Origin of the sequence: Chitinophaga sp. RAB17 (genome assembly GCF_052114225.1) — a bacterium.
Taxonomy (GTDB): Bacteria; Bacteroidota; Bacteroidia; order Chitinophagales; family Chitinophagaceae; genus Chitinophaga.
Genome location: NZ_JBFREI010000004.1, coordinates 115,344 through 173,014, shown reverse-complemented (window position 1 = coordinate 173,014; position 57,671 = coordinate 115,344). Strand labels below are relative to the sequence as shown.

The window sequence follows — 57,671 nt, the reverse complement described above, 5'->3', positions numbered from 1 at the left end:
CCGTTGCCGGCAAAACAGGTATCAATAGTTTCTTTCATGAATCGGGTTGTTAGAAATAATGAATCTGATTTTCCTTCCAGTTATTCATCAGCGTTACCAGCGCATCATTGGCTTCAGCAAGACCCGGCTGTTGTTTAGTACAGAGCCGTTTTATCCATTCGTTATAGGTGGCCTCGAATGCCAGCATATCGGTTCTGCTTAACAGGACATACCGTACGGAAAGATGTGCGGGCATTTCGCGGCGAAGCGTTTGCATAAACACTTCCAGCCGGTCACTATCCTTAAACCGGTCTGCCCAGTCCGGCAATGCGATGGTGATCCAGAAGGAGTAGGGATCTAGCATTGTCACATCTTCCGGACAACAGATCATGGGGGTCAACAACTGCGTAAAAGTGGTATTACGCGGCCGTAAAAGAATATGTTCCAGCAGGTGGAAACTGTCGTCGTTGCAGTTACCGGAGGCCAGTCCCCTGAGGTATTCCAAGCGTTTTGCAGCCCCTTCACGACCTGGGGTAGGTTCCAGCATCAGCGCATTTTTAATAGTGCGTGAAGCAGGCGGTATATTCAGCCAGAAGCCAACTACGTTTTCATCCACGATATCGTAGGCACTGCCATCACCAGCCCTGTTGAGGAAATCGAGTCTTGCTTTTTTAGCCTGTTCAAAACTTCTGAATCGTTCAACGCTCACCAGTAAACGTGCGCCCCCAGCTCCTTGTGGCCTGATATAAAAAACATATTCCGTTTCAGCACTGGTATTTCCGAGGTTGTCCGTTTCGCCTACGCCGACTTCAAATACAGGCTCGCAGGTGATGGTATGCCTGGTAGCATCAGACATGCCCAGGATAGCGCATACTCTTTTGCGAACACCTTCTACGTTATCTGTTTTCCAGTAACGCAATTCATCTTTTTCAAACTGGTATATAAAGCCGCTACCGCGTTTGGCACCTAATGCAGGCACCTGTTGCAGGAAGCGTTGTTTATCTGCAATACTTTCCGGCAGCCCTTCATCGATCGCCCACGCATCTCCATCAGAGAGCGGCATTTCGATGCGGTACAACTGAAGTGCATAATCGGTGAACTGTTCCCCGAAACGCGCCAGCATATGATCCAGCAGGCGGTTATGGTAAATTTGCTGATCGGTATCACTACCTTCTGTGAGTTGCTTCAATGCGGTGATGTATGCGTTTTGATCATCAGCTTTAAATGCCTCCCATTCCGGGTTGGGGTCTACTTTATTGAGGGTGGATTCCACTACCTGCGCCCCTTTATAATCCAGCAATAATTCTTTTATGCCGGGGATGTTGTACAATGCCTGGTACATGGTGGCATCATCACCTTTAACAGACAGAAAAGTTTTTACACTGGAAAGCTGGGTCAGATAGTTGGCCAGCAGCTGATCATAGAAAAAGAGATATCCCTTCAACTGTTTGGCCTGTGCCTGGCGCAGCTCTGGCTGCTTTTTAGAAATTCCCGTATTACCGATTTTATAGGTGCGCGGGAAATCTTCCTGCACGCTGGTAAAGTCCGTCAGATCAGTCAGCACCCGACCATCCGGCACCGGCAGATCCAGTTGCTGTTCCCGGTTTATTTTGGTGGTACTGTCCGGGTGTACATCCATGTATTCTTTCAGCCGGAGCATGTCTACCGGCACTTCTTTGTAATGGGAGATAACCGCAAAAGACGAGCAGTCAATGCTGAGAGCCGGGAGACATTTGCAGTCTAACTCAATACACCATTTTTCGACACTCACATTATCATCACGATCTTTACAGAGGTACATATCCAGTCTTTCGATCTGCACCACGCCTGTTACCGCGGCAATAATCTGGTAAAGGTCGGAACGATATACCGTTTGCCGGGGTTGCGCCTGCAGCAGTTCTGCTTCATCAATAAAGCCATGCTGCAGCAACGGTCCTTTATACACCGGGTCTGCGTTATAGTATTTTTTTGCCTGTATGAACACATCGCTGTAATAATCATCCATGGCAACGGGATCCCATACCCCTGTTACGGCGGCTTTGAAGGCGGTATCTCCGGTGATACGTTTATTCAATAAGCTTTGCAGGGCAGTCGTCAATTCATCCGGGAGCTGTGCCGCCTGCAAAGCGTCTATTACCGCCCGGTCTATTTCAAACTGTGCATAGCGATACATCATTTCTTCCAGGCTGTAGAAACGGATAACAGGAGATAAATAATGTGCTACGGCGCGATATACGTTGGTCAGCACCTCCCATTTATCAGCGGCAGGATCGAGTTCCAACGCCAGGTCCAACCCCAACCCTACTGTTTCCGAAATATGTACGTCCGGATGAAAATCTTCACTGAGGTTGCGTACGCGATGCAGTCTTCTTTTAGCTTCTGCAATGATGTCCGCTTCATCTCCTTCAAACCCTTCTTCCAGTCGCAGCGTAACGCTGTAGATACCTTGTGGCAGGAAGAGGTTATAGTCTGCCGGCTGATCTTTTTCAGGCAATTCACCGATACGCAGACTACCTGCGAAATAAAGACATAGCAAAGGATCAAAGTAGAAGAACGCCTGCAGGTCCTTGATGTTATCTATCAATGCAATCAGATCGCTCAAGCCGTTAAATCCGCCCATATCGCTGCGCAGTGCAGCCAGCCAATTGATTAAGGAATTGAAGTCGTCTGCAGGATCTAATGGAACATCCAGGCTAAGCAGGTAGCTTTCTACAAAGAATAATGATTCATCGTAGTAATTTGCTGCCATGTAGAGCAACATCACTTTTTTGAATCCTTCATCGGGATTAGCTTTCAGCAGCCTGTCCACTAATCCTTCCCGGAACTTTTGCCTGGCGGCTTCTTTTTCTTTATCACTGATACAGCTATTGAAAGCTTTCAGGAGTTCCGTATCTATGCTGTCTATCTTCGGTAATGTGATCGTTCCTCCAACCATATCGAAATAGGGCTGCAATTGTGCCGTGGCGTATGCATCCAGGAAACCATCCGGCCAGAAGAAGCGCACTTCAGCATCTTCCAGTTGCTGTACCCAGGCATTTTGTACGCCGGGCATGTCGATCAGGATCTTTCTCAGATCCAGGGCGGTTACCGGCGCGCAGGGCAGTATCTGGGCAGCAGTGTAAAATGAATCGTTGTTGGGCACTGCAAACAGGTCGGCCGGCGACATATTGCTTCTATACCCCAGATCCGTGATCGCATAGCAAAGTATCTCCAGGATGGTAATACCCGGATCGTGTAAATTATAATCTGTCCAGATATCTGAGGCAAGATTTTCGATATGCCGGATCCCTTCCCGGCGCAGCAATTGCCAGTCCATGGAAGGTGGATACAACGGATCTTTAGGTATGATGAGAGAAGTACTCATACGTTAATTTATTTTTGGGGCTTATCTATTTTGATAGTAGTGAATTTGCCGGGAGTGAATGTAAGATCCACTGTCATGGCAGTCACCAGGTTGTTTTGCAACACGGGCGTAATACGGTATGCATGTTCTCCGGCGACTCCTTTTCGTGGGTCTGTTGGAATTTTACCTGTCAGTACTTTCTCTTCTACTTCTTTCTTCAGCACTTTTACCATGGCCTTGATAATTGCGTCTGCATGTATGAGGCGAGGCTGCCAGGCCTTCAGCAGCAAATCGTGCAATTGCTTTGTATGCTCCTTTGCTGCCGGTGTCTTAACGGTATCTGTCTTAATCGCTACCGGTGTGGTATCCGGTACTTTGACCGTATCGGCATTTGCCGGCGCCGGGGTTTTATCCGGCACGGTGTAAGTATCCTTTTTTTCCGGTGCCGGTGTCACATACTCATCAACCGCTAACGTTGGTGGCCGGTCCTCTTCACAACCGCCACAGGCACAGCGGTCATTGTCTTTGATCACGTTGATGTCGTGATCTATTACATTGGGATTGTCTTCATTAAGGCGATCCAGGTAAGTGGTAAGTACAGAGGCAGCGGTATACGGTGTAATCACATCTACCTCGCTCCATTCCAGGATATCCTCAAATTCTTCCGCCATCTGTCGGGAAGAGAAATGTTTTATTTTAAGATTCGTTACCACATCTACGTAGTCGAGGTTTTCCAGGAACTGCAGTAAACGGGTTCTGTTAACCGGTGTACCGAACAATAGTGGTTTCTTACCGGTAGCCCATGGCGCCAGGAATAATTTCAATGCCTCATTCAGCGCCTTGGTATAGTACGGAATATCTTTTCCCGGATAAAAGCGTACACATACCCGTATCCTGATAGGTTCAAACCGGGCATTGATAACATCGAGGCGATCATGTCCATCATCGCATCCGCAGTCGTCGTTGCAGCAGCAGAAACCAGGCTCTCCGTATCCGCCCACGAAATAGCTGTTTCGTGCAGCCAGGAATTGTTTCATCGAGGTTAGCTCTCCTGCTTCGAAAATGGGATAGAACATACGGTTGCCGGTCATCTTATTGGGAAACGGTATCGCCGCTACCGTTACATGTCCCGGCCGTGCGGTATAAATGCGGCGGGAATGTGGCAAACATTTCAGCACATCTATTTCAGGGAAAGCTTCGAGCAGCAATCTTTCATAATCCCAGGTAGTGACGGCCCTGTCTTTATGACGGAGTCTTTCGTGTATCCGTGTGAGATAGCCATCCCGATCCGATTGTTCGGAGGTGCGGCCATGGAAAGAAGCATATGGCTGGGTGACAGATTTCACGCTCACATCCCGGAACTTCAGCGCAGTAATCGTAGCCGGCGGGATGCCGTCTGTCAGGTGATCTTCTGTGTTATTATTATCGCGGAATTCAGCCTCTGCTGCATTCACATGAATATCGATGAGCATAGGCAGGGCATCTACCATCACATCATCTTCCGGTATTTCTACGGCAGAAGCGCGCAGCCAGTAAAGGTCCGTACGACCATCCTTTCCGGTAATAGCGGTATTACCATTTTTGATATCGTCCGGAATCTGGAAAAGGATAATACCGGTTTGCTGCATGCCCAGCGTAGTATCTTTGAGTATATATTGCGGCGGCAATTCGATCCAGGTATCTGCAAGGTAAGACCAGGCAATATCCGGTGCATAGTGATCCGGATTACCGGTGCCAGGAGCCGTTTTGAATAGCAGTGACAATGTTTGATCGGGCGTCAGTTGTTCAAAGCCCAGGAAGAGATTACCGTTTGCAGGAGCTGGTCTGGGACGACGATTATCAAACAATTCCGGGCCAATAGGTTGTTGTGGTTCCGGCATCGTCATCACCGGCGCAGGGCTGATACCTTCACCAGATAAATCTTCCCAGTTACCCAAAGAGTTGAAGGCGCTGAAAAAGTGTCTGCTGGACAGTCTTCCATCGGTTCTCGGATACAGTATCTGATCCGCCAGGATAGTTACCGGGTTAGTACGATAGGCAAATACAAAATTATTGGCATCGAGTACATAAAAATTATCTCCCTCCCAGATAGCGTCCATCCTGATCCAGCCGGACACATTACCGGATAAATCTACCGGGAATTTCCCGGACGCCTGCAGCGGACCTTCTTTTTCGGTGTATCCTGCAATGTCTGGTCCACCATTATCCTGTATTACCTTCCAATCCCCATTATACAAAAATGCTTTGTTGTTCAAAGACAGGGAATCATTACCGGCATGCCACATATAAAAATAGGCGGGGTCTTTGAAAAACAACTCCTGGAACCGGATATAAACCACCGATGTTGTTTTACCTATCACCAGCTGATTCCTGGATTCCACTTGTCCTTCCGGTGTTTGCCGGTAGAAGACACCTGGCTGACCAGGTTGGATCAACTCACCCAGAAATTCCGTTGGGGTTTCTGCATACCTGTACAATTCACCACTATAGGTAAACACTTTCGCCTGCCATACGGTGATATCGTCTTCCTTTAAATCCTTCGTTTTAAAACGGATAAAAGGAGGTGTATGATCATCTATAGGTAGTACAGCGGGGAATGTTGGATGTAACCAGATGATGATCCGTTGTGTCCAGGCTGTCATGCCATCTTTCTTCACCATTTCTGCCTTGTTCAGATCACCTCCGCTATATGGTGTTACGCTCACTACCCTGTTGTACAGGCTGAATTGGGCATCCGGTGCAATTCCTGATTGCTGCGCATAGCCTACTGCCTGGTAAAACTCATTCCGGATTTTAGTCAGCATTTCATCGGGCATGCCGGTATTATTGTAGGTGCCATAATAATCTGAAACGCTACCATCATACAGGTTCAACTTCATCAAACCTTTTTCTGTGGAAATTTCCACCTGGAAGTTATCCAGTATGTCCACGATATCGATACCATTGCACAGGAACTCCATGGAGATCATCCGATCCAAACCATTGGCCATCCAGAGTTCTGTGCTGCTTACACTAAATCCTGCATAAGCCTGCAGCTGTTCCAGTTTTTTAGCCAGTTTGAGCTGTTCTTTGATCACAGCTACGGGACGTGTTTCATACAGATCCAGCAGGCCCTGAATTTTCCGGTTCTGGTACATCAGTCTGTCGTATACCGTTTCTCCTGAAAGTGCCCGCCATGCTTTTGTACCTGCCGGCCACTCTTCTTCCAGGCCATCTCTTTTATCAGCGGCCGGTAACGCATAGGCACGTTTAATGGGTACGCCGTTTTGTATTTCGTCTCTCATATACAGGTTCTGACGTTCCACCAGTTTTACAGGTGAAATCACCAGTTCATCTGTCAATGCGTAACTCATGGGGAGTCCGTTGCTGTCCGCACCTGCTTTGAGTTCCGTACCGGCAGTGATGAGATGTGGTGGCAGTTTGAGTGCCAGCTCAAATACCACATGCACTTTATCAGGCAATAGTTGCCTTTTCTCCAGGCGCAATACATCGTGGTAATAAAACAGCAAATGTTTTTCTACCTGACTGTTGAGTTCATCCTGCAGGTGTTTAAAAAGATGCAGGAAAGTAATGAACAGTGCAATATGTGGTTCATGATTGTGGCGGGAACGGAGAGAGCTCTGAAAAGCTTTCCGTACTTTTTCCAGTATGATGGACAATGCTTTGTAGAACTTCAGAAAGAGGCTCCACAATTCATCGATATATTCATACGGTAAAACGAAATCTATGCATTCGAAGGCAGCTTTGTCTTTTAGCCCCCATGGCGCAGCGCAGCCGTAGGTACCAATAAATCCTTCATACAATTTAATCGCGTTGGGATCTATGGCTTTATGAAATTGTATCAGGCGATATAGCGGATCTGGCAGCATGCTGCTGATCACATTGAGGATATCCTGTTTCAGTGGATGATCCACCGGAATTTTCTGGCAGATATGAAGGATTGTGATGGCCAGTCCGTAGATACCGCATTCGGTGCTTTTGATCATCTCCTCCATAATAGCAGCAGATGACTGTTCACCGGGTTTGGCGGTGCCCATGTCTTCCTGTTTTCTGCGGCGGCGATACAGTATTTCCTTTGAGCGGAAAGCAGTACGCGGACTGTCCAGGTCAGTCGCAGCGAGGATGGCTAACAAACTGGTGGTATCAGATTCCCAGAAAGGCAGCCAGTCGCCGGCTTCCTTGTTGTCTGGTCCCCAGTGGCGTACATGCGCAGACAATCCACCTGCAAAGGCAATCAATTCTTCTATAGCGCGATCATCCAGCTTTAGCTGATCGGGAATAAGACTGATCAGGAGTCTGTCCCGCTGTTGTGTGCCTCCATGTATCAACGGATGGCGTAATGTGTTGCAGTGTAGTATCATAACTCCACGTTTGTGCCCTCTTGTTTATAAAATGGGTATACGATGCTAAACCTGTTATTAGTCGTTCTGACTACATAGTCCATCTGTATTTCCAGTGTACCTTCCAGTTCTGTGGGTGCAATTACGAGCGACAGTATTTTTATACGTGCTTCGTATTTGGCTACATTTTTCCGGATCAGGTCTTCCAGGTAAGTAAGAAAAGTGACGTTGAGCGCGGAAAAAACATAGTCTTCGGGATTACAGCCGAAGTCTGGTTGCAGCACCCGTTCACGCACGCTGGTACTGAATAATATCCGCAGGCTCTGGTCAATATCTTCTTCATATTGTGCCATCCCTACTTTGCCGGTAGTACGGTCAAAGGCCGGCGGAAATGCCCAGCCTTTACCGAGAAAGGCTTTTTGTTCGTTTTGCGGATTTAAGAATAAATATTCCATGATGATGTTTTTATCCTCCTATAAATACATTGGGTGAACCTGTTTGAATCATGCCTCCGGGCATATGTGTGGTTTCGTCCATTTGTCGTGCTGCGGCCTGACTACCGAAGAATACAGAAGAAGAACCCTTTTTGATCATATTGCCTGGCTCCACGCACATACACATATCATTTTGCACAGCGGCGGCCAGCTGGTTAATAAATACCCTTGCCGCGCCTGTGGCCATTACCTGTCCGGGGCCGTGGGGCGTATTCGGCGGCGATGATAGTGGTTTGGGACATATATGCACATCCGTGTTACGTGCTGCTGGTTTACCTGGCATAATGGATCAGTTTAAATCGATTCGTGTACCATTTATTTTGATGCCCTGCGCCGATAACTCAATGGAAGTACTTGCGTCCAGTGTAATACTGATCTTCTGTCCACTCCCATCCAGCTCTATTTTCGGGCTGTTGTCATCTCCTGCGCTGAGTAGAATTTTCTTGTTATCATCGTCAAAAATGAATTGCATACCTGCTTTGGATATCAATCCTTTTTTGGCATTCTGGTCGCTGGCCGGCAGCTGTTGTGGCGCCACATTTTTATCGCTGTGTACTGCACCGAGTACTACCGCATCATTGGGGTCGTTGTTGATAAAGCCAACAATCACTTCATCTCCTACTTCCGGTCTGAAAATAAATCCACGCTGATCGCCGGCATAAATGTTCACCATTCTTGCCCAGATGCCATCTGCGCTGGTGCTATTGGGGTTTTGTGCTACAAAAGGTAAGCGCACCTGTATGCGATAGTCGCCACTGCGACTGTCGCCTTCTAACTTAGACACGATGCCTGCATGCAGGCCACGAATACCGCTGACAAGGCCCGCAGCATCCGGGGCGGCAGGTTCTGTTGTGTCTGCCGCAAAATTTTTATTCCAGCCAAATTGTATATCTGTTTTCCAGTTGCCATTGATCACCTGGTGTAATACTGCTGTAATGAGATGGGTACCGTTAAAGCGATCTCCAACTCCGTTTACCTCCAGGGTGTCGCCGGGTAGTACTTTCACTCCATTTACAGCGGCACGGCCTTTTACGTGAGACAATGTTCCCCGTTGCTGTTTGGCTGCCGCCCATGCGCTGAGTTCCTGTGTATCCATATCGCCGCCATGATAGAGCTGTACAGGATTATCTTTATACAGCACATCCGGAAAATCGCGTTGTGCACCACCGCCGCCGGTAAGTGCGCCTGCTACGCCTGACAACAAACCGCCTGCGCCGCTGCTGTCTGCTCCTGCCGATTCCTCTGCTACCTCCTGCCGGGTGTAATCCCAGGTACTTCCTTTCACCGAAGGGTAATGATCCCGCGCATCCAGTTCTGATTCAAATTCCAGTATAGGAATGCCTTTATTGCCTATGCCAAACTGCACCTGCAGATCCGGCGTTGCTTTTACTGCGGGCTTTTTCATATGCAGGGTACCCGCGTCCAAATGCAGACAAAGACCATTCGCATCTGCGCGCAGCAGCATGAAGTCCCAGTCAGTAACATTGTATTGTACCAGCTCCTTATGGGTGTAGCCGGGGCTTTCCATGGTGCCGGCGCTTACATCGGGATAACTGTTGAGGATATCCTGCACCAGGTCTTTATCAGAAACATCGTAAAAGTAGCGGCTCCTGCGGGCTACCGTTGCTTTCACAGCAGCATCCCTGCATTCTATCTCCAGCCGGAAATAGCGGTCCTGCTGCACTTTCACCGCATGGCGAATGATGATACCTTTGAAAATAGTTTCTTCCTTCTGGTCATATCCCAGCAGAATTTCCACTGTTTTACCGGGAGAGAAAAAGTCCTGATTACTTTTGGCAAACTCCTGTTTTTCCACGGAGCCATCGGCAAATACCAGCCTGGCCCAGGGAATCCGGTTGAATTCCAGTCCTACCGAAAGAGATATCAGGCCACCTGGAGACATGGTCACTTCTTTGCCGTCGGCCCTAACGGTCACGGCTACGTTGTGTGTCTCCCTGTTCTGCGTTTCCGCTGTTTGTGGCAGGATCATTTTTTCGTGGTTTTATCGATGGGTGGAAGAATAAGCTGTGTACCGGGTTGCAGGTTTCTGAAGTTGGTGAGCTTATTAGCCTTTGCTATTTCCAGGTAATATTTCTCGTCTTCATAAACATCATCACAGATGCGCAGGATATTTTCTCCTGCCAGCACCATGTGGTGGCGGCTAAGATCGGGCGACAACAGCGACAGCAATGCCATACTATCTTTAAAGGGCGTATGTGCTTTGAGCTTGAGCGTTATTTCCGCGCGGAGCGGAATACCATCCGGACTAAAAAGATTGTAACTGATGTCCATGCTCATGAGAAGTCCCATGAAGACCAGCTTACCATATTGCACCAGCAGGAAAGGTGTACGATGGCTTTCATCTTTGAAGTCATATACGGCGGCCTGCAATTGCGCCACTCTCACCGGTACATAGGCGCCCTGTGCCTCCGCAGGCAATGCATTCATTACGCTGCCTATCAGGTCGGCAGAGGGCATAGTGCTTTGCGCTACTACGCCTGTACCATCCATGATAAAGCGGAGTTCCAGTTCTTCCGGATTTACTTTATCAAACTGCAGTTCCGTTCCGGGTGTTCCTTTGGTATCAGGTTCATTATACTTGATACTAAAGCTCCTGCTGATGGATTCCGGGTTGATCTGCACTTCAAATATTTTCGTGGTAAGGGTGGATGCAATGGTGCTGGCATCCATACTGCCGAGGCCACCCAGTCCACCTTTGCCGGAGGTATCCGGACCCGGCAACGAAACGATGCGTAATTTGGTAATTGATCCGTCCATGTCAGCGATCTTTTTGTCGTTCTAAAATTTCCATCACCTGTTGCACTGCCTCTTCGATGATGCTTAATTTCACCGCCTCGGAAACCCCTGCCTGCGGGGCTGCTACCGGGTTTCCGGCAGCATTGGGATTAGTGGCCGTAACATTGGCCTTCACCAGCAGTTCCTTTATAATAATGGGCATGATGAAAATGATTTAGGAAGATTTAGTGAAATAATTGTAGTTGATCTGTATCGTTTCTACAGCGATGTCGCTGTTTTGCGCATTGAATCCACTGATTTCCCATTTGGTAGGATAAGCATTTACCAGGTGCCAGGCCATGAGTGGCTTAGGGCTTCCCTGGCTGCCGCCTTCCACATCCAGCAGGAATATGTGCAGACTTTTCGGCGAAAAACTAAAGTCTTCAATCGCTTTACGACACCACTCTACCAGCGGTGAACTGACTTTCAGTCCACGTTTCAGCACCAATGGCTCCGCGCGTGCAGGCAGCGGGAGCTGATGCGTAAAACGGTTTTCGCCTGCTTCCTTGACGGATTGTGTTTCCATGCTCATGGAAAGCCCTGACAGCTCCTGGAATTCCGAATCGCTGTCGGGCATACCATCAATCACGACTTTGAAGTAAAAACCCGCTGGCGGATAATTATTTCCTATTACCGGCATACTATTTATTTATATTCTACTGTCAAATCCTCAATCGCCAGTTCCAGTGTTTCTACCGCAACTTCATTGGCATCCGCTTTCATGTCTGTGAAAGCTACTTTCACCGGGAAAGCGTTGGTCAATGTCCAGGCGACTACCGGATTGCCTTCTTCATCGTTGAGGGTAATCACAATGTTTTTACGATAGTCAACTCTTTTGCGTACAGAACCTGGTTTTCCGCCATCACCTATCCAGCTGAAGAATTCTGCATTCGCATCTTTGAATCCCTGGATGAGTCCTTTTTTGAGGGTTACATTCGCGAACTTGCGGAGCCCTGGCATTTTGATCTTGGAGAAATTGGGATCATTACCATGTCGGTATTCTATCAGGTCTACCTGGTAGTCCAATCCGCTCACTTCTGTGAAGCCGATCTGGTCTACACTGTTAAATTCCTGCTCCGGGCGGGAAACCTTGAAATAGAATTTCGGGAAAGGATAACTCTTTGCCATTTGCTATAAAAGTTTAAATGCTTTTAAAAATTTACCGTTAAGATTCGACCAGTTCGAACTTGTGTTCGTACTGCAATACGATGAATTCTGCTGGTCTTGCTACTGCCACCTTGATGAAGATGCGCATGATACCATTGAGTACATCGTCATCGCTCATGGATTCTGGTGCGCTGCAAATCACTTCGTATGCATCGGCGGGAGTATTGCCATAAAGGCCGCCGGCTTTCCAGAGCCTGTTGAGGAAACTCTTGATCATGGCGCGGACCTTGATCCAGGTTTGTTCATTATTGGGCTCAAATACGAAGTCCTGCATGGCGATAGCCACAGAATCTTCTATGAAGCAGAAAGTGCGGCGCACATTTACATATCTCCATTCGAGATCGTTGCCGGCCAATGTTCTGGCACCATATACCAACAGACCACGGCCCGGATAGGTGCGGATGGCGTTGATGGCTTTACCATTGGAAGGCGCATTCAGATTGGCATGCAGGTCATCATCGATGTCCAGCGCTGGTCTGATACCACCGAAAACACTCACGTTGGCAGGTGCTTTCCATACACCGGCGTTGGCATCTGTGCGTACATAGATACCAGCGATAGCGCCGCATGGAGGCAGTGTTACAGCTAAATTTGAAATAGCATCCTTGATCTTACCGTAGATGAGGTTGTTCGCATCCTTGATAACCTCGAGGCTGAAGTTTGTCAGCGGAATGCTCACGCCATTTCCGATGGCTTTCACCGCTGCTTTTAATGCTGCGAGCGTAGTTGTCAGCGTTCCCTGTGCAGTAGTTACTGCGGTATTAGCAGTATCCAGCGCTGTTTGCAAAGTAGTCAGTGCAGTGTTCAGGATAGTCTGAGGAGCTGCACCTGGCTTATCCACGTCTTTTCCAACGTCCGTTGGCAGCGGATTTCCTGAATCCTTTGAGATTTTCTTGAGTTGTACTACCAGGTCAGCATCAGTAGCCGCAGGAGTTGCGGTCTTATATGCGTCCAGGGCAGTTTTCAGATAGGTGAGCACTTTTTTATCAGCGGTCAATCCATCCACTTTAGCTACCGCAGCAGGCAATGCGGTTGTGGCAGCGAGATAGGCAGCAGCTTTTGCCTTGAGGTCAGATACCGTACCCGTGTCGCCAGGTATTGCCTGTATATGGGATTTCACCACTACATCTGCTTCTGCGTAGTTATAGCTGAAGATCGTTTTGATGTAAGGATAGTAAGCCATCCCGTATTTCTTATATTCAATATCGCTCGGCATATTGGTCTGGAAGCCGTTCTCAATAGCGGTAAGGTCATCACCGTTTACATCATGCAGATCGATTACCGTTACACGGTCTTTCATTTTGCTGCAATGTTGTAAAGCCACTTCGATCACTCCTTTGTATTCAGTTTCATCAAGGGAGGTACCATCGGGGAAAACGAGGATCGTTACTTCCTGGACTTTTGTCAGTGCGGCGATCGCATTTTTGATATCATCCGGAGCCGGATCTGTATCATATCCGCCAACAGACAGGATGTAGCATGGGCCACCGCCGTTAGCATAATAGAATAACAGGGAATGATACATTTTGAATTTAAAGTCCGTAGGCTCTGTCACCTTCACCTCCGGCTGACCGGTGCTTTCATCAATGGTGACATCAATGTGCTGTAGCGGTGCACTTCCGAACAAGTCTTCATATTCTTTCATCGACTTGATCCTGGTGGGTTTTCCGCGCAGGTTGTCTCCCTTCTTCTCCGCTTTCTGGGTATAACCAACGAAAACCGGTACGGCGCTGGGGATGACGCCCACCGTTGGGGGGAGTGTAGAAATTTCCTGGGTGTAGACGCCAGGCATTCTTAAATCTAGCAAGGCTGCCATGTTATTTGCATTTAGAGTTTATAAATGATAGTTGTATTTTTCATGCTTCTATCCGGAATTGCGATATGTCCTACTTCTCCGCCTAAATCTTTATTCAGTTTTACAATGGGCTGTTCACCATCGGCTAACACAATGGGGATCAGTGATTCAAAGAGATGTACTTCTTTTATTTTCCCATCGGCTTTGAGTCCATCGATATATGTTTTTTCTGTGGGAGTAGGTGCTCTTTTGACGATGCCCACACCAGGCGGATAACGGGAAGAACCCGATACGCTGTAGGCAATCGTGAGTTTGGCAGGATCTACGGTGGCACCACCGCGATCAAATGGTTCTATCAGGTAGTATTGCCACTTGGAAGAACGTGCACCGAGTGTGAGTGTAAATACCAGGTTGTCGTCACCAGGTTTTAATTGCAGATGAAGGACCGCCCAGTTGTTGCTTTGCTTCAACAATTCATCACTCAACACCATTTTCATATTGGCGGTACCACCACCTGTCAGCTGTTTTTCCAACAGGTACAAACCAGGTTGCTGCACAGTTATTTTTACCGCGCCACTCAACTTATCCACAGCTTCCGTACCTACATCTATCCATCCTCCGGCGGTGGCAGCAGGGCGTTTCAACGTTACTGCATCCACCGTACCAATGGGAAAATTGAGCATGGTTTGCTGACCGGCGATATCAGGTAATTCATTGACGGCAGTTAAAATCAACTGCTGCTGATACGTACCATCTTCTTTGAGATTAGAAAACCAATACCGTCCTTTTCCGAAGCTGTTGGTGATATTCAACAGGTCTGTTTTTATTTGCACACCGAAATACAGATCGATAACAGTATCCAGTTTTATAAAAGGATCTCCTGCTTCATCGCGTTTCAGATAGATGCGCAGATTACCATCTGTCTGGCGGAATTTCATGCCGTATGCATCCATGACAGCCAATGCAGAAGGCAGCGGTGTAAAAACAGCATCTGTAGCATGTGCATTACTATAGTATGCATGTTTTACCTCAAGCGAAACCAGTGGGGTGTATTTGAAGTGTAACATTATTTAAACAGTTTCATCTCCATGTATGTCAGTAATCAGCGAACCACTGATTGGTGGTGCCTGTTGGAACATTAATACGCGTGCTTTATAGATGACAGAGGGCAGGTATCTGCCTCCCATTACCGTCCAGAGATTATTGAGATTTTCGAAGCCAAGGTTGTGCAGATTCAGTACTGCTTCCTGGGCGTCTCCATTCACCGAAATGACGAGGCGCCGGGCCGACTGAAAGCAGCTGATTACCTGGCTGATGGCCTGCATGCTGGTAACGTATGAATCGTACTTCGCAGAAAAAAGCAGGAATGCATTAATGTATACGGCACTCTTTTCCCTGACGAAACTGGTACCGATTTCGCGGAGCGGATAATTGTTTCTCATGGCATTCTCTTCTTCCACAGATACCAGTGTCAAAATCACTTTATCGTGAAACAATTCTTCTCCGCCACCTTCTGCACTTTTATCGTGGATAGATACGTCTCCAATCACGCATTCGAAGAGATCAGCAGGGCCACCTTTCGATCGCAGACTAAAATAGAGATTTAGCTTTGCTACCATCTCTGCAAGCAATAGATCAATCATAAAATATGTTGTATTTAGGGGCAACAAATTTTCATACGCAGGTAGTCGCCAATAGGAAGACACACTACGCGAATGCATAATGAAGACTTGTAGAACTGCACAGACCGAATTACACAGAATATAACCAGTAATGACAGTGAATCTCAGCTGCAACGCGGCAAAGCGGCAAATAATTCAACTGCAAAAAGTAACTTCTTGTAGAAGTTCGTTAGTGTGACGAGACCATTTTCCTTGTGATTTTTTTTGGAGTTACTATTTAAAAAATCTAAATCGCCGATACATTGGGGCTTTGGGGTGCTAAATATTTCCAGACATGAAACTATACAAAATAAATTAAAATACAAAATCTGTTAAAATTAATTTTATTATGGTAACCGTTGGAAGTCAGGATTCCTTTTGATACAGACCGGAGATAAATGCAGTATAGGAGCGGTTATCATCTTACTTAACAAAAACACAAAGGGAGCATCCGGGACAAATACGTAATGCGCAAAATACGGGAAAACACTTAGGAAAAAATGGTGGCGCAGAGGAGCAAAGTAACTACCTCCTAATATGAAATTTAAATCATATCATTCCATCCCCCACATTATCCTACCTTCGCTTTTTATTCATTTTTCATATGCCTGTTCAAGCACTCATAGAATATTTCACCACCATCACCCCATTATCTCTTACTGCACAAACTGCCTTAAAGAGTTGTTTATACCTGGAACATTTTCCTAAAAAAACAATTATACAGCAACAAAACAGGCCGGCACAGCATATTTTCATTGTCCACAAAGGACTGGTACGAGCCTATTATACGCACAACGACAAAGAAGTCACCTCTTCTTTTGGCACCCCGCGCTGCGTGGTTTGTGCCATGGGCAGCCTGTTATCGAATGAACCTGCATTTTATGGTATAGAAACACTGGAAGACAGTGAGCTGTTTTATATAGAATTTGCCGCACTGGAAGCCTTGTACGATGCCCATCATGAACTGGAAAGATTAGGCCGTATCATGATTACCCACTACTACCTGGATCAGGAAAAAGAGTTGAAAGCCATCCGGCTGCAATCTTCCGAACAACGTTATCAAACACTGCTGGCCACACAACCTGAGTTACTGCAACGTGCACCATTGGGCTATGTGGCCTCTTACCTGGGCATTACTCAGGAAACCCTCAGCCGCCTGCGCAGCAGGTATTAAGCGATGTATACTATTACTGATCCCACTATTTGATTTATATCAAATAATGCCTTTGATATATACGGCAATTTCGTGCCGTAACAGACATATAGTATGAAAAGGATATTGATTATACAGGGAAACCCGCATCCGGGCAGTTATTGCAGCGCTTTAGCCACCGCCTATCAGCAGGCAGCACTTTCCGCAGGACATCACACACAGCTGATACATTTACATGATTTAAAGTTTGACCTCAACCTCCGTCATGGATACCGGGAAAGAACCACCTGGGAGCCTGACCTGGAAACTGCCTGGGAACAGATACAGGCAGCAGATCACCTGGTATGGGTCTATCCTACCTGGTGGGGCACCATGCCGGCATTGCTCAAAGGCTTTATTGACAGGGTATTTCTGCCAGGAAAAACATTTAAGTACCGGGAAAAATCCACAATGTGGGATAAACTGCTCAAACATAAATCAGGACGTATTATCACTACCATGGATGCGCCGGTATGGTACAACCGCCTCGTATATAGCAAAGCAGGCATTCGTGCCATGAAAACCGCCACCTTAAAATTCTGCGGCGTATCGCCGGTAAAAGTGACGGTGCTGGACAATGTGAAACATCGCTCCCCGCAGGCAATTGAAAAAGGGATACGGATAGTGGAACGGATTGGAAGAAACGGGAGGTAAATTTCTGATGGCAAAGCTGGCACAGTTGGGCTTATAAAGAGAATAATATGATTTATCAGCTCCATAATAATTTTGATAGCCACGCACCTTCTTAAAAACAAAGCCGCTATCATCGGATGATGATAGCGGCTTTGTACTATTATTTTTGCGTGATCTACTCCAACACTTTCAGGTAGCGTGCCATCCAATATGGCAGCAGGAATTCATCGCCGGCTAGTTCCGACTCCCCTTCATGACCACCATCCAGTGTAAAGGCATTGGCGTTGTGCCGGTGCACCGGCAGTTCATCCAAGGGCAGCAGTACTTCCGTAGCCTGATGGCGGAAGTTGGGTGGCAGCAGGGTAATATCTTTCCGGTTGGAATTTTTGATGGTCCAGGTAACCAGGTCCATCGGGAAAGTTTGTAGCCACCATGTGGTAGCTGCAGCGTCCTGTTCACCGGCTGTAGCCAGCGTGATAAGGTTCCACAGCGCATTTTTCTCCGGGCGTTCTACTTCCCAGTGATTGCGGATAGCGCCCTTGTATTGCTGTTTCAATTCATCAGTAAATGCATAATTGTACAACACCCAGTAGGTCAAAAAAGCCATTTCATCATCGGAGTGATTCCAGTCACCCATGCCCATATCTATGCCCAGGTGCAGATAGCCGGGTGTAGGTTTAATAGTGCGGTAGTCGATGAGGATATTTTTCAGATAGCCGTACTTGTTAATGAGCTTATAGGCTTCGGTCTTATATCGTTCCTTTCCCGTGAGTGCGTAGGCTAACTGCAGTCCGGCCATGATGGTGGTACTGCCCAGTCTGCGGTCGCCAATGGTAACCGGATACCAGTTGATATATTCCGGTCCCCAGCGGGCCCACAGCGTAGGCTTATTATCGATATCCACCAGGGTGTATTTATGGTCGAGGATATGAGTCATGATTTTATCAATGAAAGCAGTGACCCGTTGTTTTTCTTCCGGCGTTTCTGCTACCATTTCATGCAGGATGGCAGCTACCCAGATATAGGCCACATACTCATCGCTGCTGGTATGTCCTTTCCACTCCCATTCCGGATCGGGAGAATCACGCCACCTTTCAGGATCAGAGTTTTTGTAGCCTTTTCTTTCAAATGTGCGGGAAGGAAATCCTTTCAGCTGGTTGATAGACAGTATTCTTTCAAACGCTTCAAAAGCCTCCCAGGCATAGCGTTTAGCAACCGCTTCATGCGTTACTGCATAACGGAAAGCCTGGCTGCCGAGATAAAAGCTGCTCCACAAACCATCGTTATCTGTATCCGCCATTTCAGCGGAGGCGATGTCTCCGGGCGGGTTCAGCTGCAGATTAGCGATGAAGCCATAGCGGATATGGCGTTCCCGGATTTTGCGTTCGAAATAAGCAGCTTTCTGTGCAAGCGTTTGTTGGGTAAATGCAATTTTATTGAGACCGGTGGCAGTGAGGATATATACGTCACCGTTACTATCCGCAGCCATGTCTTTTACCACGTCCTGATCCAGCCAGCGGCGGGAGGCGAAGTAGCGGTAGCTGCCGGCATCGGTTTTCATGAAAGCCCCTTCCGGGGTGCCTGCCCAGAGATGTCCATTCACTACCAGCAACGCGCGTATATCGGGAACGGGTACACGTACCTGCAGAGACAAACTCGTATCACCTGTGCGGCGGTTAATGCCGTAATAACCATTAGCAGTACCCAGTATAATATCATTTCCGTTGAAAGCCATGGCAGTAGCACCATTGACGGCATGAACCCGAACAAACTGTGTTCCATCAAAACGATATACTGCTTTGGCACTCAGGATAAAGAACTCCCCTCCATTGGCAGCCATACTTTGAACACCCTCCGTGATGAGAGGTAATTCCTGCAGTTGACTGTTATGCCCAATCGCCAGGGCATTGTTACCGGATAATAGCATACGACCGGCAGCATCTACCACCACGCGGTTGAATTTATTCAACGGCAAATTGATATAAGGCACACCTGCGTAACCATTGGTCAGGCATTTATCCGGATACAGATAATACAGGTGTCCGCTGGTTTCCTGCGTGGTTACATCCACCGGTACTTTCTGCGCCAGTGGCCGAAAGCGAAGATCCCGTACCAGGTCGTTTCCACTGAGGCGATAAAATCCCTGTGAAGTGAGTACCTGTACATTGTCGTTGTAGTCTGTGATGACTTTAAGTAACTGCAGCCCTGCCGGAACATGATACTTAACAGATACCGCCTGTGTAAAAGGCTGGTCGGACGTGGCATAGGTGGCACACGACAGCAGCAGAGCTGCTGCCAGGTTCGTTAATTTCTTCATTCCGATAGTTTTATAATTTAATCAGCCACACTTCGGTGACCCTTGAATGTTGGCGCCAGTTGAGGTGTTCTTCATCTATACTATCCCACGTAAGTAAAAGAGTACCGGTTTTACTCAGCGCCGGAGGTACCGCGAATTCTTTCCCTTCTCCAATGCCTTTGTTATATAAGCCCGGAGTAAGTCTTACGCCATTGGCACGCAACAGGCTTTCCCCATAACCGGTTACACGGATCACATATTGCGCCGTGGTATCCAGGTGGTCGTAGCGCATAGCAGAAGGCCAGCGCAGACTTACCATCCAGGAAAGTCTTTTACGGCTATAGCCACTCTCCCACCAGTCGAAGCCGGGGGCATCACTCCTGCGCACCAACGGATCGGTGTGCAGATCTTCTGTACGCACTACGTGCGGCGATTTGGAAATATTGCCAACTGCATCATAATAACTTCCCGGTCCGGGATTTTCCCAGCGGGCAATAGTATCCAGCGCTTTTCGTTGTGCCGTTTCCGGTAGTGTACGAATATAACGGAACTTGTCCTCCAGCCACCAGCGGTTATTCAACGGTCTGTCGAGGAAATCCAGTACTGCACCTCTTTCCGGCCCGGCAGCCTGGTATTTGGCGACACTGGTTTGCAGGGCGACTGATTTGAAAAGTGCATCACATAATGCAACGATACGATTCCGCCATTGCGGCATGATGACTTCATCTGCCTGTTTCAGTATTTTTTCTGCGCGGCCAATTGCATCACCTCCTTCCAATAGTGTACGATTGACAGCGGTTTCCAGTGCGGCCTCACGGATAGCACGTTTTCTCGTATAGGCGTCATAGTAAGCTCTCAACAGGCACATTTGCCAGCGCCAGTTAGTAGCCAGTTCCGCATGTTCTTTCTCCAGTTTTTGCCATAACAGCAATGTTGCTTCGATGCCGCCATTATCGGCGATAGCACCGTCCCAGTTTTTTTCCAGCGCAAGAATACCGTCAGCAGCATCTTCCCGAAAGGCAGCACCAAAAAAGAAACTGCTGTATTGTATTAATATCTCTCTCACATCTGCCCGGCTGTCCCAGCCCAGCATACTCCAGACCATTTTATTGATGTCATCATGCGCGCCATCGGAATAGCTGATAAAGCCATCCATATACGGTGCAATAAAACGGTAAATGTTAGCATAGTACAAGGGTTGCGGATTCACTGGTTCACGGCCCAACGTCATGGCAAAAGCCGGATCCCACCATACCACGGGGTAATCACAACGTACCGTATGTGTGATATCCGGGTAGTGGCGAATGGGATAAGTGGAAGGCAATGCCGCCCTGGTATCTTCCAGCGAAGGGCTGGAGGGACCCACTACGATCCCGCCCAGCCACGCCGGCATGTGTTGATGGATATAGGAATAAACGAACGCGCATTCGTCCGGGTTATAGCCTTGCAGCGATAACCAGATACGCGCTTTCGGATGATACTTTTTTAAGGCAATGGATAATTCTTCCAGCAAGGGAATCACCAGTTGCGGTGGATTATTGCCGGGATCTCCACCGGGAAAGAACACAGCATCGAGTCGTGTTGCCTGCCGGAAGAGGGTATCAAACTGCAGCAGGTAATGGGTTCTTTTGGCGGTATCTTTCAGATCAAAAGTGGCCGGTGTCCATACAGAAAAGTCCAGGTCATATTTTTTGCAGAAGCCGCTGATACGCGCATTCATGTCCATGGAAGACAGGTGAAAATGGGGAGATGGCGGCATAAAAGGAATGGCTTCAATACTGTTGGCGCCGAAGATAGCCAGGTCGCGGATGTATTGTTCGTATTGCTCCGGCGTCCACCCATCGTAGGAGTTGGCGAGATGACGATAACCAATCTGATGCCCGCGCACGACCTTTTCCGGGCTGGCATCCACATTTAGTATATCCGGCAACGTTACCTGTTGCTGCCGGTACTCCATGATGCGGAGCAGGTAACCTGCGCCATACAGCAAGCCACGGGTGCCATCACCGTCCACTTGTATGATTTGTCTTTTTTTATCGATGGTAGTCCGGATATGATATGATTCCGGTGCGCATTTGATGCTGTTAAATACAATCACCGGGCCGTTCTCCGGCATCTTGTTGCTGATCGGCCAGGTAAGACCGGTACGGCGTTGTACTTCTTCCTGTAATACCTGGGCAGCGATCTGTTTATCTTTACTAACAATAGTTACCTGCTGCAAACCGGCAGCGCTACAAAAAAATGGAATTAAAAATAGTACAGTAAGGAATCCTTTCATTATTTAAGACGGCTTAACAAAGAAAAAAGGAATAGCAGGACAAAATAGCGGGTAGCAACAGGCCACCCGCTTTATTTAATATTTTATTTCAGGTACCACATCAGGGTGGTTTGTTTATCAGGACCGAATACTGTTAACGCTTGCTGGTATTGATCTTCATTGGTATCACGTTCACCGGTTGGATAGATGTAACGTTTAGGTAAAACAGGTGTAGAAGAAAGCGGTCCCAATACAAATTTCGGGAACCCGGTGCGGCGGTTATCGAACCATGCTTCCGGGGTTTTAATGAATCCGGCGATCCACTTCTGACCAATCAGTTGTTCCAACGTGCCGTTGTATTTCACGAGTGGCTGATTGTAGTAAAGCGAATCTGTTGCTGTTTTATCAACGCCGTAATATTTCATGCTGGCGTTGATGCCATCATAGTAAAGGTTTTCGGCTGTTTTACCTGCTACCATTACTTTTCCAGCCTGTACACATTCTGCCAGAATAAAGCATACTTCCGCATAGGTAAGCATGGTAGCATTTACCATGGGATCGCTTTTGCTGGCAAACATTTTAGAAAGGCGTGATATATGATCGGCGCCGCCGTTGTAGTCGTAAGGAGCTGAAATAGCGTTAGGTACACCTACATAGGGCAGCGTATCGATGGTACCTCCTTTCAGTGAATCGACTTTAGCGATCCATACCTGCAGCCGTGGATCTTTGCGTTTTAGCAGTGCGTCCACGATTTCTTTACTGGGTTTACGTTTGTCAAATTCGGAGAATGAATTGGATAGTGGCCAGCTATCATCGCTTATCTTACCAAGGTATTTTAGTTCGGCATTGTCAGCATTGCTTTCAAAGATGGGATATTTACTTTTATCATTGAGGATCTCCTGCATTTCAGTAAAGGCAGCGCTATAGTTTTTTGATATGCGCAGCAACATTCTTAGCCGGAGTGAGTTGGCAAACTTACGCCACTGAATAGCTTTCCCTCCGTACATCACATCTGCTTTGGCATCTATGTCACCACTGGTGCTGGTCAGTCCATCATTGGCTTCTCTTAATGTTTTCAGCAAAGCAGGATAAATCACCTCCTGGCGGTCGTATTTAGGGTGGCTCAGTGTCTGGCTTTTCAGCAACAGGGCTTCACTGTAAGGAATATCTCCGAAGAGATCAGTCACATAGGCAAAGTTAAATGCCTCCAATACTTTACCTACGGCAATATATTGTGGCGCATTTTGTTTGATGGCCAGGTCCATCATTTCACGGTTGGCAGACAGCCGGCTGTAATAATCGTCCCAGCTTTGAGGGCCCCAGTCAAATTTATCGTCCCCCTCATTGCGTACCATTGTAATGTAACGGCCTGCAGACGCAGGTTTACTCGTATAGGCTTCATCCTGGTACATATAGGCTGTTTTGATCAGCACAGATGACAGCAGGAATTCCGGGTTGATCACTTCTGATTCATTCGGATTTACGTTGAGCTCTTCCAATCCCTTTTTACAGGAAGCGAAAAGCACGCCGAATAGCAGTATGTAATATTTTAAAGGCATGCGTTGCATAACCATACAATTATTGGTTTAGAAATTGAAACCTACTTTAGCACCAAAAGAACGGGTGTAAGGCAAACCCCAGCTGGTTACTCCCGGAGAGAAACTACCATTCGAGATGGTCATGGCCGTTTCCGGATCATATCCTGCTTCCGCAGCTGTCCAGGTGAACAGGTTGCGTGCTATCAGTGATACCGACAAATTTCCCAGCGGCAATCTACCCAGTGTTTTCTTTGAAAAGTTGTAGGTGAGCGAAGCTTCCCTCAATTTTACATAGCTGGCATCAAAAGTAGAACGACCGTTAAAACTCCAATAATATTCGCCATAGTAGTTTTCCGGATCTGTTACGATATCATTCTTTTTATATTTACCGTTGCCGGCATCGATATAGCCATCGAGGATCATACCATCTGTACGTTGATGGCCGGCATCATCTGTCCAGGTCAATCCTCCGTTTTTAGGATCACGGCCCGGAAGGGTTGTTTGTGTACGGCCATCACTCAACAGGTTCTTGGCTACATAAGAGAAGAATTTTCCTCCCTGGCGCCAGTCGACCAGTACATTCAGCGTAAATCCTTTATAGCTGAAGGTATTTGAAATACCTACTGAAAAGTCAGGGTTATAATTACCAATCTTTACGTAATCATTCACTTTCTGATAACTGCCATCGCTGGCCAGTAAAGGTGCTCCCTTATGTTCTCCATCCGGCACCGTTTCCCAACCCTGTGCATACATGTCTCCCATTTCTGAACCTTCCTGTACCAGGAAGCGTATACCTTCTGCTCCACCGGCCAGATAGCTGCTGATACCATCTACCAGCTCCAGTACTTTGTTACGGTTGCGGGTATAATTTACCAGGAGATCCCAGCGGAATGGTCCTGCTACCGGCGTTGCATTCAATGCGATCTCAATACCTTTATTCTGTATTTTTCCTGCATTTACAATCATGCTTTTATAACCGGAAGCTGATGTGGTGGGAATAGGAATGATCTGGTTACGGTTCACCGTGTTATAGTACGTTACATCTATTCCCAATCTTCCTTTTAAGAACCTAACATCCGCACCAAATTCATGAGAGGTAGCAATGAGTGGTTTAAGGTGATTATTCTTCAGGACATCGCTAATATTAGCCTGTTTCACATCATCCCAGTCCTGTCCGAAATTAAACGTATTATATAGGTTATAAGGATCTGTATCGCCACCTACCTGCGCCCAGCTGGCTCTCAGCTTGGCAAAAGAAAGCACCTCGGATTTAATGTTCAGCATATCTGATACCACCAGGCTTAAGGCCGCCGAAGGATAAAAATAGGAATTAGAACCTGTCGGCAGGGTGCTGGACCAATCGTTTCTGGCCGTCAGGTCAAGAAAAGCGTAATTACGATAACTGACCTGCCCCATTCCATACACACTGTTAATACGTTTGGTGGACCTCCCTGATTGATTTCTAACTGTACCAGCTTTAGCGTTGGCAATATTGAATAACTGTGGTATTACCAGGCTTTCGGAACTCTGCGAAGTACTTCTTCCTACCTGGTTCATGCGGTTGGCACCACCTGATAAAGAGAAAAAGAAATCCTTGTTGAGTTGCTTTTTATACGTCAGCAGAAAGTCGGTATTCTGTTCACGGAAATACTCCGTTGAAACGGCGTAGGCGCCGGTTTCATTATTGATCGAACCAAATGGTCGTTTACTTTCCCGGGATTCCGAATAAAGATCCATACCGGTACGCCCCATAAGGGTAAGGTCTTTCGTAATATCTATATTTAATTCTACGTTGCCCATGATACGGTCACGGTCGTACGCATTCGTGAATTCATATGCGACAAAGTAGGGATTGTCTGTGCTTCCCGGCAAATGTGTAAACTGTTGTAATCCTTCTTTACCAGGCAACCAGTAATTACGTAGTTTTTTGATATCGATATTAGGCGTAGTGGTATAAACAATGTTGCTGACACTCCCCCGATTGAAAGTAGGACGGTTGCCGCTACTATTTTTCGTATAGCCGATATTGGTACTCACCCTAACCTTTGGATGCAGGGTATAACCGGCAGCGAGATTGAGTGTATTTCTTTTAAGATCAGTATTGGGGGTAATTCCTTCGTTACTCAGGTTGGTGAAGGAAAGACGCAGATTCCCATCCTTATTGTTTTCAGTTATCGCCACGTTGTTGGTAAACGTCGAACCGGTGCGGAAAAAGTCTTTATGCCGGTTGGGATACGCTACCCAGTCGGTAGGAATAGGATTGCCATTGGCATCCAGCGGGCTATCCCATTGTACATGTTTGGATCCATCATTCAGTCTGGGTCCCCAGGACGCTTCAGATATTGTTTCATCAGATCCGGCCCTGTCACCGGCACCAAACTCATTCTGGAACTTTGGAAATAACCAGGGCTGGTCCAGCATAATGCTGGAGTTGACGGAAACACCCAGTCCTTTCTTTGTGCCGGAACCGGATTTAGTGGTTACCAGTATTACGCCGTTGATAGCGCGTGAACCATACAAAGCAGAGGCACTGGCCCCTTTAAGTACACTGATATTAGCAATATCATCGGGATTGATGTCAGACACTGTGCTTCCATAATCTACTACTACCTCTCCAACCGGTTGTGTTGGATTACGTACCGCCGGCGCAATAGGAATACCATCCACTACATATAATGGCTGATTATAGCCGCTAAGACTACTTTGCCCGCGAATGGTCACCAGGGAGGTGCCACCGGGATCAGAGCTCGTACTTCTGACGTTTACACCAGCTACCTTACCGGATAAAGCATTGGCAATATTTACTTCCTTTACGGTGCTTACCTGGTCGCCTTTCAATGTGGCAATAGAATAGCCCAGTGCTTTTTCCTGGCGTTTAATACCGAGTGCGGTCACCACCACATCATCCAGGCTACGAATATCCGCTATTAACTTTACCTGCATATTACCGTTGGCAACAGATTGCTCTTTTGTAAGATACCCTACGGAGCGAAATACCAGCACTGCATCGTTGTTGCTTACACGCAACGAAAAGTTTCCGCCGGCATCTGTAGCTGTACCATTGGAAGTACCCTTCTCATGCACGCTAACACCGGGAACAGCATTCCCTTTTTCATCTGTTACCGTACCTTTTACCTGCACATCCGCAGCAGCAGTTACTTTAGATACTGCAGATGCGCGAATGGCGTAATCATGTTCACTGAGTTTCACCACCTGTAATCCGAGTGGTGTCAGTATTTTACTGAGTTGCCCTTCCAGGTTGCCGGCAGTTAATCGTGCCTGTTTTGCGGCAACGAACTTGTCGGCTACCTGTACGGGGGAATAATTAAAGCTGACATTCAACCTGGTTTCCAGGTTGGTCAGCATTTGGCGGAGGGAGATGGATTCTGCTTCCCCTGGAGTACTTCCACTGTTCACCATTAATTGCTGTGCTGCCGTGTGGGTGGTCAGCAGTAACAATAACAGCAGCAGGGCGCTCCATGGAGCATAAAGCTTCGTAAAGCTCTTTTGCATAACTGTAAATTTTAAAAACCTTATTCAAAAATGATGACTGAATTGTTTTGTGTCATTTTCAGCTGATGCACGGTGGCCATAGCTTTCAATAGTATCGCAGGATCAGCGGCAGGGCCAGCACCCGTGAACAGCAGGCCTTCCATCCTTTTATTCCTGAATTGAATATGATAGCCGTAAATATCTTCTAACTGCTGTGCTACATTGATCAATGATTCGTCGCGATATACCAGGCGGTGTTGTTTCCACGCAGTGAGTTGTGCTGCATCTGCCAGCAGGCGCTGGTGTGCGCCGGGTGTAAACAACATTCTATCGCCGGGCTGCATATGCAGACTATCATTTACCACGATCTTTCCTTCTTCCAGTAATACTTTTACGTTATCGTGCCGGTTATATACATTAAAAGCGGTGCCTTTTACCTCAATGGTCACCTGTGGCATTAACACCCGGAATTTAGGATGCAGGCCCGCAGGTGATTTAGATACATTAAAATAGGCCTCTCCATTTAGTGTTACTGTTCTTACTTTATCCTGCTGCCATCTGGCAGGATAGGTGATGGATGAATTGGCATTGAGCTGTACCACAGATCCATCCGGTAGCTGCACCGTTTTGGTTTCACCAAAACCGGTTTGTACAATGATCTTCTCCGGGACTGCACTACCGGTACCATACCATATAACGGCCAACAGGACTACACAGGCAGCAACCACTGCAGCGCCCAGGACATATAGCCATCTACTGCGCAGTGGTCCGTTATTTTTTTTAATGACGGCATCGTTCAGCAGGTTGTCTATCTGATCTTTTACAGCGTGCATTTCTTCCATACTTACCTCATTACTCCGAAACCGGAATGCCAGTACCATTGCCCTTGCCTCCTGCAGCTCGGATTCTTTTTCCGGATGCGCTGACTGCCAGGCCGCCCAGAAAGCAGCCTTATCTCTATCATGCAGCACCCATGCCTGGAATGAGGCATCTGCCGCAAAATCTGCGGCAGCATATCCACCATAGTTCATAAAAAAGTACCTTATTCAATCAGAAGAGTCGGGAACCGGGTAAATACCCTCAGGAAAATCAATCTATTTTTAAATTATTTTTTAACGGACCATCAGGGCCGATTCATTGGGTGCCAGTAATTCCTTTAATTCAGCTATCGCACGGTATATTAAGGTGCGTGCATATTTTACTTCTTTCAACACCATAATCTCCGCAATCTCCTCATAGGTAAGGTTTTCGTAAAAACGGAGATAGATCGCTTCTTTTTGCCGGAGCGTGAGTGCGTTCAATTTTTGTTGCAGCAGGCGGTTGGCTTGCTCTGTATGTTGGCGGTGGATCAGGATACTTTCAGGAGACAGTTCCAGGTCGAAGAGTGATATCATCCCTTCATCCAGGCTGCCGGGCAGTCTGGATGATTTCTCCAGGTAGCGGAATAATTTTCTTCTGGCAGATACCAGCAGGTAACTTTTCAGATTGACAGGTGTGGCAAGACCGGCACGTTGCAGGAACAGCTGTGAAAAGAAGTCCTGCAACATGTCTTTTACCAGGCTACGATCCGTTGTAAACCGGATACAATACCGGAACAACAGCGGAAAGTAGCGCCGGTATATTTCCCCGAAAGCATCCCGGTCTCCCTCACAGAGCCGGACCCACAGGAACTTTTCGTCTTGCTGTGAATTATAAAGGCTGGTTGACATCTCTTATGTGAATTAGGAATAAGGATTTCTCTAAACTACACATTGGCCGTTTGCCATCATAATTTCCTGTCGAAAAATAACAACTAATTAATGTGAAGGCAAGGTAGCTGTCACCACTTCTTTTATCTGTAATCTATCGCACCAGCCTTTGAAATCACGATAAATCTGCTGTAAGGTCCCTTTCTGCTCCGGCGTTAGTTCCAGCGCATGCGCGCGGCTGATAGTACGCACCGGCAGCCCCCGGAGCTGCAAAAAGTACTTGGCACTCAAGGGATACCCGATATGAATCAGCGGATCTACCCTTTGCAACTCCGTCTGTATCCAGGATACATCTTCCTGTTTGCTTTCATCGTTGATATGGTTACATAGCCAGACCAATATTTCCGGATAAAAATTGCCGGAGATAGAGGACATGCCGGCCGCACCCATTTTCATAGAGGCGACCGCGTTAGGCGTGTGTGCATCGTAGAACTCCAGCCGGCTCCCCGCTGTCACGGCCAGTTTAGCCCTTACGTTTTCCACGCTGCAGGACGTATCTTTATGATAAATCAACCGGTTGGTAGCCAGTAATGTAGCTAAAATCTCCGGAGTTATCACTCTTTTATAAGGTGCAGGGCATTCATACAAACCCAGGGGGATATTTCCCGTGAGCGAAAACAGCTGCTCAAATCTTTGCAGCAGGATATCATCCGGCTCATCTATGTTGGCAAAATGCCCGGTGATCATGATCACCGAATCTACGCCTGTATCATGGATCTTTTGGGTGAACAACGCCTTGTCGGGAATGGTTAATCCAAACGACCCGGTAGCCACTACCGGCGCCCGGCCATTCACATAGCGGACTACATGGCGGGTGAGTTCCAGCCGCTCATCTTCACTGATACTGTACATTTCAGAAGAAAGACAGTTAGCGAAAAAACCTTTCACGCCAGCTTCCAGGTAAAAGTCTATCAGCTGCTCCACCATGTCGTGATCAATCTGTGCTTTCAGATTAAACGGTGTAATCATCACCGGTACAAATTTCTTTTGCATAACAAACAGGTTTAAGATTCAGGGAGTGCCCTGCGTTGCAGCCGCGTTAGCAGCATGCCCGCCAGGAATATTGACAAAGTGCCCACTACAATAATCAGGTGCACATGCAACGGACTACGCCATTGCTCCCATGCCGCAGGCAGGTATTTTGAAAGAGACATCCAGAGAATCACCACCAGACCTATCAGCGTAGCAGTAACGGCGGCAGCATTCTTTGTTCTGGACACAATGCCCAGCAGAAATAAACCCAACATACCGCCGGCGAAGATGCCCGATAATTCCCACCACATATCCAGGATGCTTTTCACTCCTATCATGGAGATGCCAAAAAGAATGGCCAGCAAACCTGTCACCGTAGTAGCGATGTAGAGTACCTTCATATCTTTTCCAGGACCGGATACCCGGTTGATATACCGTTGGTAAATATCTTTCAGAAAAACAGTAGCGGTGCTGTTCATACCACTACTCACGGTGCTCATAGCTGCTGATAGAATAGCGGCTACAATTAATCCCAGCAATCCTTTTGGTACTTTTGTGACCATAAACCAGGGCAATACCTTATCGCCATAATCCGCTGGCAACAAGGTTTCCACGGGCACATGCCGCTCAGCAGCTACCGTTTGCTTTACTGCCAGTATCATTTCCGGATGTTGCTGCGTGTAGGCAAATAAGGCCGTACCAATAAAAAAGAAGACCATACTTACCGGCACATACCAGTATACACATAACCAGATACTGCGGGAAGCTTCCTTCTCAGACCTGGCAGTATGATAGCGTTGTACGTAGTTTTGGTCCATACCGAAATTATTCAGGTTGATGAAAAATCCGTAGAGCAACACTACCCAGAAAGTAGAGGTACGCACATCAGCCGGATTAAAACTCCCCAGTGAAAACTTAGCGTTGTCCATCCCAATCCTGAAAATATCGGCGATCCCGTTGTTCATCCCTGTAATCACCAGCCCCAGGATAATTAACGCTCCGGCGGTTTTAACGATACCCTGCAGTACTTCTGTCCAGATGACTGCTTCCATGCCTCCCAACACTGTATATATGATAATGCAGATGCCTGTAACGGTCATGATTGTACGCATTTCCAAACCTGTAAGCGCCTGTAACGCCAATGCTACACCGAAAAAGATAGACCCCATCCTGGCCAGCTGCATCAACATAAAACAAACCATGGCGTATGTTCTGGCCCAGGGGCCGAAGCGGCGTTCCAGATGTGTATAGGCACTTACTTCACCGCTATGGCGATAGAATGGCACAAAATACTTCGCTGCAATAAAGGCCGCCAGTGGCATCGACAAGCTGAATACAAATGCATTCCAGTTGCTGCCGAAAGATTTTCCGGGCACACCCAGAAAAGTATTGCTGCTTAAAAAAGTAGCGTACAACGAAAGTCCCAATGCCCAGCCCGGAATCGTTCCGGAAGCTGTTGTAAATTGTGCAGCATTCTTATTTTTCCTGGAAAACCACAGTCCCACCAGGATCATACACAGCAGGTAAATCACAATGACAGCCAGATCAATTAAAGGCATTTGATGCATAGGTGTTCGCTATTGGTTGATAATTTCATACGTGGAAACAAAAAATCACAGTGCTGCTTTCTTATGCTAAGGTTGTCTTTTTTTTTGTATCAAACAATGTTGCATGTTATGAAAAGAATGGCTTAAATTACTATCACCATGAATCACCTTGCTGCCAACACACCCAGTACATGGATCTTACCTGACCACCTGAAACGTAAGCTGGAAAAACATCCGCTTGGCAGGAATCTTTTTATTACCAACATTGGCCGCTATCCTGAAAATACTGCCCGAGAACCCGGCGAAGTAAAGGCATCACCGGTATATACCCTGTTGTATTCCGCACATGGCAAGGGCTGGCTGGAAGTGGGCAAAAAAAGAACGGTCATCAAAACCAATCAGTACCTGATCATTCCGGCAAATACCACTTTTCGTTCGGGACCATCTCCGGATGATCCCTGGCGTTTGTATTCGGTACAGTTTTCCGGACTGCTGGCGGATGACATCTACCGCTACCTCGGTACTGCCTTAAAGCCTCACACCATCCCGCCACTGGTGGGCAGGAATGCGCAGTTTGATGATATTCTGCATCACCTGGACCTCATGAATAATATTGAGAACCTGTTATATGCCAACTTCCGGTTCTATAGCTTCCTCGGCACTTTTCGGCTCACTGTTTTTAATTACATGAAACACGGCGCAGAAAATATTATAGAACGATGTATCACGCTAATGAAGCAGCAACTGGATAAACACTTAACGTTGGCAGACCTTTCCCGCGAAACGGGTTTTTCTGCTTCCTATCTTTCTGCGTTATTCAAAGAAAAAACACGCTACTCTCCTATTCAGCTGTTCACGTCCCTCCGCATGCAGAAGGCCAGCCAGCTATTAAGAGAAACAGATTTTACCGTGAAAGAAATTGCGGGGGAAATGGGGTATCCGGATCAGTATACTTTTTCCAGGTCTTTTAAATTAATCATGGGCGTGTCGCCCAAAACGTTCAGGGATAAGCTTTGAGCAACATGCGAGGGCTGCACATTGCTCAAAGTATTTTTATCAGAGCATGACCACTTTACCGGTACGTACAGATTCATCACAGGCAAAAGCAATACGGAGACTGTTTACCGCATCCTGCACATGTTCCGTGAGGTCTATATCTTCCCGGATCGCCTGTAAAAAATATAATTGTTCCCGGTCGCATAAGCCCTGATGTCCAGGTTCTCCTTCCATTGTGATCCAGGTATCTTCTTTTACAAATTTCCCGTTTTCATCCAGTGCAGCATGATGGAAACGGAGCGACTCTGTTTTAGTATGTGCGTCTACGTTATCAGACTTACCGGCGCCGCCGGCATCTTTAGCAACAATAGATACAGATCCTTCCGGCCCGATCACATCTTTTACAAAGAAGGCGGTTTCGCTCATCATAGGACCCCAGCCAGCCTCATACCAACCAACAGAACCATCTTCAAAACGGATCTGTAGTTGTCCGTAGTTATAATTATCTGCCGGCACATCATCTGAGAGCCTCGCACCGATAGCGTATACCTGTACTGGCTTTGAGCGGGTCATCTGGCACATCACATCAATATAGTGAACACCGCAATCTACAATAGGACTCAAACTTTGCAACAGGTTACGGTGTACCATCCATTTGTTACCCGAACTTTGCTGATTGAGGTTCATGCGCATCACCAGTGGCTTACCCAATTGCTGCGCCAGTTCTACAAAACGCTGCCAGGAAGGATGATGCCGGAGTATATAACCCACTACCAGTTTCTTACCGGCTTTGCGGGCTGCCGCTGCCACACGCTCCGCTCCTGCAACAGAGTCGGCCAGTGGCTTTTCTATAAATACATGACATCCCTGTTCGAATGCCGTAATAGCAAAGCTTTCATGTGTATCCGGATACGTGGAAATACATACGGCATCCGGTTGGGTGGCTGCCAATGCTTCTTCATAATGACTATACAGACTATAACCTCCACCCAGCTTATCATTCAGTACCTGCTTACTGGCACCGGTAGATACAATACCACAGATTTCAAATCCATCCAATGTGTGAAAGGCAGTGGCATGGGAAGCGCCCATATTACCACAACCCACTACTAATACACGTAAAGGTTTCAATGATTCAGACATACAATGCACGTTTTATGTTTCTTACGGAATGGTAAGATACATTCAAGGCGATAGATTTACAAACGCGGATTCCATAGGCATATGAAATATGTACTATATTTAAGGTTTAAATCTGCATATGAAGCATTTAAAAATAGTTCTGGCTGCAGGAACAATGTTGTCACTATTCGGCTGCGGGCAGACCCCGCGGGCCCCAGTGCAGGAAGTTAAGATAGAAACACCTGATATTAGTAAACCGGTTGAAAACATCACGCCTTCTGCCGATCAGCAACGCAGACGTTTAGCTTCCGAGGCCATATGTGTGGCACATAATATTCCGATATACAATAACCAGAATGCCTTATTTGTGGCGCCGGAAGACAGCGTTACCATCAGGACAAAAGAGGAAGTAGTCAACAGGGCACTGGCATTATGTTTTATGGAATTGAAAAGCGAAAGTGCTGGCAAGGCCATATTAGCAGACTTCGACAAGCACTATCAGGTGATGCAGCATCTTACGGAAGCAGAAAAAGCTTTTATACTCGCAGACCGCCCTACCGCACAGGACATGGCCAACGCCAACTGGAGAGCGGAAGGAACACATGTGATGTTATGGGCATTAGGATATATAGATAGTTTATCTTTCCCGGACGCTGTCTGTAATGTGACGGCAGATGTAGACCTTATTTCTTCATTTAATGCCCCGCAATTCAGGGATAAAGCAAAATTGAGAAGTAAAAAAGAAATACTTGATCAGGCTGATTTGATTTTGAGATATGATTGGGCCTGCACAAGTGCAAATCTTCAACAGCAGAACGCGCCGGGAAACCTGCATCCTGAAGTAGTATTAGAAAGACATATTGCTTTAAACTGGCTGATAAATTATATGAATCAGGCCTGGGATGATGTAAGTCCTGATACCTGATCGTGTTATCTTTAATAGAAAAGGGCAGACATGGATGTCTGCCCTTTTCTATTTATCAGAGCTGCTGTCGCTTCAATTCCTTCACCGCATAATCCGCTGCCCTGGCAGTAATGGCCATATATGTCAGCGAAGGATTCTGACAGGCGGAAGAAGTCATACAAGCACCATCAGTGACGAATATATTTTTAGCGCTATGCACCTGGTTCCATTCATTGAGGATAGAAGTACGGGGATCTTTTCCCATGCGGGCAGTCCCCATTTCATGTATGGCCATACCTGGATAAGAATCCCTGTTGAAAGGCTGCACATTTTTCAGTCCTGCCGCTTCCAGCATCGCCACTGCATCCTGGTCCATATCCTTCCGCATTTGCCGCTCATTATCTTTGAATTCGCAATTCAGCTGCAGTACCGGTTGCCCCCATGCGTCCTTCACACTATGATCCAGGGTGACCTTATTTTCTTCGTAGGGCAGACATTCACCGAAGCCCATTAATCCCATTTGCCAGGGACCTGGTTCAGACAGGTAATCTTTGAAAGCGTCACCAATGCCCAGTTCAGCAATTCCCCTGGACCATCCGCTACGATTGCTGTAACCGGTGTAACCGAATCCCCGCAGATAGGAACGTTTGTCGTTACCCAGGTTGCGGAACCGGGGAATATAAAATCCTGCCGGGCGCTGGCCATAGTAATATTTATCTTTAAAATCTTCTGATATCCCACTTGCGCCGGCATGAAAATGATGATCCATGAGATAATGCCCCAGCACGCCGCTATCATTACCCAATCCTTGCGGGAAACGATTAGAAACAGAGTTCATCAGCACAAAGGTGCTGCCAAGTGTAGAAGCATTTAGAAAGATGATCTTCGCATAGAACTCCTGCATTTCTTTGCTATGCTTATCTATCACCCGTACCCCGGTGGCCTTGCCTTTGCTTTCATCGTAGATAATACTGTTTACAATGGCATCCGGATGCAGAGTAAGATTACCCGTTTTTACCGCAGCAGGCAGTGTAGACGACTGCGTACTGAAATAAGCGCCAAAAGGGCATCCGCGGGCACAGCGATCACGATACTGACACTTCCCCCTGTCGCCGATCGGCTGCGTGAGATTGGCTGTACGGAAAATAGTCATGCGGCGATCCGGGAAGGTGGACTCTATCCTGCTTTTCACCTGTTTCTCAAAACAATTCATTTCCATAGGAGGCTGGAAAATGCCATCCGGCAAATGTGCCAATCCCTCTGCCTGTCCGCTGATGCCGGCAAAAGCTTCCACATGATCATACCAGGGCGCCAGGTCCTTATAACGGATAGGCCAGTCGATGCCTATGCCCTCTTTTATATTGGCTTCAAAATCCAGGTCACTGAGACGGAGCGATCCGCGGCCCCACATAATAGAACGGCCGCCTACGATGTCCGGACGGGCCCAGTCAAAGCGTTTCTTTTCCAGATACGGACTATCCGCATCCTTCAGCCAATAGCTTTCATTAAACTCTGAATATGCCCTTTCACGGATCAGGAAAGGATGCTCTTTCTGTTGAATGTTGGTGAGCGCTCCCCTATGTTGTACTTCCCAGGGAGCTTTCGTTGCAGTGGTGTAGTCTTTTATATGCTCCAGTTGTTTTCCGCGTTCCAGCAGCAATACTTTGAGTCCCTTTTCGCAGAGTTCCTTCGCAGCCCAGCCGCCGGAAATACCGGAGCCTACTACAATAGCATCATACGTATTTAATCCTTTCGCTTTAAGGTTTAAGTTAGCCATACATAGGAGAATATTGGTCCGGCAGGAAAATAATAAAATAATGAGAAAGGAAATTATATTTTGGTATGAGCGGAAACGTGTAAATTTTACGCCACGTGCTTATAATTCGATATAATAGAATACATCAGGTGACTAACTGATATCAGATAACGCTATAATTTTATTGCCTTCAAATTTAAAAACAGACACACCTGATAATTTGAGCTCCGCCCCTTTTTTAAGTCCGTTGGGCAGGTCAATCGCTAAGATGGCAAAGTAGTCGATTTCAATAGTGGTTTTATCCGCTTCATGTACGAACGATAAGATGGTTTGTTTTCTTTCCGAAAGCAGCCGCTTTGCCTGTTCCGCCTGTTGTCTAAAAGCTTCCACGCCCACCAGTGTCATATCTACCTTCCCGTTTGAAATATTTTCAAAGCGGATGTTATCGTCAAAATCGGCCACCATCCTGTCGGCGTCGAAGCTGTTATAAGCAGCAATATAGTTGTTGATGATATGTTCTCTCTGCTTCATCAAACGCGGTCATTTAGTATTAAATATTGGGTGGGTTACAGTAGGATATTACCCAAATTTAAGGCTAAAATTAATTTCTTGTAACAATACGCTGTGAACTTCTTTTTTCACGAGTCCTGTTTTATAGCAACACGCCTGTAAAATGCAGAGGCACTACTTACCTTCCATCAGCCATTTTAATGCATCCTGAAACGTCTTCACCGCAGTTTCCATATGTGAGTAATTCGGGTAAATTGCTGTCTTCACATTGATGGCACCTCCCTTCCTTGCCTGCATATCCCGGATAAAGTCCTTCATATCAGCAGGGGCGCCATCACCGCTGTCACTTTCTAATCCGCCCGCTGTAATATATAATGTGCGTGGGGGCGCCGGGGTATTCCAGGGGATATCTCCCAGTTGTTTAAGCAGGTAATTATCATAGTAAGATAAAGAAGGACTGGCGGCCACAAAATTTTTGAAATAAATACGCTTCTTCAACACTTCTCTTTCCATCGCAAACGTTGTAAAATAGCCACCCAATGAGTGGCCCATAATAGTGCGATTGCTGGTATCTGTACGATAGGCGTTATCAACATATGGTAGCAGCTCCTGCTGAAGAAAATGTAAAAACTTATCTGCCCCACCACTGATGGCAAAGCTATCCTCCGCCAATGCTACCGGGTAAGTATAATCCCGGCTCCTTAAAGAATCATTCTGAACAAAATCAGCGTACCCAACACCTACCAGGATGGGCGCTACGGATAACTCTCTCTTTATATAATCGCTTACCTGGTCAAAATAAGCGTTGGCATCCAACAGGTATACAACCGGGTAAAGACTATCCTTTCTTTTATCATAGTCTTTCGGCACTTTAATAAATATAGAGAAGCTATCCTGTACGAAAGAAGAATATAGTCGAACAGCCGGCAACGTTTCTTTTTCGTCACCATTTTCCGGGTGTTTATCCCGGCGGTTGTTGGATACAAGGGCTGTCATGAACATGCGATAATGATGTGGCGGCACTCTCCACTCTCCCTGGCTTTGGGGGCGGGTAAAGCTCCTGGCTGATCCTCCCAGCTTTACTTCGTAATAAATCGGGGCTGTCTTTTTCTCCAATGGAATAAACTCTATCGCAGCAACAACATCTCCTTTCAAATAGAGATGATACTTTTTCAAATCAAATTTCAGCCAGCCCTTTTGAATAGCATGTGTCTGCACAATACTTTCTTCAAAAATCCGGTTCCCGGGACGTTTACCATCGAAGCTATAAAAATTGATCCGGAAGATACCACTGTCCTTCCGGTCCTCACTGATATACAAACTAAGGCTCGTTACTTTAGCCGCCTTATCATCCAGCCTGACTAACTGGGCGATCTCAAAAATATCGTCCTGATTGGTACTGGCATCTGTGAAATGAACAATTGGATGGTACTTTACAATACCTATTCTCTCTTCCGTCAGCTTTTCCCCGGCAATAGTTACCGGGTTTAACTGGCTTATTTTTTCCTTTAACTCAAATTGTGTAATCTGTCCAATCTTATTGATATTAAAACTTATCGAGGTATACCCTACCATAGAGAAAGTCAGCGTATCATTTCTATATTGCTCCGGAATATTAATCGTAAAAGTGCCGTCCGGATGAGAGATGACGCCAACATTCTTATGCGGGATACCAATGTTTACATAAGGAAGCGGCTTTTTGCTGCCGGCATCTACAACCATTCCTTTCAGCGTAAACTGAGCATTTACAACCTGACTGGTAATACACACAACAAATATCATCATTAACCATCTGGATGCGGGCATAATCATTTATTTATAAGGTGAAGCCGGCATCGCACAGTGCAAGAGGGGGACGGGTATTCAGTGATGCCTACCAGTGAAATTAACCTTATAGGTGCAAACAGAAAGTTAAAGTTTGACGCGTTGCATCGGGAGATATATGCACCCGCTGTTTACCAGGTGCATATAGGCAGATGCATGCTAAAGCAGTTACTCCGTATAATTCAAATCTTTCGAAAACGTTTCTTCCATTTTCCAAAGCGCTAGTAAAGCAGGCATAATAGTGGCGAGCGCAATGATGCCTGCCGCCTGGGTCACACTGGTATGGTCTTTTAACAACAGGAATAATGGTGTAAAAATATTGACACTGCCGCGCACAAAATTAGGCACCGTGGTGGCTACAGTTGCCCGCAGGTTAGTACCAAACTGTTCTGCAGCAATGGTTACAAACAATGCCCAGTAACCAATTGCAAATCCCAGCAATAAGCATAACCCGTAAAAAATGAAAATACTTTGTGAGGTTTGTACCAGGTAGATGACTACCGTAACGAGGGTGAGTATAATGAAAACAAATACCGATTTCCGCCTGCTCCGCAGATACTGACTTAAAAGCCCGCTGCTGATGTCTCCCAGTGAAAGTCCGATATAACAAAACATTACTGCTTTACCGGCGTACACGGTTGTGGTAAGACCAATGGCTTTCCCAAATTCGGGAGAAAAAGTAACCAGTATACCTATCACAAACCAGATAGGCAATCCTATCAGGATGCAGCGCAGGTACTTATAAAACATGGCAGCAGACGTAAATAATGCAAAGAAATTTCCGCGGGAGGTCGTTTCTTTCTTTACAGCTTTAAACATACCCGACTCAAATACATTAAATCGTAGTACGAGTAATGCCAGGCCCAATCCTCCACCGATAAAATAAGCAATTTTCCAGTCAAACATATCCGCCACCACATAGGCCAGCACAGCTCCCAATACCCCTACTGCCGATACAATGGTAGTGCCATAACCCCTTATTTCCTTCGGCAGGATCTCGGCCACCAGCGTGATGCCGGCACCCAGTTCTCCTGCCAGTCCTACCCCTGCAATAAAACGCAGCAACGCATATTGGTCTACCGTAGTCACAAAACCATTGGCAATATTTGCCAGGGAGTATAATAAAATAGAGCCAAACAAAACGGATAACCTTCCTTTCTTGTCGCCGTAAATGCCCCACAGGATGCCTCCCAGCAGCATACCGGCCATTTGCATATTGATCAGGTAAATGCCTTTCTTCAGCAACTCGCTCTCTCCAACATGGAGTGCCTGCAAACTGGGGATGCGCACAATACTGAATAATAACAGGTCGTATATATCTACAAAATAGCCCAATGCCGCTACCATTACAGGGATAGAAAATAATTGCCTGACTTGTATGTTTGCTTTGTCCATTCTTTTAATAACTAAAGACGTTAAATCTGACCGGGCTAATCCCTGTTGGATCTATTTTATTTAAAATAAAATTCCGGAGAGCCACACGCTTTTTTTCGCCAGGTGGAAAATGGGAATCATTATCTTTAGATCCCGTAAAAATATCCGCATGAAAAAAATCATATTCCTGCCCGCCCTGTTTATTTCGCTGGCCGCTTTTTCCCAAACAAAGTCACCTGTGGTGAAAATGATCAATCCCACTACCGTACATGTACCTAAAGGATATTCCCAGGCCGCCGTTATTGACCTGGGCAATTGCAAAATGCTTATCCTCTCCGGCCAGGTAGCCCTCGACAAAGAAGGCAATCTCGTAGGAAAAGACGATGCCGGTAAACAGGCAGAACAGGTATTCCAGAACATTAAAAGCATTATTGAAGATGCCGGCGGAACCATGGACAACGTGGTGAAACTCGGCTATTTTATAACAGATGTGACCCAGGTTCAGGCCATCCGGAATGCCCGGGATAAATTTATCAATACCCAAACACCTCCTGCCAGTACACTGGTGCAGGTGAATAAGCTGTTCCGGAGTGATATACTGATTGAAATTGAAGCTACCGCCATACTCCCGAAAAAATAACAGCTTCCCTGGTAACGCCTGAAACCTGTTCCGTTCATTCATTATATTTTTCCGTATTGCGTAAATTATTTTCCCGATTGGCATAACTAAAGACGCGGTCTGTGATCAACCTTTGCAGTCTAACTGATCACACAACCAAATCACACTTTAAATGTTTCATCGGCTTTTACTTTTAATGACCTATCTGTTTGCCACCACCTGCCTGTATGCGCAAAGTGCAAAAGACAACAACGGTACCATTAAAGGCACTATTACCACCAGTGACGGCAAACCAGCCCCACTCGTTACCATCAGAATTAAAAATGCCAGATGGGGCGACATCAGCAACGAGCAAGGCGTATACACTATCAGGAATGTAAAACCAGGCACCTGGACCTTGCTGGTCAGCGACCTGGTATCTATTGCGGAAGAAAAACAGATCAACGTTATCGCGGGCCAGGCCACACAGGTTGATTTTGTACTGAAAGAGAACGCTGCACAGCTCCATGAAGTAACTGTGTCATCCGGTAATATTAAGAAGGAAAATAAATCAGTGGCCAAAATGCCACTGGAAAAACTCGAAAATCCGCAAGTATATAGTACGGTATCATCCGAGCTTTTAAAGCAACAGGTCATCTCCAACTATGATGATGCCTTACGCAATGTACCCGGCATTACCAGAACCTGGGAATCTACCGGCAGAGCGGGCGATGGCGCCTCCTACTTTGCGCTGCGTGGATTTGATGCACAGCCTTCCCTGTATAATGGTCTGCCCGGCATTACCAGCGGCAATCCGGACCCGGCAGATGTGGAAGAAATAGAAGTCATCAAAGGCCCGTCAGGTACGCTTTTCGGCGGTAGCTTTCAAAGTTATGGTGGTATGATTAACACCATTACCAAAAAACCATACTATACTTTTGGAGGAGAAGTCACTTACAACACTGGTAGCTTTGACTTAAACAGAATCACCATTGACATCAATACCCCGTTAAGCAAAAAGAAAAAGATCGCACTCCGCTTAAACGGCGCTGTTCATAGCGAAAACACCTTCCAGGATGCAGGTTTCAAGAAGTCGTTTTTCATTGCACCTTCCTTTTCCTATGAAGTAAACAGCCGTCTGTCCTTCAGCGTAATGGCAGAAATCATGCAGGAAAAAAGGGCTGCACCACCTATCTTCTTCCAATCCAACAGGGATACTTTACTGGATTTCAAAACCGTGCAGGCGCTGAACCTCAATAACAGGTTATCCTTTACCAACAACGATCTCACGATCCGTAATCCGCGCTTTAACCTACAGGCGCAAATGTTGTATAAGCTCTCTTCTCAATGGAAATCTCAAACAGTGGTATCTACCGGAAGAATTAAATCCGATGGGATTTATACCTATATCTGGGACGATGTGCCCGGTGACAAATGGTTCCAGCAGTATTTCCATTACGAAAATCAAAAGACGAACACACTCGATATCCAACAAAACTTCAACGGCGATTTCAAAATTGGTAATATGAGAAACCGCCTGCTGGTGGGACTGGATTATTACCATCGTCATGTTGTGGAAAACAGCACCGGATGGGCTTCCGCAAGAAACGTTACGCCACAGGGAGAAATAGGTTATTTTAATCCGGAAACCGGCGAACCGGGCCCGCCGATAGATTTAACCATGACTGCTATCAAACAGCTGCTGGCGCCACTGGACAGCACCAAAACCAACATCTCCAATAGTTCCTACAGTGCCTACTTTTCCAACGTACTCAATATCACACCAGCTTTAATTGCCATGGTGAGCCTACGCGCCGACTACTTCGATTCAAAAGGCGATAAAAATAATCCTGATGACGATTACAGCCAGTTTGCCATATCTCCAAAGTTTGGTATCGTATATCAGCCCATCCTGAACAAAGTATCACTGTTTGCCAATTATATGAATGCATTCATCAATGTGGCGCCACAAACAGTATCCGATGCAGATGGCAGTAACAGCCGGGTAAAATCTTTCAAACCAGAACATGCCGATCAATTCGAATACGGTGTTAAAACCACCCTGTTTGATGGCAGGCTAACCGGTACAGTATCTGTATATGATATCAAAGTATCAGACAGGGTAATGCCCGATGCGCTGAACCAGCACGATGTTACACAAGGTGGAAAGGTAGGCAGCAAAGGGATTGAATTTGAAGTAAGCGCTCATCCGTTAAATGGTCTGAATATCATTGCAGGCTATAGCCATAATGAAACCAAAATCATCTCCGGCGCAAAAGATGACTTTTATGGCGAACCAGGCAGAAGTCCGGGTGGACAAGGCCCCCAGGACCTCGCTAATCTTTGGGCCACCTACAGATTCAGTAACGGCATCCTGAAAAACTTCGGACTCGGTTTCGGAGGTAATTATGGCGGCGTGTACAAAGTAATTGATAACAGTATCACCGGCGTATTCTTATTACCTTCCTATACGCTGCTAAATGGTACTGTATTTTACAATGCCAGGAAATTCAGGATTTCACTGGCAGTAAACAATATCACCAACGAAGTTTATTACACCGGTTATTGGTCTATCAACCCGCAGAAACCAAGGAATTTTTCCGCTGGTTTTGCGTATAAATTCTAAAAGGTTTTTAGCAGAAAAGGCCTTCCTGTAAATCAACAGGAAGGCCTTTTCTATTAAAGATTTATCTGGATGCTATTCTTTATTTTTCGGACCCTCCGGTGCGCGCCGCTTAATCTATCCCGCTACACTAATTTACCCAGCACTTCTTTATTGAACCCCTGCCATTCATGCATCCTGTTTTCCCTCAATTTCTGTACCCAGTAAGGATCTGTTAAAATAGACCGGCCTACTGCCACCAGGTCAAATTCATCATTATCCATTCGGCGAATCAGTTCATCAATAGAGGCGGGCGATGAATTTTCACCAACATATAACGAGGTAACATCTTTATCTAAACCAACAGAACCCACGGTGATGGTAGCTTTCCCTGTTAATTTTTTAGCCCAGCCGGCCAGGTTCAGATCAGATCCTGTAAATTCCGGCTCCCAGAACCTGCGGGTAGAGCAATGAAAAATATCTATGCCGGCATCGGCCAGCGGCGTTAGCCACGCTTCCACTTCCTGCGGTGTTGCAGCCAGCTTTTCATGGAAGTTTTTAAAGCTCCATTGCGATATGCGCATGATCAGCGCGAAATCTTCCCCTACCTGTTTTCGTATTTCCTTGGTCACTTCTACGCCAAACCGGGTACGTTCGGCCAGTGTTTTACCACCAAAAAGATCAGTCCTGGTATTGGTATCTTCCCGAAAAAACTGGTCAATAAGATAACCATGCGCGCCCTGCACTTCTATACTGTTAAAGCCCATCCGTTTTGCATTTGCTGCAGCGCGGCCAAAAGCGGCGATGGTATCAGCGATGTCGGCATCCGTCATAGCACGACCATTACCAATACCGGAAGGACCTTCAAACGGCACCGGCGGTGCCCACCCAGCCGGCGCAGCATCCTGTATGCCTGCATGCCAGAGCTGTGGTGCCATTTGGCCTCCTGCGGCGAGGACACCATCTATCACCTGTTGCCAGCCCTCCAGGGAAGGCGCACTATAAAATCTGGGGACATTAGGCTCCATGGAGGAAGAGGGCCGGTCAATGACTGTTCCCTCTGAAATGATTAAGCCTGCTTCGCCTTCCGCTCTTCTGCGGTAATAGCTGGCCACATCAGCGCCAGGCACCCCTCCGGGAGAAAAGGACCTGGTCATAGCCGACATAACAAAACGATTCCTTGTGTTCAGGGATTTCAGGCGGAATGGCCTGAATAAGCTGTCTGTATTCATACTTGCTTTGTTGGTTAGTTATACTCCTCGCGGAAGATAATTTCAACCTCATAACGATCGAAACTCCCGGAGGGGGACAAACTACCTTACAAAGCGTTACTCACGGTAAAAACGCTGCAGGTTACCATCTTTCGTAAAACTAATAAAATAGCGTTCCCTGCTACCATCCAGGGATTGGGGATACCAGCTGAAGCCCTTGTTATCAAATATGGCGTATATATGTGTAAGCGATTTGGTGCCTGTCACACTATCTGCTTTTAGCTGGTAATTACGGTACACCGTTGCCACACTACCGAAACTAATATCATCCAGTTTAATCAGTCGTTTTTGGATATCATCATGTACAGAGAGCTGCACGGGTTCCGGCGCCTTCCAGTGTCCATTCACAAATTCGTATTCATCAATATATGCCGGGTTTTGCGGATGCTGCACTTTGGTACCTATCCTGCCATCATCATAGAAATGAATGCCTTCATATAAATAAATATCTTTTCCTGCGAAGGCCGGTAAGTGACGAAGCGCCTGTTCTGCGGCCGTCAGCCTGGCTGCATTGGCCAGAAAACCATCGCTGCTGCTATGTTCTGTAGACGAGGTCACTGTACTGCTGGTATGTACAGTGGAAGAAGTAACAGTAGTACTGCTGCTCTCTTCCACCATCCTGTTGGCGGCCGGCGTTCCTGCATGCTGACGGGTGCTATCTGTATTAGTACCATTGAAGGTATCATGAATAGAATCCCGGAATGACTGGCAGGACATACACCCTGTCACTAATACGATGGTTATTATCTTTTGTAACTGCATCATGATCATATTTCTTTTAAGCTTCCACATCACTGGCAAAGGCTATCTGTTCCGGTTTTTCTTTCAGGTAGAAAACCGGGACAGTGGCCTGTTTGGCGATGTCCAGTTCCAGGAGCGGAATTATTTTCTTTAACGAAGCAGTATGGCTGATGCCAGAGGCGTCCTGGTAGCGTAGTTCAAACCGTAGCTGGGGTTGCTCGTTAATATAGGTGCCCGTTTGCGAAGCAGATACAATCTGCGCATCGGTACGTATGCCGTAATATTTAAAGCGTAACATGGCGGCCGGCGAGCCTCCGATGAATTTAAATAATTTCATCAGGCCCCAACGGGTCAACAGTAAAATTAAAGGAATCAGGAGGAGGGGGTGATAAAACCTTAGAAAACGCCAGCCCATGCCACTGTTTTCCAGGATATAAGCATAACAGTAATACCCGATAACTGCCGCCACTACTGCTAACCAAACGATGCCCAGTAATAGTATCCCGCCTTTTTTTATGGTTACCTGTACACCATCAGGGGTGATGGGAGGAACGGCCTTGAGCGCAGGATCAATTCGCAACTGGACGCTTTTTCCTGTCTCATATCGGCGGAGGGCAGGCTGACTATCATTTACGACTAGCTTTTCTGTAATCGTTGTGCCCACGAAGTTCTGCAGCGTACATACAATTTCTTTCGTGACAAGATTATTTCCAGCGGAGATCAATTCCTGGCTATGTGTAATCCGGGCTTCTTTCCGCGCCCCATCTGTTAAAAGACGCCTGATATTCCTTTGCATGATAAAGGGCATCAATACCCATTTCCTGAACCAGCCCTGCAATAATATGATCCATAGTATAACAGATATGACCAGGTAGATCAGTGCCAGCCAGGGATTGGTATCCACTTCCACGATCCCATACACCGTCATGTAATAAATAAACAGGGGGAATGGGATCGCAAAGAAGAGGATGTAGATGATCCAGAAATACTTCCAAAAACCTTTCATTCAACTAATTTAGTGATTAAATTTAATCGAAAGGCCTTTAACAATTGCTGTTCCGGATCGCTTTAACAGGAAGATAATGTGATTTAATTTTGAAGGAACTCATTGATCAGGATGAGCAAAGCATCCGGCATTTTACTATGCTTATTGGGCGAATCTATTTCTCCCATGTATGCGCCATGTCCGCCGGGGAAAATGACTAATTGTGCATGTGGCAGCGTACGTGACAGCAGCAGTGCATGATCTGGCAGCACTCCATTGATCGACTCATTCACCACCAGTGCAGGCGCCTGGATGGCTTTAATATCCGTATCGCTGATATCTGTAAATCCTTTCATCCTGGCCACGTCGCGGTCAAACATGCGCTGCAGGCCTTTGGGATCAGGATTAGCTTCCAGGTAAGCCGCCTTCAGTGACTTAGGCATCACATCCAGGGTCGCATTTGAAAAACCATCAAAGAAGCCGGCAGGCATGCCATCCCGTTTGTAGAGCGCGGAAGCCAGGATCAGCTTATGCACGATTTCCGGGTGGCGGATCGCAATTTGCAGCGAAGTGGTGCCACCATTACTGAAGCCCATGATATCCGCTTTTTCGATATGGAGTTCTTTGAGCAATGCAGCCACGTCATCGGCATCCTGCTCAAAGCTCAAAGGGCGGTCTATATCCGCTGTATGCCCATGCGCCTGCATCTCTACAGCAATCACCCGGTGTGTTTTCGCCAGCTCCGGTAAAATACGGCCAAAGCTGGATTGAAGGGTAGATCCACCACCATGAATCAATACCAGTGGTTGTCCGCTGCCATGAATTTCATAATACATTTTTAAGCCGTTCACGGAGGCATATTTACCCGTTTGCTGTTGCGCATTTATTTGTGAAAATGCAGAGATGAGTAGCAATAAGATGAAGGCTGATTTGCGTTTCATATAGTACGTTGTTTAGATGAAACAAACTTACACGAGAATATCCAACAGCAAGGGTTGTAAAAATGTCAAATTGCGGGGCAATTACGTCACACTACCCACGCCGGGTTTATATTGCCACCAAAGAAACGTATATACATGACCGTTTGCCCTACAATGTTACGACCTGCTCCTCTTTTCTGCTCAATGAAAGCACCCGGTACATCACCACACCGCTGATAAGGATCAGGAACATATAACTGAACGACAGGTTCCTGCCATCTTTTGCAGGCAGGAAATATATAAGACTATAACTGAGAACAGACACGATGACATAGGATAAACCACCCGTCAGACCACCGGCAATACCGGCGTTCTTTGGAAATCGCTGCAAACAAAAAGTAAAATAATTATTGTATGTAAAACCGGCGCCTACATGCACCAGGAAAGCAAATACCAGTATCGTCCATAATCCGCCAAACAGGGAAAAAGTTAGCAGCAACGCCACCGCTGATAACAACTGCAATCCAACATTGATGCTCATTTTACGGGGAAAGGGTTTATTGATCATTGCTTTGCCGATAAAGCCGCCTACCATCCAGGCAAATCCCAGCAGCAACGAGCAATACCCGGTAACAACCGGCGACAGATTAAAAAAGTGCTCAATGATAAAAGGACCTGACATGTTGTATACCATCACCATAGAATATCCGAGCCCCAGCAGGGATACGCCCAGTGTAAAGCTGCTGGTACGGAGCATACCCGCATAAATAGACAGGATCTTTTCAGGATGGAACGGGGTGGTATGTTTGATGGTTTCTCCGCTGAAAATAAATTCCAGCAGGAATAAAATAGCCCCAAAAGCACCCAGGAAATAAAAGTTGGAACTCCATCCGAAATTCACTTCCAGGTACCCGCCAATGAAAGGTGCCACAATAGGTCCGGTTGACCATATGATCGTAAAAATGCTGAGATAGTGTTTCAGCTTCTCTCCCGAATACAGGTCCACAAAAAATGCACGCTTACTTACCACCATAGCTGCGATGGTGATACCATGCAATATCCGCATGGCGTAGATGACATAAATACTATGTGTATTGGCAATGGTGACGCAGGAAGCACAAAAGATGAGCATAGATACCAGCGCAATCTTATATCTGCCGTAGCTGTCGAGCAAACTGCCGATAAAAAGCTGTGATAGGCCATAACTGATCAGGAACAGGCTCAGGGTAAGCTGGGCCTGACTATTCGTGATGCCCAGCGAGCTGGCCATTCCCGGCAGAGACGGAATGTAGATGTCTGTAGCGAAACCCGACATGGGGATCATCGCAAATGCGAGAAGGGTGGCAATCCTGATATTTCCGTCCTTTATCGGCTTTGTTTTAACAGTGCTGGTAGTCATTTTACAGTTGCTGGTGATTCGTTCACGGCAAAATTAGGACTTAATAACTTAAGCACCACACGCCACCGGCTTTTTTATTACCTTTAAAAAAATAAGTAAAAGATGGAAAATCAAGGGCTGCTTTTTATTCCTGATATAAGTGGCTTTACCCGTTTTGTGAATGAAATTGAGATCGGGCATAGCCGGCATATTATCCAGCAGTTGCTGGAAGTGCTGATCAATGCCAATGAAACAGACCTGGAAATCTCTGAAATAGAAGGAGATGCCATCCTGTTCTATAAATTCGGCGCGCCACTGGAACTACCGGCATTGTACCGGCAGGTGGAAAAGATGTTCTGTGAATTTCACCGGCATCTGAATACCTACGACCACCGTAAAATCTGTCAATGCCGGGCCTGTATCTCCGCCATTGACCTTACCCTGAAAGTAATCACCCATTACGGAGAGTTCACTACCTACCAGGTAAAGAATTTTAGTAAGTTAATTGGGAAAGATGTGATCCTGGCACATCAATTACTCAAAAACGATATCGAACAACATGAATACTGGCTCGTAACAGATCACCTGTTAAACGGCCCACCACCCGACCTGGCACAATGGATGAAATGGGATGCCAGTACCAAACAAACGGAAACAGGCAACGTTCCCTTTCACTATACCCAACTGAGTGAACTCAAAAACAACATCATCCCCGATCCAGACCCCGCGCCGGCACTGGCAGACAAAAAGAAAATGTTATCGGTGTCCAGAGACTATGATGCAGATATCAAAACACTGGTTTACACCGTGGTACATTTTGAATTCCGTCATCAATGGCAGGAAGATGTAAAGGCAGTGGACGAAGTAGAACATTTTTTACCGGGTATCGGCAGTCGTCACCGGCACGTGATGCAAAACGGGCAGGAAATACTGATGTTTACCAGCAGCTTCACCTATAACCCCGAAGAAAAGGTACTGTTCAGCGAAACAGCTGAAAAAAAGAATTACGTTACCTGTTACACCATCGAAAAAACTGCTGCAAACAAAACCAGGCTGACAATAGATTTTTATTTACCTAAAAATCCGGTCCGGCAAATTCTCTTTCAGCTACAGGAAAAAAAGGAGATGGAAGCCCGGTGGCGGCGGTCTCTGAACAACCTGGAGCCGATAGTAAAACAGATGGTGGTGCCCCTGGAATTCTGACCACAAAAATAAATTTCAATATCATGGGTGATAATAGCCGCCTTGGGGTATAGACTATTGACTAATTTTATCATCAAATGCAAACAATACCTGACAACACCCTGGTTGACCAACTTAAAAACGAAGACGCGGGCGCGTTTGAGCGGCTATATCGGCTATATTCTCCTTCCATATTCACCTATGTTACCCAGCATAACGGCACCACCGCAGATGCAGAAGATATTTTCCAGGAAGCCATGATCGTTCTCCTGCAAAAAGTCCGGCAAACAGACTTTATCCTGTCGTCTTCACTAAAAACCTACTTATTCGCGATCGCCAGAAACCTGTGGCTGAAAAGACTCCGCGATAATAAGCTCGTACCCGTTGATAACCTGGAACACTACCTGCCGGATAGCGGGGTGGCGATGTTCGAATTACAGCGGCCGCCCGACAGAGAAGAAAAAGTGATGGCGTGGCTGACAAAGATCACCGCAAATTGCCAACGTATCTTAAAAGCCATTTTCTTTTACAAGGAACCCATGAGCAGTTTGATGAAAAAAATGGGTTGGAAAAATAAACATACCGCCGCCAACCAGCAATACAAATGCATACAACAGGTAAAAAATAAAGCACAAATAAATGGGTGATAAATAAAAGCATGGGGTATTAATAGTTGAAATCATTTAAAACTACGCCCAATGAACAAAAACACCATGATCATTCTATGTATTGCTGCTGTTGCCTTATTAGCCACCTGCATCTATCACTTTTTCGGATAATCCAAAACTGACCACATGAAAGCATCCCTCAATATCTGGGGTATCAAAGAAGTGGCCGGCGATGGTATCAGCTGCCCGGTCATTCCTGCCAATATCCCCTGGTATAAAAAAATAGTGCTCCTGTTCTTTCGTTTTGGAGTATGTCCATTATGCATTACGATGAGTTTGACGTACACCATAACGACCTTCCTCCGAAAAATGTTTGTGAAGCATCGAAAAGAAATCAACGGACAATAAACTCCGGCACTTAACATCAAAAGCAAAGCCTGCAAACAGTTTGCAGGCTTTGCTGATTTATACGATCATTGCTATTATTGCTTCACCAGCCGAATCGTTTCATCACCATACTTCACAAAATACATTCCGGCTTCTAATGCGGAAACGTCCACATTCGAAGGGGTAGACGATACCGCTATCTTTTTTATCAGTCGTCCTTCCAGGCTATAAATAAACGCTGATGGCTGATCTTTTTGCTTCTTTACAAACAGGTAAAAGCTGTTATGCACGGGATTAGGATACAGCTGCATCTTTGTAGCATCCGGCGTTGCATACGCTGGTGTTTGAGGGGATGCCATGGCATTTTGAGCACTGAGTGGATTCACCACCTGCTCCAGCAGCCAACGCTGATTAGTACCGCCGTTACTGCCACTGGCCGGATACAGAATGATACCGGTGCCGCTGATGGTGCTACTGGCAGAATCATCCAGCACATAATGATTGGACAGGTTACTCTGGATCAGATAGGCGCCGCCGGTAACAGCTACCAGGTTCCATTGCTGGTTAAGTCCATTTTGCACGGTGTATTGTATCGGGTGCGTGCCGGCTGTCTGGCTGCTTCCCGGCAGATCAATGGCTTTGCCGCTACGACGATTGATGATCACCTTCGCGCCATTCTGGGTGCTGAGATACCATTGCAGATGGTAGCCACTACCATTGCTATATTGTGCGATAGTTGCCAGGTCTGCTTTGCTGCTGTCTTTCACGCCGAGATACAAATTACTGTACGCATTCTTTATTTTGTACCAGGTAGTATCAGGGCTACCACCAACCGTAAAAGTGCCGGTAACTGCTGAAGATACATTATTAAAAATGTCCCGGATAGTAACGCGGGCAGTATAGGTACCAGCTGCAAGCGTACCTGCAATAACCGCGCTGCGCTTCTGTGGCACCGTATCCTGCTGAATACTCAGTACAGTGCCTGCTCCATTCAGGATCTCTGCTTTAGCCGATAACTGCGGCCCCGTAGTATTGTTGTTGGTCCAGCTGATGGTGGTAGTACCGCTGCTGTAGGTAGCGCTCACCGTTGATACAACACCGGCAGTGATAACTGGTGCCGTTCCCTGGTTGGTTTGTGCCGGAAGCGACAGCGTACGTCCGGTGCCGAAAGCTGCATCTGGTGTAGTACTTCCGCCATGCACCATAAAATAGGCATCTTCCGTAGCATCATAACCTGCATTAAAAGCCCGGTCGTATATCCCGTTGCGTCCCTGATCACCGGCGTTGGCACTGAAAGTACGACTCGTATGCTTTTGCCATACTCCTGCCGTGTTCAGGTTCCAGCAATCTTTAAAAAATGCTTTACGTACAAAGGCCCCATTCCAGTTAACGTTATCATCCCAGTTTTCCAGGAAGGCATCGTTGCCGGAGCCTAAATTGTTGGCAGGAGCAGGAATCGATAACGTGGCGGTATGAAACCATTGGTTATTACTCAGATTGTTGATGAAAGTAGCAATGTATAATTGTCCCCCAGACTTCCATGACCGGATCACCATATTGTACCAGGTGTTAAGCGTCCAGTTGTAGGGGTTAATGGATTGATACCCATCTCCTTCCCCGCCGAAACGACCGGTATAGGTATTACTGGCTTTATATTGCACCGCGGAGTAAATGCCACCGGCAGTGTTGGGATCCCAGAGGGACGAAATAAGGGTATGTGAGCTTCCTTTGCTGCTGTCAGGCGTCTGTTGCAATCCTGCATAGCCGTTCGTAAAACTATGCATTTCAAAATACTCCGTAAAAGCAGATTGCACAATTTTGATCTTATGCATTTTCAATACCGCATCAGCGGGAAAAGAGAAGGTCAGGTGTTGGGAAGGCGCGGCACCCTGCGCATATGTTTCAGCGGGATGCAGCATCGTTAATAGGAATGACACACCTAAAATGGTGTATAGCCATGATTGTAGCATTTTTTTCATTGTTCGACAGATTTTGGTAGTAGGAAATTGCATTGAATATAATGATTATATTTTATAAAAAATACAAATCCCCTTGCAAAAAACCATCACTCATTTCCCTTTACCTGATCCCCTTTGATAGGTGAATAATCAGTTTTGACAACCCCGTTGACGGTCAGCTTATCAAAAAAACATTTTATGCCGGTAGCCTGATTAAAGTCTTCCGTATTCTGCAAATGAAAATGTAAATGAGGTTCGGAAGAGTTTCCTGAATTTCCGCACTGGCCCAGTAATTGTCCCTGTTTCACCACATCTCCCTGTTTTACCTTTATAGTATTTTGTTTGAAGTGTGCGAAGAAAACGTATTCCTGGTTTTTAGTTTTTATTAAGATAGAATTACCCGGAACGTAGATAGGATTCAGCACGCCCGGGATATTATCCTTGACGCCATCTACCGCCAACACCACTTCCCCATCGCAGGGAGCAATAATGGGTTGACCAAATGCGTAATAATCTTCGTTGGTTTTGCCATTGGTTTTAAAGCTCTTTCCGTCTTTGTTATTCATCACAATATCAAAGGCATTCTTTTGAAACTTCACCACCACGTGATAATTTAATTCTTTGGTATCACCGCCCCAGAACACCGTCCATTCTCCTTTAAAAGGCAGGTGCATAGGCGTTACATTCCGCAGGGTGTCCGGTTCTTCATAAGGCTTCGCATACAATCCTGTAATCGCTTTATTATTGTCTGCCGCTATCTGCAGTAGTATAACGCCTTTTTCAAACGTGGTTTTATATACAGCAAACGGGGCCCGATACTCCAGGAACGTACGCTTCGTAATACGTCCATACCTGTTGTTCAGCTGGGTTAGAAATGCATTGGTTTTATCCGGCGGCAGACTGACTTTGGTTTGTTCAGAAAAGGTAGCAAAAATGCTGTCGTACTGATGCGCATTGAAATATTGCTCAAATTTTGCGGCGGCATACTGGCTTTCCGCAGGTTCCTGGGAGAATGCAGCGCCAAAGACGAATGACAGTAAAATGGAAAAAGCAACTGTTAGCTTCATGGTAAAGGTTTCGATGATTAGTTGTTCAATTTACCAATAAACTTACAGGACATCGTATTTTTCCGGATCAGGTTGACAAGTTGGGGAATATCTTTTTTTCAATATGTGCTAAATGCCCATACACTCCCTTGGGCTGATCTTCCATCTACCCTGAAAACAGGTTCCCCGGATTATCTTATATTTATCTTATCAAAATTATCTTCCATGGCAAAACAAATGTCTATCCTTCCCTTTACGGGAAAACTCGGTCCTCTCATTGGGTATAAACGCAATGGCCAATACTTCCTGCGCAGCATGCCTCAAAGCGTGCAGCAAACGGCTGCTACCCGTCGTGCATCCCGGCGCTTTGGCATCGCCAGCAGGAAAGGCGCTTTTATCCGTAAGGCTTTCTACGGCCACCTGGATATCCACTGTGATGGCGGCCACATCAACCGGCTCAACAAGCTACTCATTGCTGCCGGCGATCATCATGCCGCCCTGACAGGCTTCCGCTTCAATCAGCATACCGGCGTAGATCGTTTCCTTACAGTGACTCCCCGCCTTCTCCCTAACGGAATATTAAATATTCCGGCTCAAACCATCGCCGGGTATAAAGGCATTGCTGCGCTGGAAGTAAAAGTGATCGCCACGCGTATTGATTTTAGATCCCGTCAGGTGGCGGGTAGCGAAACGGTTACGCTCATGATAGCGCCGGATACCACTTTCCAGGAAACAAATGTTTCACTCGATGTGCCCGGGGAGGGCTCACTGATAGTGGTTTTCCAGGTAAGAGCGATGTACAAAGACGGCCCATCGGGCAACAGGCAATATATGGCCGCCGATATTATTGCGGTGGCAGCGCCACAGGTTCCTAAATATGCAAAAAAACGTACTTATCCCAAGCGGACAAGATTGCTTCCTAACCTTACCTATACACACGCATATCCAGCTGTCATTCAACTGGAATGAAGCGATCCTGCCCCCGGAGATATTTTGATGAATAAATCCTTTATACCTGCTTTCTTTAAATAATACATCTCTTTCCGAAGCTACAGCCTGGTACTGAAGTAGCGCTGCTATGGCCACTTCTGACCTCCATACACTTGCTGATGCCATTTTATCCCGGTTATACATCCGAACCTCACCCCCGCATCAAGTCCACCTCTCCTGCACTGCTTCTATAGGTACTAAGCAGGTGCTAAGCATAGCCTCGGCAGAGCCTACATCATCACAATACACTTTTGCAGCTAATCAACCTGATCCTCTTTTCGGGCAAAGGAGGCACCAAAAAGCCCCGTACTACACTGTAGGCGGGGCTTCGCTGCTATAATTTGAAGGATGAACTATTTATGATTGGCCGCCTCCAGAATGAGCGCCACTACTTCTTCAGGATGAGAAGCCAGTGATGCATGGCTGGCATCGAGATGAATAATTTTCTTAGCCTGGATATGTTCCGCCATTTCCTGTTCTGTTTCAGGTGGAATCATCAGGTCTTTATCCGACACCTGGTACCAGCTGGGTTTGGTTTTCCAGGCAGGAGTACCCGTTGCATCACCGAAGCACCGCCCATGTATGGGCTTCTGGGATAACGACATTACCAGGGCTTCTTCTTCCCGCAGGTCCGCACAAAAGGAAGCATGGAATTCATCATACTTCAACCATAAAAACCCTTTGCTATCGGGATAGATGCTGGCGCCTCCCGCTGGCTGCGCCCTGCGCCCGAAAATGGCTCCCAGGCTATCCCCTTCGTCCGGCGCAAAAGCCGCGATGTATACCAGACCCACTACTTTATCATGATTTCCCGCACCAGTAATAACTGCACCACCATAAGAGTGTCCTACCAACAGCACCTTCCCTTCCTGCGCATCAATTAAATCCCGGGTTTTATTGATGTCATCTTCTAAGGAGGTCAGGGGATTCTGTACACTTCTCACATGATACCCTTCCTTATGCAGGGAAGGAATGATATGCCTCCAATGTGAACCATCTCCCCAAGCCCCATGGACAAGGATGATTGTTACCTCTTTGTTTGCCATGATGAAAGTTTTATTGGTTTGAAAAATCTGCCTGAAACAGGATCAGTAATGCAATGGTTAGCTTAAAGCTACGGCAGTAACTTTTATTACAAATGAATGGGGTGTAAAGTTTATATTAAATCAAACAATGAGTCCGCTAACAAAAATGCGGCCACCGGTGAAGGTTGGCCGCATCCTGTTTTGCTTTTAACTTTATTTCATATCTATCACACAAATCTCATACAGCGATGGAGGCGCACTGGCTTTGGTGACCCGGAAGCGCAGCTTGCTGGCGTGATAGCTGCGTGGCAACCTCACTACTTTGCAATCGCCCATGGGTTTCGACTCCATGTAAATCGTTTGCCACTCCCCATTATTGAATATATCTATCGCATATTCCTGGATGCGGGGAAGTCTGATTTGAGAAAAGCCATCCGGCAGTTCTTTCGTGTCTTTGTACTCGAAGATGCTGACCTTATTGAAAGCATCTGCGGGATTCAGATCCATTTCCACGCTGGCAATGGTATCTGTAGCTGCCCAACGGCTATCCAGGTTACCATCATTGACAGCGCTGCCACTATACTTATTGTTTTTATCCGGATATACACTGGAAGCGGCAGCCGGTTTTAATGCTGAAATAAACCGGCCATTCTTGGGTAGTGGTTTGCCTATGGACAATCCCAGTCGCTTACCCAAACTAATTGCCCTGAGCGCCGTATATTCCCTGATACGGCCGGTTTGGTCAGGAGGTACATTCATCACGAGGCAATTGTCGTTATCGGTGCTCCAGTAAAATAACTCCTCCAGTTCATCCAGCTCGCGAACAGGCAACTGTGGGGATTTTTCAAACCAGTTCAGTCGGTCGCTGATACAGATGGTATGTTCAAAGGGAAGGTAATAGGACTGGCCTTTATGCAGATATTGTTTTTTATCAAATCTTGTAATCATTTTCGGATCCCATAAACGGAAATCGGAAGGGAAATACTGGAAGTAATATTTATTGTCAGCGGTCATTTCTCCCGGCACGGTGGGTTGCCGTTTTCCCTCTTCATTTACAATAGTGTGATTGACACTCACGGCGCAGGCAGGATTAAATTTCTTTACCAGCTGATATACCTGGTCAACACCCCATTCGTCTGGCTTCCGGTCCCAGCCCCCATCCAGCCATAGTTCACAGATGCTGCCATAGTTGGTGAACAGTTCGGTCAACTGGTTGAGCATATAGTTCACATACTTTTGTTTGTCCTGATCCTTATAAGATGGTTCATGACGATCCCAGAGAGAATAATAGATCGCAAACTGAAGTCCATATTTTTTACATGCCTCCGATACCGCTTTTACCACATCTGTTTTAACCGGCGAAGCGCCTACATCATAGGTAGTATATTTGCTATCCCATAAACAGAAGCCATCATGATGTTTGGTGATCAGCAATACATAGCGAAATCCTGCATCTCTCGCAGTGCGCACCCATTGGTCCGGATCAAGATGAGTAGGATGATATTTCTCCACCGGGATGCTACCATCTGACCACTCCACATCGGCAAAGGTATTGATCCCAAAATGGATGAACATCCCATAGCCGCGTTTGATCATATCCCGCTGGGCAGCATTAGGCTTTTGAGCTGGTTGCTGCAACTGCGCCTGGCAGTAATTAAGCATCCCGACGAGCGCGCCTAATAATAATATTCTCTTCATCATATATTTCCGTGTTACAAAGTCGAAAATTTAAAAATAGATGAACTATCTCACGCTTTCTGGGACTCAAGTGACTAATAGTAAACTTATTTTAACAAAAAAGGACGATGCAGCAAACAACCCCACTGAAGAGACGCTGCACCAATAGCGGCGTCCTTCATCAAAGAGGTAGACGATATACAGGGAAAGGCACATAATTTAATAGCCGGCACTTACCAGGTGCCGGCTATTAAGCTTACATAAAAAAGTGGCATTATCTATCTCTTAAAAAGATATCCCACACTTACGCCTAAGTAACGGTTTTTTTCTTTTTCGTTTTTGTAAGGACTGGTGTTTACCAGGCCAAGGCTATAGTTTACACTGAACTGTAATCCCATTTTCAGTTCATAACCTACGGTGAAATTAGCACCGGCATCAAAAGGTTTTACGTATATTTCAGTGGCGCTGTACTCAGTCGAATTCTTGAATTTCACTTTATCTTCGTGATTTATGGTAGCAAGATCGGGAGAAGTCATCTTCATCTTGCCACTAATGCCATAAGCAAAA

The 57,671-nt window shown here is 46.5% G+C and carries 46 protein-coding genes (2 of these 46 cut by a window edge); 10 read left to right on the top strand and 36 right to left on the bottom strand.

The window, feature by feature from the left end:
* The 13 genes in view from AB4Z08_RS16045 to AB4Z08_RS15985 are tightly spaced (at most 37 nt apart) and all read right to left on the bottom strand, a layout consistent with a single transcriptional unit that may run on beyond the window.
* Window positions 1-38 carry the start of a hypothetical protein gene (locus AB4Z08_RS16045; protein WP_441574770.1) on the bottom strand. 1,927 nt of this gene lie to the left of the window's left edge, so the window shows 38 of its 1,965 coding nt (coding positions 1-38); the start codon lies at window positions 36-38; its stop codon lies off the left edge, out of view.
* Between the two features lie 11 nt (window positions 39-49).
* On the bottom strand, window positions 50-3,343 hold the full coding sequence (locus AB4Z08_RS16040; protein WP_441574769.1) for a hypothetical protein: 3,294 nt from the start codon (window positions 3,341-3,343) through the stop codon (window positions 50-52).
* Between the two features lie 8 nt (window positions 3,344-3,351).
* Window positions 3,352-7,683 (bottom strand): hypothetical protein, encoded by a 4,332-nt coding sequence (locus tag AB4Z08_RS16035; protein WP_441574768.1) that lies wholly within the window; start codon window positions 7,681-7,683, stop codon window positions 3,352-3,354.
* Entirely contained in the window at window positions 7,680-8,117 is a 438-nt protein-coding gene (locus AB4Z08_RS16030; protein WP_441574767.1) for a GPW/gp25 family protein, read from the bottom strand. Before AB4Z08_RS16030 ends, AB4Z08_RS16035 begins: the two co-directional genes overlap by 4 nt.
* A 10-nt stretch (window positions 8,118-8,127) precedes the next feature.
* Window positions 8,128-8,439, bottom strand: coding sequence for a PAAR domain-containing protein (locus tag AB4Z08_RS16025; RefSeq protein WP_441574766.1), 312 nt, complete (start codon window positions 8,437-8,439; stop codon window positions 8,128-8,130).
* 6 nt (window positions 8,440-8,445) lie between these two features.
* Window positions 8,446-10,146: a type VI secretion system tip protein VgrG gene (gene vgrG / locus AB4Z08_RS16020; RefSeq protein ID WP_441574765.1), complete on the bottom strand. Its 1,701-nt coding sequence runs from the start codon at window positions 10,144-10,146 to the stop codon at window positions 8,446-8,448.
* Entirely contained in the window at window positions 10,143-10,934 is a 792-nt protein-coding gene (locus AB4Z08_RS16015; protein ID WP_441574764.1) for a CIS tube protein, read from the bottom strand. Before AB4Z08_RS16015 ends, vgrG begins: the two co-directional genes overlap by 4 nt.
* 1 nt (window position 10,935) lies before the next feature.
* A complete protein-coding gene (locus AB4Z08_RS16010) occupies window positions 10,936-11,115 on the bottom strand; it encodes a DUF5908 family protein (protein ID WP_441574763.1) in 180 nt (59 codons plus the stop codon).
* Between the two features lie 12 nt (window positions 11,116-11,127).
* A complete protein-coding gene (locus AB4Z08_RS16005; protein WP_208116168.1) occupies window positions 11,128-11,592 on the bottom strand; it encodes a phage tail protein in 465 nt (154 codons plus the stop codon).
* A 5-nt stretch (window positions 11,593-11,597) separates the two neighbouring features.
* On the bottom strand, window positions 11,598-12,080 hold the full coding sequence (locus AB4Z08_RS16000; protein WP_133809455.1) for a phage tail protein: 483 nt from the start codon (window positions 12,078-12,080) through the stop codon (window positions 11,598-11,600).
* 37 nt (window positions 12,081-12,117) lie between these two features.
* Entirely contained in the window at window positions 12,118-13,935 is a 1,818-nt protein-coding gene (locus tag AB4Z08_RS15995; protein WP_441574762.1) for a phage tail sheath family protein, read from the bottom strand.
* Window positions 13,936-13,946: 11 nt separating this feature from the next.
* Window positions 13,947-14,981: a hypothetical protein gene (locus tag AB4Z08_RS15990; protein WP_441574761.1), complete on the bottom strand. Its 1,035-nt coding sequence runs from the start codon at window positions 14,979-14,981 to the stop codon at window positions 13,947-13,949.
* Window positions 14,982-14,984: 3 nt separating this feature from the next.
* Complete coding sequence (locus AB4Z08_RS15985; protein WP_441574760.1) at window positions 14,985-15,557, bottom strand: DUF4255 domain-containing protein; 573 nt, start codon at window positions 15,555-15,557, stop codon at window positions 14,985-14,987.
* Window positions 15,558-16,179: 622 nt separating this feature from the next.
* Between AB4Z08_RS15985 and AB4Z08_RS15980 the strand changes: the two genes are divergently transcribed.
* Window positions 16,180-16,749 (top strand): Crp/Fnr family transcriptional regulator, encoded by a 570-nt coding sequence (locus AB4Z08_RS15980; RefSeq protein ID WP_441574759.1) that lies wholly within the window; start codon window positions 16,180-16,182, stop codon window positions 16,747-16,749.
* A 93-nt stretch (window positions 16,750-16,842) separates the two neighbouring features.
* Window positions 16,843-17,421 (top strand): NAD(P)H-dependent oxidoreductase, encoded by a 579-nt coding sequence (locus AB4Z08_RS15975; protein ID WP_441574758.1) that lies wholly within the window; start codon window positions 16,843-16,845, stop codon window positions 17,419-17,421.
* Between the two features lie 154 nt (window positions 17,422-17,575).
* Here the strand turns inward: AB4Z08_RS15975 and AB4Z08_RS15970 are convergent, their stop codons facing one another.
* The 8 genes from AB4Z08_RS15970 to AB4Z08_RS15935 all read right to left on the bottom strand — a co-directional run bounded on the left by AB4Z08_RS15970 (window position 17,576) and on the right by AB4Z08_RS15935 (window position 31,271).
* On the bottom strand, window positions 17,576-19,717 hold the full coding sequence (locus AB4Z08_RS15970; protein WP_441574757.1) for a hypothetical protein: 2,142 nt from the start codon (window positions 19,715-19,717) through the stop codon (window positions 17,576-17,578).
* Window positions 19,718-19,727: 10 nt separating this feature from the next.
* On the bottom strand, window positions 19,728-21,974 hold the full coding sequence (locus tag AB4Z08_RS15965; protein WP_441574756.1) for a hypothetical protein: 2,247 nt from the start codon (window positions 21,972-21,974) through the stop codon (window positions 19,728-19,730).
* Window positions 21,975-22,057: 83 nt separating this feature from the next.
* A complete protein-coding gene (locus AB4Z08_RS15960; protein ID WP_441574755.1) occupies window positions 22,058-23,521 on the bottom strand; it encodes a SusD/RagB family nutrient-binding outer membrane lipoprotein in 1,464 nt (487 codons plus the stop codon).
* A gap of 18 nt (window positions 23,522-23,539) precedes the next feature.
* A complete protein-coding gene (locus tag AB4Z08_RS15955) occupies window positions 23,540-27,004 on the bottom strand; it encodes a SusC/RagA family TonB-linked outer membrane protein (protein ID WP_441574754.1) in 3,465 nt (1,154 codons plus the stop codon).
* A 20-nt stretch (window positions 27,005-27,024) separates the two neighbouring features.
* Window positions 27,025-28,014, bottom strand: a complete 990-nt coding sequence (locus tag AB4Z08_RS15950; RefSeq protein WP_441574753.1) for a FecR family protein — start codon at window positions 28,012-28,014, stop codon at window positions 27,025-27,027.
* Between the two features lie 81 nt (window positions 28,015-28,095).
* Window positions 28,096-28,692 carry an RNA polymerase sigma factor gene (locus AB4Z08_RS15945; RefSeq protein ID WP_441574752.1) on the bottom strand — a complete coding sequence of 199 codons (597 nt, stop codon included), beginning with the start codon at window positions 28,690-28,692 and terminating at the stop codon, window positions 28,096-28,098.
* A gap of 87 nt (window positions 28,693-28,779) precedes the next feature.
* The gene (locus AB4Z08_RS15940) at window positions 28,780-29,724 is read right to left on the bottom strand and encodes a dihydrodipicolinate synthase family protein (RefSeq protein WP_441574751.1); all 945 of its coding nucleotides are present in this window, start codon (window positions 29,722-29,724) and stop codon (window positions 28,780-28,782) included.
* An 11-nt stretch (window positions 29,725-29,735) separates the two neighbouring features.
* Complete coding sequence (locus AB4Z08_RS15935) at window positions 29,736-31,271, bottom strand: sodium:solute symporter (RefSeq protein WP_441574750.1); 1,536 nt, start codon at window positions 31,269-31,271, stop codon at window positions 29,736-29,738.
* Window positions 31,272-31,409: 138 nt separating this feature from the next.
* Here AB4Z08_RS15935 and AB4Z08_RS15930 point away from each other — a divergent pair, with 138 nt between their 5' ends.
* Complete coding sequence (locus tag AB4Z08_RS15930) at window positions 31,410-32,267, top strand: AraC family transcriptional regulator (protein ID WP_441574749.1); 858 nt, start codon at window positions 31,410-31,412, stop codon at window positions 32,265-32,267.
* Between the two features lie 39 nt (window positions 32,268-32,306).
* Here the strand turns inward: AB4Z08_RS15930 and AB4Z08_RS15925 are convergent, their stop codons facing one another.
* Window positions 32,307-33,389, bottom strand: a complete 1,083-nt coding sequence (locus AB4Z08_RS15925; protein ID WP_441574748.1) for a Gfo/Idh/MocA family protein — start codon at window positions 33,387-33,389, stop codon at window positions 32,307-32,309.
* 118 nt (window positions 33,390-33,507) lie between these two features.
* Here AB4Z08_RS15925 and AB4Z08_RS15920 point away from each other — a divergent pair, with 118 nt between their 5' ends.
* Entirely contained in the window at window positions 33,508-34,293 is a 786-nt protein-coding gene (locus AB4Z08_RS15920) for a DUF4272 domain-containing protein (RefSeq protein WP_441574747.1), read from the top strand.
* 55 nt (window positions 34,294-34,348) lie between these two features.
* Here the strand turns inward: AB4Z08_RS15920 and AB4Z08_RS15915 are convergent, their stop codons facing one another.
* The 4 genes from AB4Z08_RS15915 to AB4Z08_RS15900 all read right to left on the bottom strand — a co-directional run bounded on the left by AB4Z08_RS15915 (window position 34,349) and on the right by AB4Z08_RS15900 (window position 39,757).
* Window positions 34,349-36,049: a GMC oxidoreductase gene (locus AB4Z08_RS15915; RefSeq protein ID WP_441574746.1), complete on the bottom strand. Its 1,701-nt coding sequence runs from the start codon at window positions 36,047-36,049 to the stop codon at window positions 34,349-34,351.
* Between the two features lie 132 nt (window positions 36,050-36,181).
* On the bottom strand, window positions 36,182-36,559 hold the full coding sequence (locus AB4Z08_RS15910) for a nuclear transport factor 2 family protein (protein WP_441574745.1): 378 nt from the start codon (window positions 36,557-36,559) through the stop codon (window positions 36,182-36,184).
* A gap of 153 nt (window positions 36,560-36,712) precedes the next feature.
* Window positions 36,713-38,344 (bottom strand): alpha/beta hydrolase-fold protein, encoded by a 1,632-nt coding sequence (locus tag AB4Z08_RS15905; RefSeq protein WP_441574744.1) that lies wholly within the window; start codon window positions 38,342-38,344, stop codon window positions 36,713-36,715.
* A gap of 186 nt (window positions 38,345-38,530) precedes the next feature.
* Window positions 38,531-39,757 carry an MFS transporter gene (locus AB4Z08_RS15900; protein WP_441574743.1) on the bottom strand — a complete coding sequence of 409 codons (1,227 nt, stop codon included), beginning with the start codon at window positions 39,755-39,757 and terminating at the stop codon, window positions 38,531-38,533.
* A gap of 148 nt (window positions 39,758-39,905) precedes the next feature.
* Here AB4Z08_RS15900 and AB4Z08_RS15895 point away from each other — a divergent pair, with 148 nt between their 5' ends.
* Both AB4Z08_RS15895 and AB4Z08_RS15890 read left to right on the top strand, forming a co-directional pair.
* Window positions 39,906-40,376 carry a RidA family protein gene (locus tag AB4Z08_RS15895; RefSeq protein WP_441574742.1) on the top strand — a complete coding sequence of 157 codons (471 nt, stop codon included), beginning with the start codon at window positions 39,906-39,908 and terminating at the stop codon, window positions 40,374-40,376.
* Between the two features lie 151 nt (window positions 40,377-40,527).
* Window positions 40,528-42,960, top strand: coding sequence for a TonB-dependent siderophore receptor (locus AB4Z08_RS15890; RefSeq protein ID WP_441574741.1), 2,433 nt, complete (start codon window positions 40,528-40,530; stop codon window positions 42,958-42,960).
* 122 nt (window positions 42,961-43,082) lie between these two features.
* Here AB4Z08_RS15890 and AB4Z08_RS15885 read toward each other — a convergent pair whose 3' ends face one another.
* From AB4Z08_RS15885 to AB4Z08_RS15865, 5 genes are all read right to left on the bottom strand, one after another.
* Window positions 43,083-44,168, bottom strand: a complete 1,086-nt coding sequence (locus tag AB4Z08_RS15885; RefSeq protein WP_441574740.1) for an NADH:flavin oxidoreductase — start codon at window positions 44,166-44,168, stop codon at window positions 43,083-43,085.
* A gap of 96 nt (window positions 44,169-44,264) precedes the next feature.
* On the bottom strand, window positions 44,265-44,972 hold the full coding sequence (locus AB4Z08_RS15880) for a hypothetical protein (RefSeq protein ID WP_441574739.1): 708 nt from the start codon (window positions 44,970-44,972) through the stop codon (window positions 44,265-44,267).
* A gap of 13 nt (window positions 44,973-44,985) precedes the next feature.
* Window positions 44,986-45,954 (bottom strand): hypothetical protein, encoded by a 969-nt coding sequence (locus AB4Z08_RS15875; protein WP_441574738.1) that lies wholly within the window; start codon window positions 45,952-45,954, stop codon window positions 44,986-44,988.
* 83 nt (window positions 45,955-46,037) lie between these two features.
* A complete protein-coding gene (locus AB4Z08_RS15870; protein ID WP_441574737.1) occupies window positions 46,038-46,874 on the bottom strand; it encodes an alpha/beta fold hydrolase in 837 nt (278 codons plus the stop codon).
* Window positions 46,875-47,022: 148 nt separating this feature from the next.
* On the bottom strand, window positions 47,023-48,252 hold the full coding sequence (locus AB4Z08_RS15865; RefSeq protein WP_441574736.1) for an MFS transporter: 1,230 nt from the start codon (window positions 48,250-48,252) through the stop codon (window positions 47,023-47,025).
* Window positions 48,253-48,354: 102 nt separating this feature from the next.
* Between AB4Z08_RS15865 and AB4Z08_RS15860 the strand changes: the two genes are divergently transcribed.
* From AB4Z08_RS15860 to AB4Z08_RS15850, 3 genes are all read left to right on the top strand, one after another.
* Window positions 48,355-49,434: a DUF2652 domain-containing protein gene (locus AB4Z08_RS15860; protein ID WP_441574735.1), complete on the top strand. Its 1,080-nt coding sequence runs from the start codon at window positions 48,355-48,357 to the stop codon at window positions 49,432-49,434.
* A gap of 77 nt (window positions 49,435-49,511) precedes the next feature.
* Window positions 49,512-50,060 carry an RNA polymerase sigma factor gene (locus AB4Z08_RS15855; protein WP_441574734.1) on the top strand — a complete coding sequence of 183 codons (549 nt, stop codon included), beginning with the start codon at window positions 49,512-49,514 and terminating at the stop codon, window positions 50,058-50,060.
* A 147-nt stretch (window positions 50,061-50,207) separates the two neighbouring features.
* Window positions 50,208-50,429: a hypothetical protein gene (locus tag AB4Z08_RS15850; protein ID WP_441574733.1), complete on the top strand. Its 222-nt coding sequence runs from the start codon at window positions 50,208-50,210 to the stop codon at window positions 50,427-50,429.
* Window positions 50,430-50,503: 74 nt separating this feature from the next.
* Here the strand turns inward: AB4Z08_RS15850 and AB4Z08_RS15845 are convergent, their stop codons facing one another.
* Together AB4Z08_RS15845 and AB4Z08_RS15840 are read right to left on the bottom strand one after the other, a co-directional pair.
* Window positions 50,504-52,387, bottom strand: a complete 1,884-nt coding sequence (locus tag AB4Z08_RS15845) for a DUF3472 domain-containing protein (RefSeq protein WP_441574732.1) — start codon at window positions 52,385-52,387, stop codon at window positions 50,504-50,506.
* An 86-nt stretch (window positions 52,388-52,473) separates the two neighbouring features.
* Window positions 52,474-53,433, bottom strand: a complete 960-nt coding sequence (locus AB4Z08_RS15840; RefSeq protein WP_441574731.1) for a peptidoglycan DD-metalloendopeptidase family protein — start codon at window positions 53,431-53,433, stop codon at window positions 52,474-52,476.
* 204 nt (window positions 53,434-53,637) lie between these two features.
* On the opposite strand from AB4Z08_RS15840, the gene AB4Z08_RS15835 reads away from it, so the two are divergent.
* Entirely contained in the window at window positions 53,638-54,381 is a 744-nt protein-coding gene (locus AB4Z08_RS15835) for a hypothetical protein (RefSeq protein WP_441574730.1), read from the top strand.
* A gap of 374 nt (window positions 54,382-54,755) precedes the next feature.
* Here the strand turns inward: AB4Z08_RS15835 and AB4Z08_RS15830 are convergent, their stop codons facing one another.
* The 3 genes from AB4Z08_RS15830 to AB4Z08_RS15820 all read right to left on the bottom strand — a co-directional run.
* The gene (locus tag AB4Z08_RS15830; protein WP_441574729.1) at window positions 54,756-55,448 is read right to left on the bottom strand and encodes an alpha/beta hydrolase; all 693 of its coding nucleotides are present in this window, start codon (window positions 55,446-55,448) and stop codon (window positions 54,756-54,758) included.
* Between the two features lie 192 nt (window positions 55,449-55,640).
* On the bottom strand, window positions 55,641-57,128 hold the full coding sequence (locus AB4Z08_RS15825) for an alpha-L-fucosidase (RefSeq protein WP_441574728.1): 1,488 nt from the start codon (window positions 57,126-57,128) through the stop codon (window positions 55,641-55,643).
* 254 nt (window positions 57,129-57,382) lie between these two features.
* Window positions 57,383-57,671, bottom strand: the 3' portion of a protein-coding gene (locus AB4Z08_RS15820; protein WP_441574727.1) for a porin family protein. 401 nt of this gene lie beyond the right edge of the window; the window shows 289 of its 690 coding nt (coding positions 402-690); its start codon lies off the right edge, out of view; its stop codon occupies window positions 57,383-57,385.

What these genes read in the sequence shown, in the direction of transcription:
- AB4Z08_RS16040 (WP_441574769.1), bottom strand. Translation starts at nt 3,343, where the DNA reads ATGAGTACTTCTCTCATCATACCTAAAGATCCGTTGTATCCACCTTCC.
- AB4Z08_RS16035 (WP_441574768.1), bottom strand. Translation starts at nt 7,683, where the DNA reads ATGATACTACACTGCAACACATTACGCCATCCGTTGATACATGGAGGC.
- AB4Z08_RS16030 (WP_441574767.1), bottom strand. Translation starts at nt 8,117, where the DNA reads ATGGAATATTTATTCTTAAATCCGCAAAACGAACAAAAAGCCTTTCTC.
- AB4Z08_RS16025 (WP_441574766.1), bottom strand. Translation starts at nt 8,439, where the DNA reads ATGCCAGGTAAACCAGCAGCACGTAACACGGATGTGCATATATGTCCC.
- vgrG (WP_441574765.1), bottom strand. Translation starts at nt 10,146, where the DNA reads ATGATCCTGCCACAAACAGCGGAAACGCAGAACAGGGAGACACACAAC.
- AB4Z08_RS16015 (WP_441574764.1), bottom strand. Translation starts at nt 10,934, where the DNA reads ATGGACGGATCAATTACCAAATTACGCATCGTTTCGTTGCCGGGTCCG.
- AB4Z08_RS16010 (WP_441574763.1), bottom strand. Translation starts at nt 11,115, where the DNA reads ATGCCCATTATTATAAAGGAACTGCTGGTGAAGGCCAATGTTACGGCC.
- AB4Z08_RS16005 (WP_208116168.1), bottom strand. Translation starts at nt 11,592, where the DNA reads ATGCCGGTAATAGGAAATAATTATCCGCCAGCGGGTTTTTACTTCAAA.
- AB4Z08_RS16000 (WP_133809455.1), bottom strand. Translation starts at nt 12,080, where the DNA reads ATGGCAAAGAGTTATCCTTTCCCGAAATTCTATTTCAAGGTTTCCCGC.
- AB4Z08_RS15995 (WP_441574762.1), bottom strand. Translation starts at nt 13,935, where the DNA reads ATGGCAGCCTTGCTAGATTTAAGAATGCCTGGCGTCTACACCCAGGAA.
- AB4Z08_RS15990 (WP_441574761.1), bottom strand. Translation starts at nt 14,981, where the DNA reads ATGTTACACTTCAAATACACCCCACTGGTTTCGCTTGAGGTAAAACAT.
- AB4Z08_RS15985 (WP_441574760.1), bottom strand. Translation starts at nt 15,557, where the DNA reads ATGATTGATCTATTGCTTGCAGAGATGGTAGCAAAGCTAAATCTCTAT.
- AB4Z08_RS15980 (WP_441574759.1), top strand. Translation starts at nt 16,180, where the DNA reads ATGCCTGTTCAAGCACTCATAGAATATTTCACCACCATCACCCCATTA.
- AB4Z08_RS15975 (WP_441574758.1), top strand. Translation starts at nt 16,843, where the DNA reads ATGAAAAGGATATTGATTATACAGGGAAACCCGCATCCGGGCAGTTAT.
- AB4Z08_RS15970 (WP_441574757.1), bottom strand. Translation starts at nt 19,717, where the DNA reads ATGAAGAAATTAACGAACCTGGCAGCAGCTCTGCTGCTGTCGTGTGCC.
- AB4Z08_RS15965 (WP_441574756.1), bottom strand. Translation starts at nt 21,974, where the DNA reads ATGAAAGGATTCCTTACTGTACTATTTTTAATTCCATTTTTTTGTAGC.
- AB4Z08_RS15960 (WP_441574755.1), bottom strand. Translation starts at nt 23,521, where the DNA reads ATGCAACGCATGCCTTTAAAATATTACATACTGCTATTCGGCGTGCTT.
- AB4Z08_RS15955 (WP_441574754.1), bottom strand. Translation starts at nt 27,004, where the DNA reads ATGCAAAAGAGCTTTACGAAGCTTTATGCTCCATGGAGCGCCCTGCTG.
- AB4Z08_RS15950 (WP_441574753.1), bottom strand. Translation starts at nt 28,014, where the DNA reads ATGAACTATGGTGGATATGCTGCCGCAGATTTTGCGGCAGATGCCTCA.
- AB4Z08_RS15945 (WP_441574752.1), bottom strand. Translation starts at nt 28,692, where the DNA reads ATGTCAACCAGCCTTTATAATTCACAGCAAGACGAAAAGTTCCTGTGG.
- AB4Z08_RS15940 (WP_441574751.1), bottom strand. Translation starts at nt 29,724, where the DNA reads ATGCAAAAGAAATTTGTACCGGTGATGATTACACCGTTTAATCTGAAA.
- AB4Z08_RS15935 (WP_441574750.1), bottom strand. Translation starts at nt 31,271, where the DNA reads ATGCATCAAATGCCTTTAATTGATCTGGCTGTCATTGTGATTTACCTG.
- AB4Z08_RS15930 (WP_441574749.1), top strand. Translation starts at nt 31,410, where the DNA reads ATGAATCACCTTGCTGCCAACACACCCAGTACATGGATCTTACCTGAC.
- AB4Z08_RS15925 (WP_441574748.1), bottom strand. Translation starts at nt 33,389, where the DNA reads ATGTCTGAATCATTGAAACCTTTACGTGTATTAGTAGTGGGTTGTGGT.
- AB4Z08_RS15920 (WP_441574747.1), top strand. Translation starts at nt 33,508, where the DNA reads ATGAAGCATTTAAAAATAGTTCTGGCTGCAGGAACAATGTTGTCACTA.
- AB4Z08_RS15915 (WP_441574746.1), bottom strand. Translation starts at nt 36,049, where the DNA reads ATGGCTAACTTAAACCTTAAAGCGAAAGGATTAAATACGTATGATGCT.
- AB4Z08_RS15910 (WP_441574745.1), bottom strand. Translation starts at nt 36,559, where the DNA reads ATGAAGCAGAGAGAACATATCATCAACAACTATATTGCTGCTTATAAC.
- AB4Z08_RS15905 (WP_441574744.1), bottom strand. Translation starts at nt 38,344, where the DNA reads ATGCCCGCATCCAGATGGTTAATGATGATATTTGTTGTGTGTATTACC.
- AB4Z08_RS15900 (WP_441574743.1), bottom strand. Translation starts at nt 39,757, where the DNA reads ATGGACAAAGCAAACATACAAGTCAGGCAATTATTTTCTATCCCTGTA.
- AB4Z08_RS15895 (WP_441574742.1), top strand. Translation starts at nt 39,906, where the DNA reads ATGAAAAAAATCATATTCCTGCCCGCCCTGTTTATTTCGCTGGCCGCT.
- AB4Z08_RS15890 (WP_441574741.1), top strand. Translation starts at nt 40,528, where the DNA reads ATGTTTCATCGGCTTTTACTTTTAATGACCTATCTGTTTGCCACCACC.
- AB4Z08_RS15885 (WP_441574740.1), bottom strand. Translation starts at nt 44,168, where the DNA reads ATGAATACAGACAGCTTATTCAGGCCATTCCGCCTGAAATCCCTGAAC.
- AB4Z08_RS15880 (WP_441574739.1), bottom strand. Translation starts at nt 44,972, where the DNA reads ATGATGCAGTTACAAAAGATAATAACCATCGTATTAGTGACAGGGTGT.
- AB4Z08_RS15875 (WP_441574738.1), bottom strand. Translation starts at nt 45,954, where the DNA reads ATGAAAGGTTTTTGGAAGTATTTCTGGATCATCTACATCCTCTTCTTT.
- AB4Z08_RS15870 (WP_441574737.1), bottom strand. Translation starts at nt 46,874, where the DNA reads ATGAAACGCAAATCAGCCTTCATCTTATTGCTACTCATCTCTGCATTT.
- AB4Z08_RS15865 (WP_441574736.1), bottom strand. Translation starts at nt 48,252, where the DNA reads ATGACTACCAGCACTGTTAAAACAAAGCCGATAAAGGACGGAAATATC.
- AB4Z08_RS15860 (WP_441574735.1), top strand. Translation starts at nt 48,355, where the DNA reads ATGGAAAATCAAGGGCTGCTTTTTATTCCTGATATAAGTGGCTTTACC.
- AB4Z08_RS15855 (WP_441574734.1), top strand. Translation starts at nt 49,512, where the DNA reads ATGCAAACAATACCTGACAACACCCTGGTTGACCAACTTAAAAACGAA.
- AB4Z08_RS15850 (WP_441574733.1), top strand. Translation starts at nt 50,208, where the DNA reads ATGAAAGCATCCCTCAATATCTGGGGTATCAAAGAAGTGGCCGGCGAT.
- AB4Z08_RS15845 (WP_441574732.1), bottom strand. Translation starts at nt 52,387, where the DNA reads ATGAAAAAAATGCTACAATCATGGCTATACACCATTTTAGGTGTGTCA.
- AB4Z08_RS15840 (WP_441574731.1), bottom strand. Translation starts at nt 53,433, where the DNA reads ATGAAGCTAACAGTTGCTTTTTCCATTTTACTGTCATTCGTCTTTGGC.
- AB4Z08_RS15835 (WP_441574730.1), top strand. Translation starts at nt 53,638, where the DNA reads ATGGCAAAACAAATGTCTATCCTTCCCTTTACGGGAAAACTCGGTCCT.
- AB4Z08_RS15830 (WP_441574729.1), bottom strand. Translation starts at nt 55,448, where the DNA reads ATGGCAAACAAAGAGGTAACAATCATCCTTGTCCATGGGGCTTGGGGA.
- AB4Z08_RS15825 (WP_441574728.1), bottom strand. Translation starts at nt 57,128, where the DNA reads ATGATGAAGAGAATATTATTATTAGGCGCGCTCGTCGGGATGCTTAAT.